The following is a 57,671-nucleotide window of genomic DNA, read 5'->3' on the forward strand; positions in this document are numbered from 1 at the left end:
TAAAGCAAGAAGCAGCATGATAACAAATAGCAGTCCTGTCAAGCTCAAACAGCCGATGACTATTGGCAATCCTCTTGAGCTTTCGAGAGGAGTTGCATAGAAGTGCGACGCAACGGCTGTCTTCACAGAGAACCTGAAGTTGGGTCCATAAAAAATTTTAAAGAGGTACTGCATGGGAATTTATGCAGTACCTCTTTTTTATTAGCCGGAAGCCGGGGGAAGCATTTTGTGCAGCATAGTGCAGGACAGTATGGTCTCAGAAGTAACTAGATTTAGTTTTCTTTAACACTTCTCTAAACGAAAAGCTTCCATCATGAACGAAAGATTACGCCTGGTGCGAAAGGTGATCCTGATGTCACTGTTTTTTCTCTTTTTTTCTATTGCCGCACTAGCGCAAACCGGAACCACTGCCAAAACGATAACGGGTAAGGTAACCGACGAACAAGGTAAAGCGCTTGAAGGAGTTACGGTTACCATAAAAGGTACTTCGGTAAGTGCAGCCACTAATGCCAGTGGCAATTTCACGCTTAATGCCCCGGCCAATGCGACCCTTGTATTTACTTCCGTTGGATTTGCTGAACAGGAAATTGATGTTGAGAACCGATCCAGCATTAGTGCCAGCTTGAAAAGCAGTTCCAGCGCCCTCACCGATGTGGTTGTAGTTGGGTATGGAACGCGCAAGAAAACCGATGTAACCGGTGCGGTCGCCTCAATTACCGGAGAGAAACTACGGTCGGTACCTACAACCAACCTTACCTCTGCCCTGCAGGGACGTGTTGCGGGGGTTGAAGCAATGGCGACCTCATTCAGGCCGGGTTCGGGTTCCCGGATCCGTATTCGCGGAAACCGTTCGCTTAATGCATCTAACGAACCGTTGTACGTTGTTGACGGTGTACCGGTAAGCTATACAATTGATGATATGAGCCCGCTGGATATCGAAACGATCGACGTGCTAAAGGACGCCTCATCTACCGCCATCTATGGGGTGAGGGGTGCAAACGGTGTTGTACAGATAACTACGAAAAAAGGCAGGGCCGGGAAAGTATCAGTGCAATATGAAGGCAGTACTTCATTCGACAATATTCTTAAGCACCTTCCGGTTTTTAATGCCGTACAACTGACCGACAGCTGGAGGCAGGCCTTTTTTGCAGATAGGGTGTACAACTTCGCACAAAATACAACCAGCCCCAACAACTACTTTCCAAATGCAGCTGCTGATGCGAAACTGTTTGGCGGTACTACCGGCAATGCCATGTGGGAGTTTGTAAAAGATGCTTACCAGTTTACCACGTTTGATCGCGTGAACAACATATATATCGCAGCTAAGCGACCTACCACCCCGGAAGAAAGGGCATTACTGGCTAACCTGGGATTACCGGTCTTAGATGAAGTAGATGCATATGATCCTTCTAAAATAAAGAGCTTCGACTGGCAAAAAGAAGCAATCCGCCAGGGGGTAACCAACAATCAAAGCATTAACCTTTCTGTGGGCAGTGAAAAGGTGCGCGCCAGCTTTGGTGGCTCGTATTTCAAACAAAAAGGGATTGAATACGGCCAGGATTATACTCGTTATACCATTAGTAACAACACCGAGTTTAAACCGGTCAAGTTCCTCACGTTTGGTAACAGCATAACTTTTTCGAACAGCATACAAAATGTTGGACCGAGTTTATATGCAAATGCATCGGGCATGTTGCCGATTACAAAACCGTACGACAGCCTCGGCAACTTTGATCTTTACCCGAACGATGACCAGCAAATTGTAAACGGTCTTAATGATGTAAATACCGTTTTTAACGAAATAAAGGCAAACAGGATATTTGGAAACCTGTATGCAGAAGTCAGCCTGTTTAAAGGGCTTAAATACAGAACCGTTTTTGGTCTGGATTATCGGAATACCCGCCAGGGGCGTTTTAATGGCGCTATTTCTTCTGTGCGCCAGGGCGCTCCCGCCAATGCCAGCTATGGCATTTACAACAACCTGTCGTGGACATACGACAACATCCTGAATTATGATCTCAAGATTAAAAATGACCACACCTTTAACGTTACCCTGTTGCACGAGATGCAGAGTCTTAACCGAACCGACAGCCTGACGATGAATGGTGAAAACCTGATTTTCGAACAGCAAAAATGGTATTCGCTTAACCGGAATACCTCGGGGACTGTAACAGGGACGGGAGCTTTTAGCTCACAACAGCTCCTGTCGTTCATGGGTCGTGTTGAATACGGTTATAAAAGCAGGTACCTGTTGACCTTAAGTAACCGTTACGACGTGTCCTCAGTACTGGCTGCCGGTAAGCAGGGTGAATACTTTCCTTCGGCTGCTTTCGCCTGGAGGGTGGATAATGAGCAGTTTTTCCGCAGTCAAAATCTTTTTACTTCTGCCAAACTGCGCGTTGGTATCGGCCGGGTTGGAAACGCCTCGATTGAGCCCTATCAAACCAACGGTCCTTTACAGTTTACGTTATACAACTGGCTAAATGGAAATGCCGCTATTGGCCTGGCGCCAACCACCTTTAGGGTTCCTGACCTGACCTGGGAAAAAACAACAACGCAAAATTTGGGTATTGAATTCGGCATGTTTAAAAACAGGATCAATGCAACGATCGACCTGTACAAAAGTTCCACTACCGACGTATTGCAGCGCATGACCATACCGGCAACCAATGGGGTTACCAACATGCTAGTAAACCTTGGCGAGGTAAGTAACAAAGGGATTGATATTGCAGTGTCAACGGTTAACTTCAACACGCCACGCGGGTTCAGGTGGACAACTGATATCGTTTTTAGTAGAAACCGTGAAGCCATTGTATCGCTTGATGAGACCGGAAGTGATAATTTGAATAATCTCTGGTTCATCGGTCAGCCCCTACGTGTTTATTACAACTACCAGTCGGGTGGTATCTACCAGTATGCGGATACCGCTAAAGGTGGTTACTTAAAAGAGTACCTCTGGAGTAAGGGGACCAATTCGAGTAATACGGCTTTTCGTCCCGGTAAAATCAGGGTCGTGGACCTCAATGGTGACACCCTCATCAACGCTGCTGATAAAACAATTCTTGGCTACGACAATGCGAAATGGACCGGTAGTCTTACCAACACAGTAAGCTACAAAAACTTTGAACTCAACTTTACCATCTACTACCGCCATGGTGGTATGTACCGGGTTCCCCGACCCGGAATGGTTGGCCGTTATCAATCGAGCTATGCGAATTACTGGACGCCAACGAACCCATCGAACGAATACCAGCAACCTACGCGTACATCCGACATTCCGCTGTACTGGGAAGCATTGGGATACCGTAATGGGAGTTTTGCACGGGTAAGAAACATTTCACTTACTTACCGGCTGCCGGAGTCGATTGTTTCGAGATTAAGGGCCAGCAATATGGCTGTTTATGTAAATGCTGTTAATCCTTTCCTGTTTCATAAGGCATCCGATTACGATCCTGAAACAATACAGTACACCGAACAATTTGCTGCTTCTACAGGTAACCCCGGTCCTGGTTCTTACAGTTACAGAAGTGTCGTTATTGGTGTGAGACTTGGACTATAAACATTAATCATTATTCAACGTATTATAATGAAAACAGTATTTAACCTTTTTGCACCCGTTGCCATTTTGGTGATGCTAGTTGCAACTTCGTGTAAGAAATTTATAAAGGAAGAACTCGTTACCACGCTTACTGAAGATTATTACAAAACTGATGCTGGTATCGAGGACCTGATTAAGTCGGCTTATGTGCCATTACGATGGAAGTTTGAAGGTGAACAGGCGTATGCCCTTTGGAACTTTGGTGTTGATGAATTCAGGTTGGGCGACCAATTTAACAGCGAACACTTTAATACCTATAACTCAAACCTGAATTCCAATGGTAACGATGGTTTTCTCAATGGACTTTGGATCAACTATTATGCGGGCATCAACCGTTGTAACCTGGGAATAGATTATGTATCGTCGTTTTCCGATGCGGCCTCTACAAGGCTGGGAGCACAGACCCAACGCAATTTGCGGATCGCCGAATTGAAGTTCCTGCGTGCATTTTACTACTTTACCCTGGTTCAACAATTTGGCGGTGTGCCATTGGTGGTTGATCCCCCAAAGGAAGCGCGTAGTGAATTTCCGCGTGCAAGTGTTGCGCAGGTTTACGAACAAATTATGGCCGATTTCAGGGCTGCCGGTCCTGCTTTACCATGGAAGGCTGGGGGAGAACCTGGCAGGGCGAGCAGGGCTGCGGCATATCATTTCCTCGCTAAGGCATATTTAACCAGGGGAAGCGCGGTGACCGAGGTAAGAGGTCAGAAGCCGACAGACATGGATAGTGCCATTGTGTTTGCCGATTCTGTTATCCGGTTTAGCGGACATGCACTGGAGTCTAACTTCGGGAACCTTTTTAATGCTGCCTACGCCAATCACCAGGTGCCTGCTGTTGGAAGCGATGGAACACCACCTTCCGGTTCAGTTGCGACAATCAATGCCAATAACAACAGCAACGAAATCATCTTTGCCGCCCAATTCAGTCAAAACCTTGCGCTTGCAAGCTCACAGAACAACCAGACGCATCTGTACTTTATTACCCAGTACGACGCTGGTATTGCCATCCCGGGCATGACACGGGATTTCTTTAATGGCAGGCCTTTCAGAAGATTGCGCCCAACAGACTACACCATCGACATTTTTGACTGGCAAAACGACTCCAGGTTTTTCAAGACATTCCAGACGGTGTATTATCGTAACGTAGCTTCAAATACGGGTTTGCCAACCTTTACCGCGGCTAACGCCCCTTCTCCTGATCTCATTGGTAAACCCAGGGTTGGAATTGGTGATACTGCTGCTTTGTTTATCGTTAATAAACCTTCGCAGGCGCTGCTTACAACTGATATCGACCGGTTCCGCTATTATAGAACCTATGTGCGTTATAAAAGAGCCAATCCTACGGCCCCGATTACTTCGGATTGGAACGACAACAAATACCTGAGCATGATCAAATTTCTTGATCCTGTGCGCTTAACCAATACGGCCAATGAGGCAAGGGGAATAAGAAACGGAACCCTTGCACGACTTGCTGAAACCTACCTTGTTCTTGCAGAAGCCTATGGCAGGAAAGGGGATTTTGCGAACGCCCTGGTTAATATAAACATCATAAGAACACGTGCAGCTTATAAAGCCGGTGAGCCTAAGAACCCGCATAATTGGCTTGTGTATGGTCAGCCATACAACGATCTTTCGTCAACAGCCCCTGCAATGCAGGCCACTACTGCTTTGTTTACAACCAATGCACCAAGCGAATTGTATCCGGCAACTACTGCAAACAGGTTTGTTGAATTTATGCTGAACGAAAGAACCCGCGAGTTGTGCGGTGAATTGTATCGCTGGGAAGATCTTGCACGTACGGAAACGTTTTTCAACCGCACCAAAGCTTTCAATCCTGATGCTACAAACGTTGCCCCTTACCATAAGCTGAGGCCAATTCCTTTGCCTCAAATTATTTCGCAAACAAAAGGTGGCAGGCCACTGACATCAGGGGATATCAGTAGCTACCAAAATAGTGGATACTAAAACAAATCATTTTTAAATATCAAAAAAACCGGCAACTCAGCCGGTTTTTTTGTTGTAAGTCCGTGGAAAAAGTGGGTTTGATTGCAATATGGTTTAATCTTTTTCACTGTTCTGCAAATGCGTTTTTTGCATTAATCAAGTATGTAAATTGTAGGGCAACAGGAGTTGAACCTGATACAAGCCCGCCCTGTTGCAGGTACAATAATTGAATGCGTTTTAAAGGGGGATTTCGACCTTGAGGACTTGATGAAAAGCTCATCATGACAGCAGGTGCGACCTCAGCATTCAATATCTATAAAGCCAATATAATGAACAACCATGCACATGGGGCAAAGGTGATCTGTATGTCGCAGGTCAGGCCCATCAACCAGGCGGTACTTAAAATTATGCGAAAGGAGAGACCGGTTAAGATCAGGCCACTTTGGCTTGCGCAGCTGGTTAAGTCCGTAAGGAATTACTGTTACGATCTTGAACTATTTTGATTCTTAATTACTCGAGTTCATTATGCCCCGATTGCAATCCCGCCCCCTTTGACATGGCAGGAATACTAAGTTGCGGATGAGCGAAACCGGGGGATGGAAACCTATTAGCATGCCGTGCAGTGGAAGGAGTATTGGGGCATACCAAACACACAAAGCATTTGATTGCGGACGTTGATACTGAGATTCAGCGTTCAGAATCGCAAGAATGAATCCATAAAAAAAGCCGGCAATGCCGGCTTTTTTGTGAATATGATTTAGGCACTGAGCCTTGATGAAGAAAGATGGCGCCCGGATATTGAGACAATGCTTCAAACCGGAACCAGCGACTATAATGCAATAGGAGTTATTAGGCTTCAGCTTTTACTTTTGCTTTCTTCTTATCAATAATGCCCTGAATGTGTGCGCTCAGGTTTTTATACGTCGGCTCCTGTTCAAATTTCTGCCCATTGATAAAAAAGGCAGGAACTGTTTTCACGCCGAGCTTAATGCCTTCGCGAAGATCATCCTGCACATAAACCCCGTAAGTGCCATTGATAAGCTCATCGAGGAACTTCTTGTTAATAACGCCGGCTTCCCGCGCGTGCGACTTAAGGCTTATTACTCCCAGGTTCCGGCGATTTTGAAACAGTTCAACGTGCATTTCCCAGAACTTGCCTTCTTGTCCGGCGCCAATTGCCGCTTCTGCTGCCTTGTGTGCTTTTTGGTGAATTTTAAGTAATGGAAAGTGACGAAAGCTAAACCTCACCGTTCCTGCAAATACATCCAGAATTTTCGCAACGGTCTCTACTGTATCAGCGCATGCTTCGCTTTCATAATCACCAAATTGGGTGAGGGTTATTGGTGCATTTACATCCCCTGTAAAAATATCTTTTGGTTCAATTACCTCTACAATCTCTTTGATTTTCATAAATGGTTTCCCTTTTAGAGATCTATACCTTGTATCTTAATTCAACCGTGGATTATATAAAACAGCAGAATGCTAAACTGCGATGAGAAAATTTATGATTTCAGGGCCCCTGCCCATTTTCTCAAATACATAACTTTGTGTTGAAACGGAAGATAAGTATGTAAATCTTACTTAGTTATTTAAAGTAACTCAAAGATACATTTTTTTCGTTTATTCACCAAAAGGGCACAGCTAAAGAAGAGATCATGAGCGCGCAAGATACTGACATACAGGCTTCTATAACAAGTGAACGAATTGCAAATGTTCTGAAGAGCAGATGTACAAAAGAAAACCTGTGCCCGGTTAAAGACATACTTGCCAATTATGGCGATAAATGGTCGATGTATACTGTGCTGCTTTTGGGTCAATATGGCAAGATGCGGTTTAAGGAATTAAAATCAGGGATACACGGCATATCTCAGCGAATGCTCACTGTTACCTTGCGTACCCTTGAAGAAGATGGTATTGTTATCCGAACCATTTATCCCGAAATCCCTCCAAAAGTAGAATACGAATTGTCCCACCTGGGTTATAGTCTGATGCAGCGGATCGTGGAACTTGCAAGTTGGGCGGATGAACACCTGCCCGAAATATTGCGGGCCCGGAAGAAATATCAGCGCAGGACGGTTTAGGGCTTTTTGCGTGTCCGATCGGGATATCTTTCTACCTGAAAATAGCATTCGAAAGTAACCGTTTGAGCCTTGCAGAAAATCTTTAAAATAAATTTTTACCCGCAAGCAATATTCAACTTCAAGGTTGTAATTGGGCCCATCTCTCTCTTTTTTAGTGCTATTTTCCTCAAAATTAGTGGTAAGTCCAGGAGCATTTCCACGCGTTGTTGGCAACTTATTCAAATTTATACCTCATTGTAACACGCTAGAGATTATTGCATTAGGCCTTAGTCTTGTTTCGGTTATTATTATTTCGCCTGCTGGCGCCAGCATTTTCCCGCAGTTCATTTCTCCAGATTAATGATTTCCATCTTTATTGTGCATGAAGGTGTTAAAGCCATTTTTTTAGTGATATGAACGATGGCAAAAAAGGGTTAAAGGATAGCTGTAAAAGGTTTTCAAAAAACAAAGCTTAAACGCTCCCGTTTGTAATAGCAGATAAAATCCTTTATATGAAAAACTTTCACTTTTTTACTTTCCTCTTTGTTCTTTTCATCACTGGTGGTCTTTGTGCTCAAACTACTACTGTACCGTTTTACATTATGATCGGTCAGTCAAACCTTGGTTGGGCAACTGCAAACGACATGAACACGCAGCAGGCCGCTTCTTACAAAGGCCTTATACCAAATACCGAGATATGGAACCCTGCTGTTGGCGCTTTCTCCGCAGTATGGCAGCCGTTGAATGTGGGTGTTAATACAGCTCCTGAAAACCTTGTTTCTCCTACACAATTTGGCCCGGAGGCATCATTGTTTGCAAGCCTTCAAAACCAGAACAACACAAAGCGCCTGGTGTATAAGCAAAGCCAGGGTGGAACAACATTGGCCGGCGACTGGAGACCACCTTCCGCAGGACAGTACATTTGGCAAGCAGGTTACAGGTACCAGCAGTTTACACAATGGTTAGAGCTTGCAGTTACACAGGCTGAAGCAAAAGGTTACAAACTGGATCTTAAAGGTATTATCTGGATGCAAGGTGAAGATGACTCGAAAACTCTGGCTGACGCAAGCGCATACCTTCAAAACCTGCAAGGTTTCTTTACAGCCCTTGACAATATCTGGAAGGGTTATATCAACAGGTTCAATTTTCCTGCTAACCCTTACAAAAAAGTAGTTGGTCGTATATATGCTCCAACAGGTTATCCTTACCGTGAGTTAGTGCGTTCGGCTCAGCAGGCGTATTGCGACAACCCGGCTAACAATGCAGTGATGATCAATTGCGACAGCTATCCCCTGCAGGACTGGGTACACTACAATGCAACCGGACAGATCCAGTTTGGTAACGACATTTTCAACAGCACGTCATTTGAAGGCCCGGCTATACCAGTAGCACCGAGCGTAACTTTCTCAGGAAAAGTTTTTCTTCAAGGTGCTTACAATCCACAAACAGGATTGATGAACAACGCACTTAACACAAACGGCATCTTACAGGCATCAGCAACGGCTCATCCTTACTCAGGAGCGCCATTCACTTATACCGGAACAGAAGTAGTTGGAAGTGGTTTTTATGCCGCACACAACAACATCGTTGACTGGGTTTTAATTGAACTTCGTGACGCTATTGACGCAACAAAAATCGTTGCAAGAAGAGCAGCTTTCGTACAACGTGATGGCACCCTGGTTGAAACAGATGGTAGCAACACCCAAATCACTTTCGCAGGTGTACCAAAAGGTAACTATTATGTAGCAATTGCTCACCGTAACCACCTCCGCATCCGTTCAGCATCAACTGTTAACTTCAGTACCGGTGCAGGTAGCTATGACTTCACTACAGCTGCATCCAAGTCGCACCAAAACCTTGCTTATACCTCTACCGCGCTAATGGGTAATGTATATGTGATGAGGGGCGGAAATGCAAACCTTAATGTGAATGTTAAGTACAACGGTCCATCAAACGACCAGGATTTTATCCAAAATATTCAACTCCGCGGTTCGATATCAATGGTGATGAACGGTGTTTACTCAAGCAACGACATCAACATGGATGGTAATATCAAAACAAATGGCCCAAGTAACGACCAAAACTTCCTGTTGAATATCGTACTAGGCGGCTTCATCGGATCTGTATACAACGAACAAATGTAATCGTACCCCACTTTATCCAATTCAATATCCAGTTCAAACCAATAGTCATGAAACATCTCTATCTGTCTTTAGTATTCTCTGCTCTTGTAAGTATATGTTTTGCTCAGCCTAAAATGCAGGCTACCATTAAACCGGGTAACACCGTAAGAACCGTTGATGTTTACCTGAAAGCTACTCAGTCGTTTTCTCAAAGGGATGAAGCCATGACCTTTGCCATTGCGATCCCGGCAACCGTTTCAGCCGGCCCAACCCTTGGTTCTTCAGGGGTAACGGCAAACAGCCTTGGCCCGATTGCGAACATTGCGGGATTGCAACCGAATTTCCTGGTGAACAACCTCGGTACAACCCAGCGCGAAGTATTTGTAAGCAAGCAAACGATTGATGGTGTTCCGAGCTATATCTACACATTCATATTTGCAGGTACTGCTCCGGTTCTTCACAACTGGGTAGCAGGAGAAGAACAGCAGATTTTTAGTATCCAGTTTAATGGTTGTACTTCTAATTGCCTGCCGCAAACGCAGCAGTTGGTCAACCTGCCAAACGGTGGTGATTTTGGGATCTCTTACTGGTATTTCCAGGCAAATACAATCAGCGATATCACGGACTATGCAAATCCTTTTTATGCTAACCCCAAGTCGGAAGCACCTTCAAATGGTGGAGGTACTAACGGAACAACGCTCTCAACTGTTCGCCTCGCCACTCCCGTGTCACTGGCCAGGGAGTCAAAAACATCTATCGCCGGTACTTTAAAAGCACCAGTTGAAAGTACAACAACCATTAGCAGGGTTACAATCGCAGCCTCAATGGAAAGTGTTAGCGCCATGATCACCGACGGAAAAGCAGATGTACAGGTTTATCCAAATCCAATTGAAAATGGAGTTGCAAACCTGAAGATGATCAACCAACCAAAAGGTGTTTATTCGGTTAAGTTGTTGAATGCAGTAGGCCAGGTTGTAGTTACAAAACAGGTTGCCCACAATGGTGGAAGCAGCAATCACAGCATTGCACTCACAAACATTGCGAAAGGATATTACATTATGGAAGTAACGGGTGTAAACACAAAGAAAGCAATCAAGATTGTTTATTAATAGCGGGATTTATCGACCAGGCTTTAAGTGAAAGTTATAAAAGAGAACGCACCGGGTACGGAGCGTCCTCTTTTTTTGTGCCTGGTTATCCGCCATGCCAACTTCGCCTGTGCAGATGTTGTCAAACTCGCACATGCAGGTGTTGTTACCCCGCCTGTGCAGGTGTTGTCACCTGCACCTACACCCATGCAGGTGTTGTTACCTGCACCTTCACCCATGCAGAACTCGCCTGTGCAGGTGTTGTCACCTGCACTCTCAACTATGCATTATTTGCCCATAAAGGTGTTGTCGCCTCCGTCCATGCAGGTGTTGTCACCTGCACCTTTCACGTATGCAGGATTCGCCCTTGCAGGCGCTGTCACCCGCCCGTGCAGGTGTTGTCCCCCGGCCTGTGCAGGTATTATCACCTGCACCCTTCACCAATGCAGGACTCGCCCGTGCAGGTGTTGTCCCCCGGCCTGTGCAGGTATTATCACCTGCACCCTTCACCAATGCAGGACTCGCCTGTGCAGGTATTGTTCCCCTTGCCTGTGCAGGTGTTGTCACCTGCACCGTTCGCACATGCAGGTGTTGTAACATGCATGCTTCCGAGAAATCAGCAGAAGCTACAGGTGGTTTAAAAATTAGTATCCGGAGAACTTTTAGGAGGAAGTTAGTCGCCTAGTTGGGAAGGCTGCTTCTTATATTGAGGTTTACTGTTCTTGCACCCAGGCTGCCACTTGCAGACGACGAGATGCTAAGCTTGGTGAGACTTACGTCGGTGGCATTGATGCTGTTGCTGAGGTTTACATCTACGGGAGAATACCCGGTTGCGGAGGCGGCAATGGCCGACTTAATAGCACTAACATCCGTAGCGTTGATAACGCCATTCTTATTAGCATCGCCGGGCCATAGCGCATATTTGCTGTCGCCGCCAACAAGGGTCACCGGGCTAACGGGTGAAGACGGATCTTTATACGTAGATGCAAGCGATGTGAAGTCGTTGTCAAATGTTCCCAATGCATTCGATGGAATTAGATTGCTTAGTACACCAAGGTGGTTCATGTGGCGAACCGCCATAAAAGCCGGACCCTGCTTCGAAATGTCGAAGCTTACCGGGGTTAGTCCATCCGTGTCTACGATGGTGCCATTGTTAAGCAAAAATCCAGCTTTTCTTCCGATGATTGTTGAGGAGCCCGCATCTGCCGGGAGCCCGCTTGCCGGTTTGCGTAATTCAACCAACACCCAGTCTACAACATTGCTGTTTGGAATTGCCGTTACCGACTCGTTGCCGGTATAACTAAAAGGATCGGTGTTAAAAGGTTGGGCGAGCGGCAGGGCACCTCCGTTGTTAAGTGCGGTATTCATGGTTGCTCCGTTCCATGGCCCGGCCAGGATAGCGGATATATTGAAGGAATACCTGGGGTCAGCAAGTTTCCATTCGTTATTCGCAAAGATGTTTGCGGGGATAGCTGTAGAACTTACCTCGGTTGATGATGGGTTAACCGTATTGCCGGTCAGCTTGCCGTTCCATTCTGCTGCGCCGGAATAGTACCAGGGAACAAGGTTGTTTTCGGTATTGGTATTTAGCTCGGGCTGCGCATAGGGAAAGTTTACGTCGGCCGTGTAATTTGTTCCGCCTGCGGGATTAAAAAAGAAGTAACGTTTAACCTCGCGCTCATTCCCGGAAGGATCTCCATTTGCAAGCATGTTGACCATAATGGCTTCAGGCGAAGTTCCGTTGTTGGTTCTGACAGACATGTTGGCCTGGTGGAAAATTACGGTGTTTCCATTTGTCCAGTTGGTGCGCCGCACCTTACCGATGACCTGCATACCATTGCCAAAGCTAAAGATTGCAGCTGCAGGTGCAATCAATTCGAAAGCAGTTGCGGGGTTTGTAGTTAAGCCGCCCGAATTAAGTTCGAACCTGGAAAGCACGTTTGTATTTGCTGCCAGTGTAACCAGCCCGCCAGAAGCTTTGTTAACGATAAGGTTATTTACACCTGCAGTGCCTGTATTCAGCGTTACTTGTCCGGCTCCGCTTAAAATAAGTGAGTCGCGGTTGTTTGTGGAATTGTACGTACCACTGTTTACAAAATTTCCCTGCACCGTTATCACCCCGTCATTTGAAAATGAACTGCTGCCGGCATTGGTAAAATCCGATGCGCAGAACAGGGAACCACCTGCAGTAATCTTCATTACCGAGCCGTTATTGTACAGCTGGGCCGAGGCCGATGACTTTACGATAGCGGCCAGCAGGAGTGCGGTAAACAGCTTAGGTATAAAACGCGTCATAGTTTGCTTTGATACTTTAGGAAAGCGCTAGTCAACTTTAAGTACGGCTTTCATCTGGCTCTTATTTCCATTTTGAAAACGGATATAATATACCCCGAGTTTCAGCCGACCCATATCAACCCTTTGTGTTCCGGTGGTGGGGCGATCAAATGTTTTCTCCATGATGGTGCTGATGATATGACCATCTTTATCGACCAGTTGCATCAGCGTATGACCACCATCAGTTTTAAATTCAACAGTTGTGGAGTTGATGACCGGATTTGGATAGTTTTTGACCAGGACTTCAGGCGCTGTTCTACCACCTTGTGGGAGACATTCTACGTTGGAACAAACATCAATTTGGGGGAAGGTCCGGAACATTTCGGACAACAAACTTGGCTCATCCTGGCACAGCCACCGTTTTAGTAAGGACGAATAGATTGAACGGAAGTCGGTTTGGAATGGAATATTATCGTTAACCGAAGCGGCTGAAGGTATAATGGGATTTGCGCCAACGATACCACCGGTAACCGGAGTTCCGAAGAGGAACATGGGTGCTGCCGCCCCGTGGTCAGTACCCATGCTTGCATTGCTCTTAATCCGACGGCCAAATTCACTAAAGGTCATACCAATCACCTTATTGTCTTTGTTCATCAGCTTAAGGTCGGTGTGGAAGGCTTTTACGCTATCGCCTAAGATGGCCAGCTGGTTAGCATGAGTACCGGTCGAGGTATCAGAAGCATTTACCTGGTTGGCATGCGTATCGAACCCCGAATAGTTAACCGCGTAAATTTTTGTTTTCAAGCCACCGTTGATCAGGCGCGCTACAATCTTCAATTGGTTTGCAAGGGTATTGTTGGGATAGGTTGCTTTGTTGGCATTTCCGGGGATGTTATACGAGGTTTTGATAACGTTGGAAAAGATCTCCGATTGTTTTGAAATCTGGCGAACATAGGCCAGGCGTTCTCCTGCCGGTGTATTTGGGACAGCGTCTTCAACATCGTTAACGAAATTGAGGAAGTTGTCGGGATTGCTGATGGTAACACCCATCTGCGAATTGGGGCCTAATATAGCCAGCGAGGTAGAGGAACCAAACTGAACAGCCAGTGGATCGGGCATTGATCCCGATGGATAACCATTGGGGTAACCAGGGTACTCAAGGTTGAGGTACCTGCCTGCCCAGCCATTGGAAATGTATTCATCCTGGTTGCTCGCACTTAGCCAGATATCGGTGGCGCGGAAGTGCGAGAAGTTCGGGCTGGGATATCCTGCAGATTGCACGATGCAAACCTTGCCATCATTGTAAAGGTCACGTAATCCACCCAGGGCGGGATTGAGCCCTGTAGCGGATGTACCGGTTAAGGCCAACACCTTATTTTCTGCAATGGCAATATTGCTTCGCGCATTGAAGTAATTGGAATACTGATCGAGCGGGATAACGGTATTCAATCCGTCGTTACCTCCCGCCATTTGTATGATTACCAGGATGTGGTCCGTTTGTACGACAGAGGTGTACAAGTTGTGAAGCATACTTCCCTCACCATAGGCTTTCATGTTGAAGCCATTGATGAGTCCGGGAAGAGCCACCGCTGATGCTGCTGTATTCCTGAGAAATTTTCTGCGCTGCATTGTATTGAGAATGAAAGGTGATATTAAAACCTGAACCCAGAGAACTTTTTTACTGACGTGTTTTGAGTCAGGTAACCTGGTGTTCTATTGTAACTGTTTTTGATCTGTTGTTCTAAACTGTTGCCATGAAAAGATGCGGTACAAGTGAGTGACACAACCGGGGCTCAATTGAAAGCGTCTGCTGGTCACCAAAAAAATCCTATCAGTTGTCGTGTTTATGATGGTGTTCGTTTGCTGGTTGCTGCACATTTCTGTACTGGTCATGTCGGCTTCGTAATCGCTCTATTTTACATCAGGTGGTATTCCTCCAAAAACAGGAAGTAATTACAAAGACTCTTTAGCCTCGTGGTTACCTCGTTGATGTTGGCCTGGCTATTCGGGCTCGCCATGTAGTTGTCCCATGCTGTCGTCCAGTAACTATCGGTTGTTTGACCCGTAAGCAGCGTATCTTTTTTGATTTGCGCCTTGGCGGTATCGCTTAGCGGCATGCGCAGGAAGTAGGTTACAAAGTCCTGGATCAGCACATTAGGGTCCGATGGTTTACTCATTCTTTTGGCTATCGAAATTGGATCGATCTGAAGTCGTTGATTGCTGTTGGTATAACCGTTAAGGATAGTGGTGATAAACGTTCGGCGTTTTGTATAGGAGTCGGTGTCGAGCCATGATTTATCGTAAAGCGGCTCCTGGTAGTATGCCTGCCAACCGGAGACATTAGGCGGATCGCCAAGGCTTTGGTTCATGGCGGCCATGGTTGTTGTTCCAAGGTAGCCGAGCATGCGGTATTGAATAACACTGTTTGCAGCAGGCGGTAATTTGATCTTCATTTCCCTTACCATACCTACGATGAAGTCTGCGGGGCTTTTGATCATCGCACCCTGTGTCAATACATCAAAAAAGTGCTCGCTTTTGAACAGCGCGCTAAGCACCGGCTTAAGTTCGTAATTATTGTTACGGAAAACGGCAGCAAGCGGAACGATAACGTTGTTTTCAATTGTGCTGTCGATGTTACCGTAAACAAAAAAGCGGTAAAGACGCCGGCAGATGTATAAGGCAACTTCATTTGTGGCAAAGATCATGTTGAGCAACTCGTCAAGTTCATTCTGGCCGTTGACACCCGACTGTCCCGTAATGATCTTGTTGCCGTAAAATGCCGAGAACTGCTTGTTGGTGGTGTCGTGCCTGGCAGGATCAAATGCCGAGGTTGCCGTTGTTGTGTTAACGGTATAACCGGTAAGTACACGTGAGGCCGCTTTTACATCGGCTTCGGTATAACCTGAGCCCGGGCCACGCCCTATTGTAAATAGCTCTTGTAGTTCCCGGCCATAGTTTTCATCGGGTGCCGTTTTAGTGTTAAACCGGCCATTAAGGTAGATCAACATCGCAGGGTCCAGGGTGATGGCCTTGATAAGTTGCTTATAGTTCCCAAGCGCATTGGTGCGTAAGGTATTCAGGTACTTGTACAGGATCATCCCGTTTGCCACCGTGTCAAACTCAACGGTTACGTGCGAACTCAGGAACAGTAACATTTTTTCTTCGATACTGCGTGGTTGATTAATCTGCAGATTAAGCCACCAGTGTTTCAACGAGGCGGTTCTGTTTGAATTAACGCTGCCGGAGTTTGTTGGGATGTTTACCCATGTTTGTCCCACCGCAACTCCCCAGTCGGGATCGGTTGGTAACGTTGTGACCGGATCGGGTGTATAGGTTTTTAATGGCAGGCCTATGCTGGTATTGGTGGTATTCAACATCTCGTCAACCGCCTGCGAATAAGTGAGTGTGTTGAAGTAATCGACATCTTCCTTTACGGCGCCAAACGACAGGCGTTTCAAAAGGTGTATCCTTTCGTTTGTCGTCCACGTACCGGTGTAAGGGTTGAGGCCACTTTGCAGGTAGAGTGGGGTATCGGGCGCCGGTTGCTGAACCGCAGTACGCGCCGATCGCTCTTTAGCGTTGTTCTTCGTTTGAACAGCACGGTTTTTTGAAGGTGCAGAGGGTGTGATCAGCGTATTGAGAAAATTTTTCCGGTCCATAAAACTGAATTGAGAAATGTTAATTGAAACTGCGATTGATGTTATTTACCCTGTAAAGACTTTTTCAACAACTCTATTTCCTGCTGTTGCTTTTCAACAATGCTTTTAAGTTCCTGCACCGCCTTTACCAGTGGCACAACAAGCTCAGCGTAGTTGAGGCTGTAAAGCGTGTTGGCATTGTCGGGAACATTTACTGCTGATGTTTCATAATTAACCTTTTCGGCTGCTTTTAGTACTTCCTGGGCGATAAAGCCGGTGTAGCGGATCTTTTCCCGAGCCATGTTGGTGGTACGCGCCCCTTGCTTTACGCCCTGGAGTTCGTCCATCTTCTGGAGATTGTAATTATAGGTAACAGGGCGAAGCAGGCTGATAAAGTTCAGGCCTGGTACATTTTCGCGAATATTTGATTTTACCCTTTCATCGGAGGTATTTGAAAATCCAACCGGGCCGCTGATGACGGTTACACCGGTGCCACCGATCCTGATCATGTTGCTTGCCGTTACGGTTGCACCGCTTCCAAATGCTGCGGAATTGCTTACCGATGCGATGCTTGCGTCGGTATTGTATCCAATAAAAGTATTGTTGTTACCCCCTGCAAGATTTGCCCCGGCCTGGTAACCAACCATGGTGCTGTAATTAGAGGTAAGGTGACTGCTTAAGGTAAAATGACCAAGCAGGGTGTTTTGTGTACCGGTAGTAAGCGAGTAACCCGAGCGATAGCCCAGGCCAAGATTGTCGGCACCGGTAGTAACTGCCGGCAGTGCCTCGTGTCCAACGGCCACGTTTGTGGAAGCAGTCGTGTTGGCACCAAGCGCGCTTAAGCCGATACCGATATTACTGGAACCGCTGGTATTATTATCCAGGGCTGTACTGCCGATGGCTATGTTGGATGAGGCAAAGTTATTCTCAAGCGTTCTATAACCTATTGCGATGTTGTTGCTTCCTGCAACAGCGCTTGCAAGTGCACGGCTTCCGATTGCAGTGTTTTGACCACCAACGGTTAGGAGGTATCCTGCATCCGAACCGATAAGACTGTTATCGGAACCCGTTGTTAAGCTCAGGCCCGAAGAGTCACCAACCGCTACATTCGATGCGCCACTGGTCAGCCTTGCCAACGCCAGGTACCCTATTGCACTGTTGCCCGGCCCGGTTACCGCAGTATTTAATGCGCGGTTTCCCAACGACGTATTTCGCCTGGTAGAGTCTGCATCGATAAAACCCGAACGTTGATTATTGGTTCTGATAATGAATGGACTGAGGTTGGTGGTGCCGATAAAGTTGTTGGTGGCGCTTAACCCTGAATTGCCGGTGAGGCTCCAACCGGCAGTGCCGGCAAACAGGCTTGCATTACGGCGCTTCACCACCCCTGTCGCGTTAATCGTAAGAACACTGTCGGTACCGGCTCCGGAAGCAACACCTTCAATACGTAATGGATCGGGTGCTCCGGTTACATGCAGCTTGTTTGAAGGAGTTGTTGTCCCTATACCGACATTTCCCTGGCTAAATAGATTTGTTGATGTGAGAAAGATACCCAGAAACAGGAGGAAAAATTTCATATTGCAGAATGTTAAAGAAAGGTAAATACTATTCCTGCCATCATATCAGCAATGTGTATTTTTATTTTGATTTTAAGGCTCATTTAATAGGATCAAACACAACCATAAACAACAAACCTTAACTATGAAGTACATCAAAGCGCTCCTTTTCTGCGTCCTTGCCTGTTGCATTCAAACCTATGCACAGAAAGGAAAGGTGGTGACCGGAACGGTGAATTCAAAAGAAAACAACCAGGGACTTGCAACAGTCACCGTAACGGAAAAAGGTACCACTAACAGCACCGTATCCGACGCAAATGGTAACTTTTCGTTGCGGCTTACCCGCGACAATAGCTCATTGGTTTTTTCTTACGTGGGATTTGGTACAGAAGAGGTTTCTGTGGCTACGGGCGAAAATGTAAGGGTATCGCTGACTCCCGGCAGCGCAAGTCTCGACGAAGTGGTTGTAACTGCTTTTGGTATCCGGCGTGAGAAGAAAAGCTTAGGTTATACCGTTCAAACCGTAAATTCCGAAGACCTGAATGTCAACCGCCAGTCGAACGTAGTAAATGCCTTACAGGGCAAGGTTGCCGGGGTAACGATTACCAGCGGGGGCGGCGCTCCCGGGGCAGGTGCCCGGATAATGATAAGAGGAATTAATTCCCTGGATGCATCGAGGGGTAACCAACCAATCTTTATTGTTGATGGTGTGGAGGTCGACAACAGCACCAACATCACAGGTGGTGGTGACAACCGCGCAATGAGCAATCGCGCCGCGGACATCAACCCTGATGATATTGAAACCATATCGGTGCTCAGGAGTGGTGCGGCTACAGCACTTTATGGAATACGTGCCGCTAACGGTGCAATCATCATCACAACAAAGTCTGCCAGGGCTGGCCAGCTAAGGATAAATTATACCGGTACTTACGGGGTAGAAAACGTGTTAAAGACGCCAGAGGTGCAAACAAAGTTTACCAAAGGCTCCCTTGGTGTATATGATATAAACGACTTTTTCCCGTCCTGGGGTCCTACGATTGCAGCAGCAAAGGCGCTTGATCCAACACATCCTGATGAAATATATAACAACTATAAAAGAGGCTTCAGGTCAGGTTACCAAACCCGGCACACCATCAACCTTTCCGGCGGTACCGACAAGGCGCAGCTTGGCGCATCGTTATCGTATTTCGACCAAACGGGAGTATTACCGTTTAGCGACTACAAAAGTTACAATGCCCGCGTAAATGGCAATTTTAATATCAGCTCAAAAATCAAAGCCGGAGCTTCGCTGAACTTCATCAATTCCGGTGGCTCTCGTGTAAACTCCGACCGGTATGGCGAACAACTTACGTATTGGTCGCCACGTTATGATGTAATGGATTATATCAAACCCGACGGAACACAAAAAAACTACAATCGCCAGATCACGAACCCGGTTTACCAGTTGGCTACAAACCGGTTCTATGATAATGTAAACAGGATTATTGCGAGCGGTAATGTAAGTTATGCTCCTACAGACTGGTTGAATTTTGTTTACCGTTTTGGCAACGACTTCTATACCGACCAGCGAACAAGAACCGCCCCTGGTCCAAAGGGAGTTGTAGATGAATACCTTGTTGGTGACAATCTTCAGGGCTTTGTTCATCAGCATGATATTCGCAACCGGGTGATCACTTCCACCTTTATGGCCAATGTTGCTACCGACATTACTAAGGATTTATCCATCGACTTCAAGGTTGGCCATGATCTGAGGGATACCAAATTGCGGAGCGTGAGTACAACAGGCGATACGCTTATTGTACCAGAATTATATTTACTTCAAAACGCCAGACGCGTTCTGGGGACGAACCAGATCGAGGACGCCCGGATTTATGGGATTTTCGGTGACCTTACCTTTGGCTATAAAAATTTGCTATTCCTGAATGTTACGCACAGGAATGATTTCACCTCAACCTTGTCGAAAGAAAACCGGAGTTATGGCTACTCTTCAGCCAGCCTGAGCTATGTATTCAGCGATATGTTTAAACTACCCACCTGGTGGAGCTATGGTAAGTTTAAAGCGTCTTACGCCAAAGTCGGAAAAGATGCCACACCATATGCGACCACTACCGGTTTCATCACCCAGGTACCCATTGGTAATCTTGCTCCCTGGACCGAGGTAGATCGCTTAGGTAATCCAAACCTTCGTCCAGAGTTTACACAGTCGTATGAAACCGGTCTTGAGTTTCGTTTCCTTAAAAACAGGATCGGTGCCGACATTACCCTTTATCGTTCAAACAGCAAGGACCTGCTCGTTCCGGTGAAAATTTCTAATACCACCGGCTTCGATGAGGCTTATATCAATGCAGGTGAAATGGAGAACAAGGGTATTGAGATCAGCCTGAACGCTATGCCGGTAAAAACGCGTGACTTCAGCTGGAACTTTACGATCAATTATTCCTCAAACAAAAACAAAGTTGTTCGCTTAAATGAGGGGCTTACTGAGATCGTGTTTGGGGGAACTTCTACCGGCTATCTCAATTCCGGACCTAGCTTTAAGTTAATCCCGGGTTATGCATACGGTGCTTTGTTTGGGATAACCAACCGGCGTTACTACGGTGGTAAGCCGGAAGATCCAATGCTTATCGATTACGAAGCGCCATTGTTGATCGGTGCCGATGGTTTTCCAATCAGGGAAACAGATCCGAAAAAACAGAAGTACCTGGGCAATACCCAACCGCGGTATATCGCGAGTACACTACAAACACTAAACTATAAGCAATGGAGTTTGTCCTTGCTGGTCGATATTAGGCAGGGTCAAAGAAAATACAACCAGCTGGCCAATTATATGGCGGCATTTGGTATTGCAAAGTACACCGAGAACCGTACGGAAACCATCGTGTTCCCGGGTGTATTGGCCGATGGAACCCCCAACACCAAACCCGTGTACCTTGGCCAGGCCAAAGGACCCGATGGGGTAGACTACGGACAAGGTTATTATCGGAATGTTTTCCGTGGTGTAACCGAAAACTTTGTTGAGGATGCATCATGGGTAAGACTTCGTTCATTGACCCTGAGCTATGCATTGCCGACCGCATGGTTAAAAGCCACAAAGGTGTTTAATGGCGCGTCCATTTCTTTAACGGGCAACAACGTTTGGTTGTCTACAAAGTATACCGGTTTCGATCCTGAAAGCAGTTCCTTTAACGCAAGCAGCAATATTGCAGAAGGCTTCTCTGGTTTCACCTATCCTGGTGTCCGGTCGTTTTTGGCTACTGTTAACCTTCAATTCTAAACACAACTTATGCGCATACAATCTTTTTGTTTTATACTACTTACTGCTGCGCTGTTTGGCGCTTGTAAAAAAGACTACTTATCGGTAAACGAAGTCAATCCCAACCAAACACAAAGCCCCCCAATCAATGGCTTACTGGCAGCAGTAACCTATCAAACCGGGATCAATTATTTCCGGGCAGGCGACTTCACCTCTTATTATGTACAATACCTGGCTTCGCCAAACGTGGGTGGGCCGTCGGACATTTACGAAAATGCAGACCGAAGCTCTTTCTGGTTTAATACATCAATTACGGGTACAAACCCTTTCGGCGGCGTTTACAATACCGTTATGGATGGCCGGGTATTGTTGCAACAGGCCAGGGCTGCTAACGCTTACGAACACATGGGTGTAGTAAGGGTTACGGAAGCTATGAACATGAGCCTGATGATCGACCTGTTTGGCGATGTGCCCTATTCCGAAGCTTTCAACCCGGCCATCTTTACACCTAAGTACGACAAGGCCGAAGATATTTTTAACAGCTGCCTCGTATTACTCGACTCAGCGATTGTCGACTTTCAAAAGCAGAATCCTCCAATCAAACTCGATGCAGCAAGCGATCTTATTCATGCCGCTTCGGTTCCGCGCTGGATAAAAACAGCACACGCCATAAAAGCCCGTTTACTAAACCGGTTGAGTAAGCTACCAACTTATAATCCAACCGCTATACTTGCTGAAGTTGGGCTCGCATACGCGAACAATAACGAAGATGCGCAGGTAACAAAATTTGTTACCCGTAATCCCTGGGGACAAGTTGCACAAAACAACGCGCAAAACCTATTGGATGGCTGGATGAGCGAGCAGTTTATCGATGCATTAAATGGTACAAGTTTCGGCGTGGTTGACCCCCGGCTTAAGCTCATTGCTACCACAACGGCAGCAGGCACCTACAAAGGCACACCCAATGGTAAAGGGCGTACCGGAAGTGGTACCACGAGAGACGAAAGCTACCTTTCTGTCACGGGTTTTTATTCAAAGCCCGATGCGCCATTACTACTGGCCACTTATGCCGAAATGAAGTTTATCGAAGCAGAAGCGAGCTTTGCAACTGATCGGGCACGCTCATACCGCGCATACCTCGCAGGCATAGAGGCGCACATGGACAAACTAGGCGTACCTGCCGGGGAAAAAACCGCGTACCTGTCGAACCCTGCCGTGGCAGTCGGCGAAGCCAATCTAACCCGCGCACTCATCTTTAAGGAAAAGTATGTTGCCATGTTCCTCCATCCCGAGTCATGGACCGATGCAAGAAGATTTGATTACGCCTATAAAGATTTCACCCTGCCCAATGGGGCATTGTTGCCAACCTACATCCGCAGAGCCGGATACCCATCATCGGAGCTCAGCCGTAATGCAGGCAATGTTCCTAACATTACCGCCTTGTCCGAACGGCTTTGGTGGGATAAATAGTGCTGTACCAAAAATCAGGGCTTCCAATCGGAGCCCTTTTTTTTGCCCCCGAATAGGAGATTGATCCCAGCAAGGGAATAATGATGGCGCTGTACCCGGTTTTTTTTGGGGACCGGCAGAAGTTCGTTATGGAGCATCCTTGCCACGCTCGGTTCACAGGCATATATTCATGGCATCGGGAGATCGTGCACGCATCACGCTTTACTTAAAAACAGTCGTGTAAACGGGAAAGCTGTATAGCAATCGGCGTTCAATTCCGTCAAGCGCTTGGTAGGTAGTCGTTGAAGTAATGGCATTTTAAATCGGGACACCATATAAAACCTGCAAGAGCTATAGCTTTTCATTGTAGTAGTGGTGAGCAGCTTAATTCTTATAATTTAACTACTTTGCCGCTCCTAACCGCTCCTATGAGTTACAACTATTTGCCACTCGATCGAAAATGGCTGAGTTTTCAGCAAGTTAAAAACCTGCTTGATTTTGATCAGCTGGTTTCGATTACGTTTGATGCGCATGAAAGAATACTAAAATGTCGCAACTACCTTGAGCATAAAACTCCGGGGGCAACGCAAACCACTTTAGACCTTCGCAAAGAACAACTGACCTATAACGAGGTAAAAGGTAGCCCGGCGCTGTATAAAGAGGTACCCGCGGACGTCGTCAAACTGATGTTGATGCTTAAAATAAAGTCGCTCAGTTTCGGCTATAGTGGGGTAAGAATAGAAATTGTGAAGCACTTGTTAGAGATGTATAATCACGGGCTGCTACCCGTCATTTTTATGCAAAGTCAACCCTCAAATAAGTTAAGCCTTTCGCCACAACATCAGTTCGGCCTTGCTGTAGCCGGCATAACTGATTTATCTTCTGTCGAGGCGCAGCAGCAATCGGCAACGACAATGCAGGGGTTGAACTGGCACGAGTTAGAACCCGACATCCGGGAATACCTGGCTTTAAGCAGCGGCACCCAATTCATTACCGCATTTGCGCTTTATGCACTAAAAAAAGCTGAACAACTTATCGACATCAGCAATCTTATTGCCGCCCTTTCCTTTGATGCTGCTGGCTGTAACAGCATGTTGCTCCATGAGCAGTTGCAGGGCTTAAGCAAACACCCCGGCCAGGTAAAAACTGCGGCATTGTTGAGGACTTACCTGGGTGATCGTGGAGACCTTGCCGGTAGTGCACAGGACATTTCAGGCGATGCGAATTTTGCGGCTATCCCGGTAGTGCACGGTGCTGTTCGCGAAACCTTTGACCACGTGCTTAAGGTGTTGCTCGAAGAAATTAATTCGGTTAGTGAAGCCGTAGCTGTTTTTCCTGATGAGGATCTTATTCTTTCGGCTGTTGATGGCGGCAAAGAAGAACCTTTGCTCCTGGCACTTCAAAGCTTGTCGTTGGCAATCGAAAAGCTGGCAGTTGCGTCTCAAGGGAGGACAAACATCTTAATGGCTTTGATGCAACACACCGAACATCCAGGCACCACAGCCATTAGTAATCACAACCATCCGCCCTCGACGAGTAAGAGCATGTACCCCGATGATGAGGGCGGTGTTTTCGTAAGCCGGTTGCTTGATGTGATGGAGCATTGTTTCAAGCTGGTGGCAACTGAACTTATTGCCGCAGTTGATAACCTGGATCGCAAGGGTTTGCAGCCAACCTCAACAATACTCAACGCTGCCTATTCTGATTTTAAAACAGTTGTTGCAAAACATGATACAAAGCTTATAGAACAGGTATACCAGGTTGCGGCAGGGCACTTTGTATCAACTTACAAGCCGGGAAGAACAGGAGACTAACCAGGTTGCGGGTTTGCGAAGGCGCAGGCGATGAGCCTTTAAACTTTTTGATTGAAGATGAAACCATAGCTATGAAAAGAAAATTGATAGCCGACAGCGGTGCAACGAAATGTGAATGGTGCCTGGTCGGGGATGGTAAAACAACCACGGTGTTTACGCAGGGTATTAGTCCATACTTTCTATCGCTTACGCAAATCGTATCCCTGCTTCAAAAGGAACTTTTGCCCTTTTTAGAGGATAAAGAAATTCACGAGGTTTTTTACTATGGCACCGGCTTAAGCAACCCCGATAACGTAATTACCATCAAAGCAGCACTAAAGCAGCTTTTTGCAGATGCAAGTATTGAGGCCCACACCGACCTGCTTGCAGCCGCCCGGGCGCTTTGCATCAAGCAAAAAGGTGTTGCCTGTATTCTTGGTACAGGTAGCAATTCCTGTTACTTCGATGGAAAGGAAGTAATCAAAAACAGTCCGGGTATAGGCTATGTATTAGGAGACGAGGGTAGCGGTGCCTACCTGGGCAAAAAAGTGATCCAGTATTTTATGTACAACACTTTTGATGAAGATCTGCGGGCAAGGTTCGATTTCAAGTTTCAAACCAATGGCAACGAGATCCTGGAGAACGTTTATAAGCAGCCATTGCCAAACAGGTACCTGGCCTCTTTCGCCATCTTTCTTGCAGAGAACAGGGGCCATTATATGATAGAGAATATACTTGAGGATGGGTTGAACGATTTTTTCTTTACACACCTTTCAAAGTACAATGAAAGCTGGAAGTTCCCGGTTCACTTTGTGGGCGGCATATCTTTTGCCTTTAAAGACGTTCTGGCTGAACTTTGCAACAGCTATGGATTTGATACAGGCACAATACTTCAAAATCCAATGCAGGGGCTAACAATATATCACCGGGATGACAATGACCAATAATCCTCCGGGTTACCCGGATTAGCGGATGGTTTGACGGTGATGGATTTGTCACTTGCATGCATGCCAAACAGGATACCTGGTTTCAACAAATTTTCAAATCATGGTTCGTAAGCACGAACCACACAAATGCCCGAAGGGGTTACGTTGCATGTCTAACTTCATATTAACCACTGAACAACCATCGGAATATCGTCACCTCGACCAGATGTCGATAATGGAAATACTCACAAATATTAATGCTGAGGACAAAACGGTACCACATGCCGTGGAGAAACAAATCCCGCAGATTGAAAAGCTGGCTGCAGCCATAAGCGATCATATGCTGGCCGGGGGACGGCTGTTTTACATTGGTGCGGGTACCAGTGGTCGTCTCGCAATAGTAGATGCGAGTGAGTGCCCACCTACTTTTGGGGTTCCTTATGGTCTTGTGATTGGTTTGATCGCGGGTGGCGATAAGGCAATTACCCAGGCGGTTGAGAATGCCGAAGACAGTACGGACGACGGTTGGGCGGATCTTGAAAAAAGGTTTGTGAGCGAAAAGGACGTTGTTGTTGGGGTAGCGGCAAGCGGAACAACACCATACGTGATAGGCGCATTAAAGGAGTGCAGGAACCGGAATATCGTAACGGGCTGCATTGTTTGTAACGAAGGTTCACCTGTTGCCGCTGTTTCCGATTACCCGGTGGAAGTGGTTGTCGGCCCCGAGTTCGTAACGGGCAGTACCCGTATGAAAAGCGGAACCGCCCAAAAGCTTGTACTTAACATGCTTTCTACCAGCGTGATGATCCAACTGGGCAGGGTAGAGGATAATAAGATGGTAAACATGCAGCTCAGCAACGAAAAACTGGTGAACCGGGGAACTAAAATGGTAATGGATCAACTGAAAGTTGACGACGAGAAATTTGCCAAGGACTTGCTTTTAAAGTACGGAAGCGTGAAAAAGGCGGTCGAAATGGCCCGGCTAAAATAAATTAACTTCAAAACAGCTTATTTATTAAATTAGTGGAATAAACCAGGTGCTTATGAAAAAGACAATTCTACCTATTTCAGCTTTTGCTGCCGCTTTTTTATCCCTGACTGCTTCAGCGCAGTCAAACAAAACCTTCGCTGTCACCAGTGAGTCCAAGGGTACTTACAACTGGACCGTGGTACGCGAAATCGATCTTGCTACCGGTGAGGTTATCAAAGACCTTTATAACTCAACTGTTAATAAAAATGTTACGGTCAAATCGGAAAGTTCCGATGTCGCGCAATTGCGTTTAGATCAAACCTCGCCAATGTCGCAAGGTGTTGCGGCTGCAGCCTTCGACGCCAAACACAACCGTCTTTACTTCACAACAATGAGGGGCACCGATCTCCGCTACTTCGACCTTAACGAGGCAGGCACTACGATCAGTGTAAATGCAAATAAGAATTTCAACACCGGAAACAAATTCGACGAAGCAAATGTGATTACCAGGATGGCATTTACAGCCGATGGTCTTGGCTATGCCATAACCAATGATGGCAAACACGTTATCCGTTTTACCACTGATCAAAAGCCAACGGTTACCGACCTGGGCCAGCTGACCGATGGTAAAGACAACGGCACCATCAGCGTGCATAACCAGTGCAGCAGCTGGGGTGGCGATATGGTCGGTGATGCATATGGGAACCTGTATATGGTAACTTACCGCAATTACCTGTTTAAGATCAACCCACAAACACTTATTGCCGACCTAGTGGGGCAAATCAAAGGCTTGCCTGCCCAGTTTACATCTAACGGTGCAGCCGTAGATGCAAATGGTGAATTATTCATCAGCAGTGCAATGATGGCAGATAATTACTTCAAGGTTAATATCTCCACGCTTGATGCTACCCCATTACACAAGAAAGAAGATAAGGTGTACAATGCATCTGATCTTGCAAACAGCAACCTGCTCTATCAGAACAAAAGTGTTACCGATACTAAGAGCCGTCCCGAATTAAGAGGCAACAGTGCCGTAAGCATTTATCCTAACCCGGTGGTTTCAAAGTCATTTACCGTACAGTTCGATAAGGTACCTGCCGGTCAATACAATCTTGCTTTAACTGATGCATCGGGCAGAAATGTGATGACCAGGTTAGTAAAGATTAGCCTGTTCGGACAGGTTGAACGCATTAGCCTGCCGCGTGCTTCCGGTGGCGGTGTTTACATGTTAAAACTGACCGGTGGCGATCGCCAGGTAGTTTACAACGACAAAATCGTAGTTCAGTAAATCAATATTTTCTACACGAAGGGCTGCCGAAAGGCGGCCCTTTTTTTGTTTGTAATTTTTTGTTGGATTTTTACGGCTTAATGATGATAATAACTAATGTGTGGTTATTTTATCCTACTATTGAGGCGGTAGCCCAGGTGGTGTAACAACCACCCGGAACAGGACAATTGATGTAGTGACCCAGATTTTTTTAACAGGAAAAGTAATGCACGAAATAGAACCTTTTTTTAATTGGCGCCATATGTACATGGCTGAAGAAGACGAGCGATCGCCATTCTTTGGTCGTACTTATAGTGAATTTGAATACTCCCAGGCTGTTTACAACTACTACATTCATCCGCAATGGGATGAGTTTGGCAGCCGGACCCTTTACATGAAGATTTTATACGTAGACTATACTGAAAGCTTTGCCATCATCGAGCTTCTTGGCGAATGGAACGATGCCATTGAAAACGACATCATGGCGTTAAAACGCGATGTCATCGACGCCATGTTTGCTGAACATATCACGAAATTCATACTGATTACCGAAAACGTATTGAACTTTCATAGTGGAGATAAAGATTACTATGAAGAATGGTTTGAAGAAGTAACAGATGAAGGTGGGTGGATTGTTGCGCTAAACATGCCCGATCAAACCCAATACGATTTTAAACGACGTAAGTTGAACTACTATGTTGAGTTAATGGACATTCCAACCTGGCGGGTATTCAAGCCGCAGCATTTGTTCGAAAAGATCGACAACGACATCAGCCGGCGGCTCGACTAAATGGAAAGCGATTAAACAGGTAAGGCCTGCTCTTTACATGCTGCGCGCCCTGGTGCGGGTCATCATTCTCCAGGCCGGTATTGTCGTTCTACATGCTTTAGCACGTCCGTTTTATAAAACCATATATCGCGTAGTTTGCCTTGCAAATACAGGGGAGCCTGGTCGGTGAAGTGTTTAGATTCCTGGCGTCCGCTCTGCCCCCCAGCCAATATAGCTTTTGCCTTTACCGTTTTGCCAAACTCAACTGCAGCTACAAAACTGTTTCCCCCAACGCCATAACGTTTATTTACGCCAGGGAACCGTCTGCCGTCAAAAGAGGGCAGGCAACCCCATGCCGAAGACACCATGCCTGAAGGCAGGCTTGGTTGCTTGTCGTCGTAAACCTGCTGGATATTTTCGGAAAGTCGCTGAAACCTGTTCACCTCACCCCAGGCAACTTTCCATGTACCAAATTGCTGTTCCAGCTCAGTAATTACTTCCTGCATCAACTTAACCTGCTCCTGACCGGGGATCGTTTCCGCCATGCGGGTCATGTCGGTTACGCTTCTTGATGCTCGGGACCGCTGCAACATCTTATTTCCCCATTCCACTGCAAGGGTCGTTGCCACGGATCCAACCGAGCTCCTTAGGTTCCACTTTTTTAATGTGTCGATTACGGCTTGCAAACTGGTGTTGTTGGCCCCGCTTCCCGCAGCTTTAATAAGCGGTGGCAGGATAACTTCAAAGGCAGCCAGGTAGGTATCGTAGCCCGCGCCGATAAATTTGTCGAGGGTAAAGTTTTTTTCTTTGCTGAGCAGGCGTACCGCATTTATTCCCCTAAAGTTTTCTGCATCAGGAGCCATGTAGGCAGGGTAATCACCTTGCTTTGGACTCGAGGGCCCCGACACGGTGAACGGTGTGGAATTACAATTTTGTATCCAACCGGTTGCAGGATTGTACACGTGGATCACTTCTTTAATATCATGTGGTCCTTTCCATTCCGTGGCAGTAATCGTACCGTCAACGGGTTGGGTCCAGTTGAAGGAAGTATCGCGCACGGGCATAAAGTTTCCGTGCCAGTAAGCAATGTTTCCTTTATCGTCGGCGAACACCGTATTGTTGGAGTTGTTGGCTTTAAGTTCCATTGTTTTCTCGAAGTCTTTGAAGCCACCGGCCTTTGTTCGTAACCACGACTGCATCAGCGCGTCCAGTGACCGGTTGTATTCTTTAAGACTCAGCCAATTACCGTTTCTGCTACCCAGTACCGGCCCGTGATGGGTAAAGTACGCGGTAAGTTTCTTTTCCAGCATCGACCCATTGGATAAGTATCGGAGGCTAACCGGCCTGGAGACGACCGGTAAAGTTGTGTTGTTATAGCTGTAGTAAATTGCCGAATCCTTTTTTGTAATCTGCTCAAGGTAGAGATCAGATACATCAGCCACGCTGGAAGTATGCATCCAGCCACAATGTTCATTGAAACCCTGGTATACAAAAAACTGTCCCCAGGTTACTGCGCCATAGGCATTCAACCCCTGCTCGCTGACCATATGCACTTCCGGCCTGAAGTAGAAGGTAACGTGCGGATTGATATAGAGCATGGCATTTTTCGTGGCGGTACGCAAAGGCGCAACAGCAAAACCATTCGAACCTGTCTCGCTAACCTCAGTCGCAATATTTGTAAATGCTGTTGCAGTAGATAAGGTATTGCCATACAGATTTTTCATGTCATTAATCGTAAGCCCACCTGTTTGGGTAGCGCTTATACTTCCATCGGTGCGCATTAACGCAAACCAGGGCTCATAGCGGTTGATGAGCCTTGGTGTTCTGGTTGGGTTGTTCGACAGATAATAGTTGAGGCCATCTGCAAACGCATCCATCAACCTGCGAAACCATAACGGGCTCTTCTGGTAATCGTTTTTAGCTGCTGTTGAGTCGTAGATAAGCTTCATTTGCAGATCGTCGTACAGGGCACTTTCTCCTTCCAGTTCCGACAAGCGGCCGAACATTTCGAGGTAGTTGTATTCGACACGCTTGTAGTCATCTTCACATTGCGTATACATCAGTCCAAAAACAGCATCAGCATCGGTTTTGCCGTATATATGAGGGATGCCCCAGGTGTCCCTTATGATGTTAACCCGGCCGGCTCTCTCACGAAACCGGTCGGTCTCTGTTTTGCTAAACGTTTGTGCAGCCGTGTAAATGGGTAGCAGGAACAACAGGGATAATAGTCGCATGAATAAACTAGTTTAAGAATAGAAATTTGCAAACGACAAATTACTCAAATTCACCCTAACGACCGGTGATATTGTCGTTCAGTAATATTCTTGTGCAATAGAGATGCTTTTGGATTAGCACTTTGACAAACCCGAACGTTTAAAATCCATGTGAAGCATAGGTTGGACCTGATCCAGGAGGCTCAAAAAAGAAGAACACAGAAGATTATAACTAGCCCAATTATGCAACTACCTGCTCCTGGTCGAGACACTAATCTTCTTCTCTCATCAAGGTGCAGGCAAACAAAGAAGATTTAGCAATGTAGTTACCCGCCATCATGCGGATTGTATTACGAGGCGCCTCTGACAATTGCATCCATGTACTTTTTAATCCTGACGCATTGCAGCAACAAATGGGTCTGCGAGCACAGTGGTGTATCCCTGATTGTGGGGGCATGTCAATTGCATCGCAAATTCCTAAATTTACCAGATGCACGAAGATCAATCCGGGTTGAAAGAAAATGCGAAGCGATTTTCCGTGCGCCTGATGATCATCATTGCGCTGTTTGCGGTAGTGCTTATTCTCTTTTGGATGTTAACCGATGAGGTCGTGTTTGAAAAAGAAAACAGCTTTGACCTTCGCGTGCATGCCTTGCTGGCCAGCTATGCCAACCCGCGTTTGACCGGGATCATGGAGTTTTTAACGTTTTTTGGTTCAAGGGCATTTCTGTGGCCCTGTTACGGACTGATGGTGTGCTATTACCTTTTTGTAAAGAAAGATAAAGTAAATTCATTAAGCATTGCTGCAATTGCACTGTCGGGAGCGGGTGTTTTATTCCTGTTGAAACAAACCTTTAAACGACACCGGCCGCTTGAGCCTTTGTTGCAAAACGTTGACGGATTTAGTTACCCAAGCGGGCATTCTTTTTCGGCATTTACGTTTTGCGGGGTGGTGTGCTACCTTGTTTGGATAAGCTCAATCAAAAGCGTGTATAAGTGGATCCTTTCCGTTTTATTCTTCTGCTTTGCAACTTCAATAGCATTAAGCAGGGTATACCTGCATGTACATTTTGCTACGGATGTGATTGCAGGTTTCGGGTTAAGCTTTTTATGGCTGCTCTCCTGCTATTTTGTACTTCATAGAGCAGGGAAACTAACGGGGGTTTCGGAACATACTAAAGGCAGGTCAACCCAGGCCTAGCAAGCCTGCCTTAAATCTCGCGTTAACGCTAAGCGCCTGCAAACCTGGTGCAAGGTTCTTAACTAAACGACATCGAATACAAAATGATAAAAGTGCTTAGTTATTTGATGTCCGCAATCCTCTTCCTGTTGCCCCTCGTTGGCATGTCTCAACAGGATACCCTAATTCAAAAGCTGGACAGCTTAACCCAACAGGCGGACAGTGCGGGTGGACAGGTGAACAATATAAACGCACAAACCTATAACGCATACACCAGCCTTACACCGGCTTCGTATCTTAAGTTGCTTGGGAGCGATTTGAAGCAGCAGTTTACCAAGCCATTTCATATGAAAAAAAAAGACTGGGGTAATCTTGGCAAGTTTGCCCTCGTTGCCGGCGCACTTGCATTTGCTGATAGACCCATTCAGCGCAATGTGGCCCCGATCATTACCAAAAACAGGGGTATAGCTAAAGTAAGCGGTTTTATCACCGATTTTGGCGGCATCTACGAAGCATACACACTGGCAGCACTCGGAACTTACGGGCTCATTGCTAAAAACCAGAAAATACAAACCACGACACTCCTGGCAACACAGGCTTTTATTACTGGTGGATCGCTTGAACGGGTAGTTAAGTTCCTTTCTGGCAGAACCCGTCCTGCGTTTTATGCCACGGGTGAGGAGCCCAGGCCGAGGTTTTTAGGACCGTTTGCAAAAGCGGCAAGGGATGCACCGGGTGGGAGGCTATATGGCTCATTCCCGTCGGGGCACACCACCGTAGCTTTTGCCGCGGCCACGGTGTTTGCCCTTGAATACCGGAACAAACCAATCGTTCCCGTAATTGCATATAGTGCAGCAAGCCTGATTGGCCTGAGCAGGATTTTCGAGAACAAGCACTGGGCCACGGATGTACTCGCCGGTGCAGCAATCGGCTTCCTGGCAGGCAGGAATGTCGTCAATAACTATCATCGTTTTGCAAAACTCAAATCGCCGAAATCAAAAACAAAAACAAGCATGTTGATCAATATCAACTATTTCAACAACCAGCTTGTGCCTGGTATTGTTTGTCGCTTCTGATGCTGGCTGTTTACTAGTCTTGCTCATTCACACTTCAATCGTAACCTTTTATTTATGTGGGTAGTCTATGCTTTGTTGTCGGCGGTTTTTGCTGCGCTAACGGCCATCTTTGCCAAAGTAGGGATAAAGGGCGTAAACACTGATCTTGCTACGGCTATTCGCACCGTTGTTGTGTTGGTACTTGCATGGGCTATCGTATTTGCAAGAGGCGCAGGAGGGGGGCTTTTGACATTAAGCCGGCAAAACCTGCTGTTTCTTGTGCTCTCCGGCCTGGCTACTGGCCTCTCCTGGATATTTTATTTTAAAGCATTGCAGTACGGCAATGTGTCGCAGGTTGCGCCTATCGATAAGCTTAGCCTGGCGCTCACCATCTTGCTGGCCTTCGTTTTCTTAAAGGAACCCATGACCTTGAAAACCCTTGTTGGAGCAGGGTTAATCATTGCCGGCACAGTGGTGCTGATTAGCAAGTAAACATCATGGTTACGACGCTTGCAAACAGGCGGTTGCCACTGCACCTGCATCTTATACTGGCATCTCTCATGGACTGATCCTGGTTGAGCGGTTCAGGTTTACTGAGTTAAAAAATATTAGAGAAGCATGATGCGGACCAGGTAAACCCAAAAATCACCAGGAATTAGCATTCGTTGACTTCGGGATCACGTACTCTTAGAGACGCAGCGAAAATATATTCCGTAAATAATTGCCACCGTTTAGTGTTTTCAGAAGTATTTATTATTTTAAAACAAATTATTTGTGTTGGCCAATTACAACTGCCCAATTGATTTTTCTATGTTAACTGCTGGCCACACATTGCCCTTGTGCGGTGAACTGCAATCCATAAACAAGCACCTTGAACTGATAATTTTTACGCGATTTGGTGAACACAGCAGTGACCCTACATTTGGTTGCGAGATTTGGGATATGGATTTTGAGCTAATCGGGAGTGAAAACTTATGGTCGGAAAAGCTTCGCCGCTCGATGCTGCGTTCGGTTGTGCAACATGAACCCCGCCTGAGCAATATTGTAATCACGATTACCATCAGGGAAGTAGCACGTAATACGCCTTATGCACCCTTTATACAATTGAAGAACAGGGTAGAGGTAAGCCTTACAGCTAAAGTGAATAAAACAGGAGATCCTTTTTATTTTAATATGGAACTATACCTGGGTCCGCTTTCGGTTGAATGATGAATCAACTGCTGAAGGGCAGGCGGATAGGAGTGGATACCCCGCTGAAGGTTCTGTGCGCGGGAATGTGGCGGAGTAGCAACGGATAGCCGCAACCACCGACGAACCTGTTATGGGGGCCACTGCCCCTAAAAAAGCAAAACCGTTCACCATGGCACCGGAAGAAAAAACCACTAAGGAGCAGATCAGGTTGCGGATGTTGGAGCATGCCATGCACTTTTGGAAACTCGATGACCTTTCGGACCTTGACCCCCTGGTAAAACTGTTGCTCGAGGCAATTGCCGGGGAATTGTACGACGTGTCGAACGAACTTGCAAACACGAGGGTACGATTACTTGAAAGAGTTGCTGCCCTTCTTTTGCCAGAGACCTTAACGGCAGCAATACCTGCCCATGCAATCATGATTGCACAGCCCGTGGAGCCGGTTGAGCAATTAACTAATAAGTCAGTATTTTATTTGACGCACAAGCTTGCAGCCGGCGGCAACGGAGGGATAAGCGAGAACGTTTTGCATTTTACGCCGGTAGGTAATGTAAAGCTTTCGAAAGCCCGGATCAGCTACCTGCAAAAAGGTGACCAGCTTATTCGGTATGATGAACATTTTAAAGCACACCAAACCACTTTGCCGAAAAGCGAACAGGGCAATGTGCAGAGCGTTTGGATTGGCTTGATGTTACCGGGAGCATTGACCACACCCCAGTCAATAACGCTTTATTTAAACGCTGAGGCTGGCCCTGACGGTTTTATCGGCCAGGGTTATGCCGAACGTTCACAATTTTTTGTTGACGACGTTGAACTCCCGACAGCTCCCGGGTTGGAACAGGAACCTGAGGCCGAAAATACCCGCGCCTATGGAAATGCAGATCATAATGTTTTGCACCTTCAGTCCAAAGATGTTTACAACTTTTACCAGCAACGATTTATACGATTATTGTTGCCGCCCAACATTGGTGAGCGAAGAACAACCAGTTTTCCCACCGAAGTCAAAGCAAGGTTGAGCGCTGTCAACCCTGTTACCGCCGAACCCGTATTGTGGATTAAAGCCCGCTTTCCGTTGGGCACCCGGCAACAGTTTATCGATGCGCTTGACGTGCATTTGAATGCTTTTCCAGTGGTTAACCGACGGCTTACAGAATTGCATTACAGCTTACGAGGGGGTAGTAATCTGATACCGCTAAAGACGGACCCAGCCGAACACCTGGTTGCTGTTGAGTCGGTTGATGATGGGGAAACCGACTATGTAAGCTCAATGGCCGATATACCTACAAACAGTATAGCCGGTACCTATTACTTAAGGTATGAGGGACTCGAGCGGTTCAAGCAGCGGGATGCGCGTGAGCTGATCGAATACCTGCAGGAACTTATCAGGAGTGAGGCGGCCGCATTTTCGGCTTATGGGCACGACTTTATCGCAACCACCATCAAAGAACTTGAGCAACGATTGGTCACCATTGCACAAAAGACACCAGGGCTAAATGAACAACGAACTCCTTATCTGAAGGTGAAACCCTTGCCAGGAAAAAACCCGTTCTTCATTTCCTATGTTACCACAAATGGGGTTGTTGCTAATGGCATTGCTGCAGGCACCCATTTACACGAGCTTTCAGGAGCAAAATTGAAAGCAGGGTCAATGCGGCTACTAACAACAACCCATGGCGGAAGGGATCCGCTTTCCTCAACCGAACAACTAAATGCTTTTAAATACAGCCTTGCAACACGAAACAGGATTGTAACGGCAGATGATATCCGGAGCTTTTGTTTTTACGAGTTGGGCGACCGGTTGGCTGATGTTAGCATAACCCGCGCAATGGCATTATCCAATCATCCGCAAGAGGGTTTTGTGCGAGTCATCAATGTACTTCTGACCCCGGCAGATCATCAGGAACCGGGTGATCCTGCCTGGGGCCTCCTGTGTGAACAGCTACGCACCAGGTTACAATCAAGATCGGGCATGAGCATGAATTACAGGGTTGCTTTGGCAGCCGGGGCGCTACCAGGAACGGCCATACTAAAGAGATACCAATAATGGAAATTTCCCGCCAGGATATTACTGCAGCTGCGTTTGCCGCAAGCCTCGTGGAAAACGGCATGGATCAAAGTAAGGTGCTTATTGTACCAACCGGTGCGTCGAAGCGAAGTTGCCGGACGGATGTTGCCTGGGCAGATCAACCCGTTGTAGCGGAGGCTGACCCTTACCACATCATCCGGACACCAAGGCAAGGTTTGTACGACAGGCTGCCGGAAGGCCTTTTTCATGCGCCGGCTTTGCGTGAAAAGGGCGGAGGTTTAGCTGCAGCAATTGATGCAATGAAGCGCCGCAGGGCAGAAGAGCAAGCGGCACGTAATTTTTTCCTGCCTTTTGAAGTTGCGCTTCATGATGTTGCGGTATCATTGGCGCTGGTGGAGAATAGCTTTAGTGACCCGGCTATGGTGAACGAGGTTGCGCTTGTTTTTAAAAAGTTTTGGCCGTTGCTGGAGATCCTTGATCGACGCCAGTCGGCGATTTTTATAAAGTGTATTCCTTTTCTTCACGAGCTCCGTGACGATCACCATCAGATCAGCGCGTTGTTGACGGATATACTGCTGGTACCTGTAACGGTTTCACTGGCGCAGCAACAGGTGCCTGCACCGCCAGTTACCCCACCAATGGGTGCCGCTTTCCTGGGTATCGATGTTGTTACCGATGGCCCCGCATTTGGTGAAATGGAGATTCTGATCGCTGTGGGGCCGATGGATGTGAGCCGGCATGCCGGGTTTATCGAGGGGGGTGCTGACCGCAGGATACTAGAACAATTGATTGATTACCTGCTTCCGGCAGATATGGACGTGCTTATTGCACCGGAACTTAAAAAAGAGGATCGTGTGCTCCGATGCCGTAACCACAACGACTCGAATTGTTTGTTGGGCTTTGATACTTATCTCTAAGCCTTGTTGTCGTATCCCTATTGCTGAGTTGCCTGTTGCGTTTTCCTGTAGGCCCGTAGGTATTTTTTGTCGCTTTTTAAACCAGTTCCCGTTGCAAGTCCGCTGAGTGTAGTCTTAACCAGGTAGTTTAGAAAAGACCGGTCTGGCAGGCGTTTGAAATAGACCAGGCTCTTATCGCCCCTTGCATGCTTCTTTAGTATAAAAGTGTTTATTACAAAGTTGATCAATTTGTTCTTGAATGATTTTTGCGCAGGCTTTCCATCCTGAACGGTTTGCATTTTTAGATGATGATAATAGAGCTTCATGGTTCCAAATGCAAGCTCATCATTTGCATCAGCTTCAAGGAAGGCAGAGTCGAGCACGCCTGAAGTAAAGCTGATGTTTGATAGCGGTGTTACGATTGTGTTGAAAATCTTAAAAGGTGCCTGGCCTGCTTTGACCTTAAGTTTGAAGCCCCATCCCGGATCGGTATACGATTGGGTTACGGCAACCTGTAGGGGCAAGGTGTCCATAAGAAAGCCATTAACATTGATTCGCAACGAGTCGATGCTGTTTGTTGATTGGTTGCTAAAGTCGCTGATGCCGCCGTTTAAACGGGTAATGACCAACCTGCCATCCTTCCGAGAACTGGAATCTTTTTCGGTGTAAGTAACGTGCCCGTCGCGAACATTGATGTTTTTGATGTGAACAGGTGAACTGATCCCCATGATCAGGGTCGCGGGTAAGAGTTTAATCCTGCCAGCATTAAAGGGTAAAATTTTGTCCTTGTAAATGTTGATCTGCGGGCGCGTAATCGTAACCCCATCTGCATAAAACGAGTTTTCCTGTTCATATCGATCAGCATCAAATCCTTCGATTGTTAACCCTCCTGCCGCTAAAGTGATATAGTCACCGCGGTATTTGGCTTTGGCAAGTGTAGCTTCCAGCGATAGGCTTGGTTTGTACACAAATGAGTCAACGTGCAACTGGTTTGACTTACTGGAGTATGCTGCATTATACCATTTCAGGTGCCTCGTGCTGTCCATGTATTCGCCCCCGGGAACCTTGATCCACCCTGCAGGGTTTTTTCTAAGCAGACCTGCCAGGTCAGTAAGATCATCTGAGCCCAGGTTGAGGTTACCGGCATAGAATTCATTGAACCGGAAACCTTTCAGCTTTTGTTGGTTGGCCAGCCCACTTTTACTCTCGAGGGTGAGTTCTTTTATGAGCCCGTTCCACTTGAGCCCCCCCTCGTGTTTGCGGAACCGGATGTTGGCGAGATCGATGTCGAGTTTCCCGCTGTCAAGGGCAAATCGCTTTTGATCTTTTGTGATGCTGGCAGTAGAAAGCTGCACGAGAAAAGATGCGGCAGACGAACTATCTGCTGATATTATCATATCGCGGCCACGTATGACGCTGTTAGCAGCGTATGGTAATTGCAGGTGATAAGCAGTGTCGTTTTCACCCGATCGGATATCCAGCTCAGGGCTTTTAATTTCAAGGTCTTCTATGCCGATATAAGGAAACACGTTAGCGCCAATTTGTGCGTTTGTCTTATGCGTTTCAACCATCACCTTTGGCTGGTCAACTTCCATTTTGCTAAACAGGAACCGGTTAGTTGGAAGCTCTCCAATGGAGGTGATAAACCTGATATCAGGAGCTGTGATGTTGATTTTTTCTCCTGGTGCATCGTTATCAATCTGTACTTCTTTAAGGTAGGACGGGTTGCCGCTTGAAATTTTATATTCTTTTGATCTTACCGTAAAATTCCCGGCCTGCAAAGCAAGGTTTTTGCCATCGAGCAGGAGTTTGCGAACCGTAAGCGGTTGATCACCCTGCTTTACAATTGATGATGCTTCGAGCGTATTAACAAAACCCGAAACTGTTGTAGCATCGCCGATAAGGTCGAATTGGGTGTTGTTGCCCGAGATGTCGGTGATGTTAATGTTGGTTTCCTTGTCGCGATTACCCGCACTCCCGCTGCTTTTTAAGGCGACCGAGGCACTTTTCCAGTGCAGGCCATCAATTTCTATATTATTTCCGTCGTTATCAAACTGAAGGTTGTCTAAGAGTACCCCGTTAATTGTTGCCCGTACCGCATCGTCTTTGCCCGATATCTTCAATCGATCGGCATAAACCAGCTTATTGCCCGTATACCTTGCGTTCTCAAGCTGCGCTGTGAGTCCTTTTATGTGAATTGATCCATCCGAAAAGCTGAGCCGGTCAACAGCATTCTGCAGGCCCTGGCGATTCTTTGATTGCAGCAATCTGTCGCTGGATATACTCAGGTCTACGTTCCTGAAGTTCAGCGCTGTGGAAACCCCAGTTCTGAACTTTACGTCTCCATGTTCAACGATAATCCGGTTCAGCGTCATCAGATTATCCATACTCTGGAGAGAGTTAAAAATGTTAGTGCGTTTGCCTGGAACATTCTTACTCATCCGCGAGTATATGATTACGGGATTCCTGAGGTACGCAGCTTCCGCTACGAGGTTCTGATCAAAAATCAGTTGGTACCAGTCTACACTGGTCAGTTCGAAATAAGGAATGGTGAAGTTCCGGTAACTTTTTTGCCGGGATTTGCCGGGTGTAGTCAGAACGGAAAAATTATTCAGCACAACCTTGTCGTTTAAAAAGTGCAGGCTGTCGAATTTATAAGTGGTCGAACTGTCGTGGTTATACAGGTGATAATCCCGTACGGTCATATCAAATCGTTCAACGGACACCGGTACGGACGAGTCGGGCTTTATCCGCAAGCCGCGCATGGTAAAGTCGTCTTTGTTTGAATTGGAAAGCGATGTTTTGCGCTTGCCATTGATCTCGAGGTGAATGCCGGCATTACGAACGCCTACGAAAGCAAGGTCGAGGTTTCCCGTAAGCTCTTTAAGAATTTTATCAGGATCAGGAACCCCGCTAGTTCGCCGCGCCGCGTCGGAGCGGAACAAGTTGATGTCGAAGAAAGGATCTTCGCAATACACAGAGTCGGCCTTAATCACATTATACCGTTCCATTGCATTAAGGTCAACCCCAAGCAGCGACAGCTTTTTAAAAAATATCCGGTAACTGCTTTTTGCGCTGTCACTTGAGCGAGCAGTAAGGGTGCAGCTGTCTAATTCTATCCGTTGGCGGAATAGCTGGAGTTTAAATTTCTTAAAGGAGATTTTGTTTCTTCCGCCCGGGAGAAAGATTTCCTGGTTGTCGGTTTTCAACTCAACAGACTGATCCGTTGAGGATACAACCCTTTTTTTTGCCGTCTTAAGGTTCCTGGAAAGGTCAAGGTAAATCCTGTTCATCGTAACCGGGTTTGATCCCGGTTTCATCTTATTCACGAGGCTTATGCTTGCATTATTGATGCTTATTTTCCGGATGCCGAATTCGTCAAGCGCATCCAGCATGCTATTATAAAGTTTGCCCATTTCCTGGGGTAACGAAAGCTCGTCTTTGGCCTGCCGTTGCGCGGTATCTTTTCGCCACTGGAAAACCTCGATTACGGGGTTGTGCAGTTGAATGGTGTCTAACAACAACTGGTTACGCAATAAAAGCGGCCATACCGACGCAACCCGGAGTTTGAGGTGATTAAACCTGATATGGTAGGTAATCGGTTGAGTAAGGGTATCGGTACTAACGATATCAGCCTCGTTGATCTGGATGGTATTTGATAAAAAGGCAAACTTCAATTCCGATAATTCAAGCTTCAAGCTGCCCTTCGACTTTTCGGCAATAAAGTTCCGGATTACACCCCTTGCATTTGAAACAAACCAAAGCTGAAAACCCAATACGCTTACAGCAATAATACCTGCAGCGATCAGGACAATTTTCAATATTCGTTTGGAAGAAGGTGATTGGATAATGTTCTTTTTAGGCTGGATAAAGTTAGGTGCAAATCGGTCAGTCCGTTTTGGCTATGTTCCCAATGTGTTCGTATTTAACGTTATGCTCTACATATTTGTTTTTGAGCGCTCCACTTCCCTAACCGTTGCTTTTCGCGTTTAAGTATTCCTGGCGAAACAAAACATGCCGCTTCGCTACAGCTTCAGGATACCTCATGCAATGACCTTCCTATAGCCTGACCTCGGTTCATCAGCGCAGTGTTAGCCAGTTTTCTTAGCTACGGAAACCTGTCCTGGTAATAAATCATTCAGCAGGCACAGGAAATTTTTCCAATCGGCAAAACCGCCTTACTTTACAAACGCATCAGCAGCCTGGCTCTAAACTTTCAGGCAGGTGCTGTTTGCCAAGCGAAATGGTAAACTAACAAGCCGAATACAAGATACCCGGTCCGCCCGGATATAATAACGTCTTCTTGTTAAACCGTTCTTTTTTGGGGACGAGCTGTAGATCAATTGTTGGACATCGTTGTGTCACTCACTTGTACAGGTATAACCAGATTGAGCAGGGATAGTTGAGGGCTTAAGCAACACGATGGTTCAGGTTAGATCATGCAAACACTTCGTACAACTTTATCCGCGCCAGCCACAAATAAGCGTGTAAGGCCAAAATCATAAACGATCTAATTACAAGCTGCTATATGGGTGATTTACAAATCAAGAAATCTTCAAAAGCTTACGACGTTGTTATTGTTGGTTCCGGTGCGGGCGGCGGCATGGCTGCTTACGTACTTGCAAACGCCGGGGTAAAGGTGTTGATGTTGGAAGCCGGCCCGTTTTTCGATCCGCGCCTGCATTCTGCACAATTCAGGTTTTCATATGAGTCACCCCGCCGCGGTGCGGGAACCAAAGTTCGTCCGTTTGGCGATTTCGATGCGGCTTTTGGCGGTTGGGAGCTCGATGGCGAACCTTACACTACAAAAGATGGTACAAAGTTCGATTGGTTCCGGTCGCGTATGCTTGGTGGCCGAACAAATCACTGGGGTCGAATTTCGCTTCGGTTTGGTCCGCACGACTTTCAACCAAACGATGGGGTCAGCGAGCGATGGCCGATCACATATGATGAGGTAAAACCATTTTACGATAAGGTAGACCGGTTGATTGGAATTTATGGTAGTGTGGAGGGCCTGGAGAATGAACCCGATGGCATATTTCTTCCACCCCCGAAGCCCCGCCTGCCTGAACTGTTCATCATGAAGGGTGCGGCCGCCGCAGGTGTGAAAGTCATCCCGGGGCGCGGTTCTGTACTTACGCAGGCGCTCCCGGGCAACAGCGACAGGGGAGCATGTTTTTATTGTGGCCAGTGTAATCGCAGCTGTAAGGTCTACGCCGACTTTTCCGCTTCGTCCTGCCTGGTGATCCCTGCCTTAAAGTCCGGTAATCTGGAGGTGATCTACAACGCTATGGTACGCGAAGTGCTTACCAACAAAGATGGTCTCGCAACCGGGGTATCATATGTAAGCAAAGACGATATGCAGGAATACCAGGTAAACGGCAAATCCGTCATTCTTGCTGCCAGCGCCTGTGAGTCGGCCAGGATCATGCTCAACTCAAAATCAAACGCGCATCCAAACGGACTGGCAAACAGCAGTGGCCTCGTGGGAAGGTACCTTCAGGACTCTACAGGTGCTTCTCAGGCCGGTATGCTGCCGCAGTTGCTTGATCGTAAGCGATACAATGAAGATGGCGCCGGAAGTATTCATATTTATGGTCCATGGATGCAGGATAACAAGAAACTGGATTTTCCCCGTGGTTACCATATCGAGTTTGGCGGTGGTATGCCAATGCCCGGGTATGGCTACGGCGCCATTGTGCCACGCTTAAACGGCACCCTGCCCGGTCGTGATGGCAAAATGAAAGACGGCGGTGGCTATGGCGCATCATTAAAAGACGACTATCGCCGGTTTTATGGAACCCAGTTTGGAATGGCAGGTCGTGGTGTTGGTATGGCCCGGTATGATAACTATTGTGAGATTGACCCAAATGTAGTGGACCGCTATGGTATACCCGTTCTGCGTTTTCATTACAAATGGAACAACGACGAGATCAACCAGGCGAAACATATGCAGGAAACATTCAGCCGGATCATACACGAAATGGGCGCTATTCCATTATCGCAGCAGCATGGTCCTGAAGACATGTGGGGACTTGAAGCGCCGGGAAGAATAATACACGAGGTGGGAACAGCAAGAATGGGTAACGACCTTAAGAAGTCTGTACTGAACAAGTGGTGCCAGGCACATGACTGTAAAAATCTTTTTGTGGTCGATGGTGCACCAACGGTACAGCAGTCCGACAAAAATGCTACCTGGACGATCCTTGCTTTGTCCATGCGCACATCGGAGTACATACTACAACAGAGCGGTAAGCAAAACATTTAATCGAAACTTGTAAACTACGCGATATGAACAGGCGGGAATCCTTAAAAGCATTGGGTATTGGTACACTTTCGGCTGGGGTGCTGATTGATGCTTGTAAGCCAAATGCAAAAGCAGACAATAAAGCTGGAGCAGATAATGGCATAGATGCTGAACGGCAGGTGTCAGAAATCGAGAAAGATAAGCGACTGAGGTCTGAAACTTTTTTTACCCCGCATGAAATGGCAACCATCACCATTCTCGGCGATATCATCATTCCCAAAGATGATCGTTCGGGCGGTGCCTCTGATGCTAAAGTGCCTGAGTTCATCGAGTTTATTGTAAAAGATATACCTGATCACCAACTGCCTATGCGTGGTGGACTGCGCTGGCTTGATGTGCAGTGTCTTAACAGGTATGAGAAAACATTTAAGGATTGCACTGCACAGCAAAGGATTGAGATGGTGGATCAGATTGCTTACCCGGCAAAAGCAAAACCGGAAATGCAACAGGGTGTAGCATTTTTCGACCGGATGAGAAGCCTTACAGCAAGTGGATTCTTTTCGAGCAAGATGGGCATCGAAGATCTTGGTTATGTTGGCAATCGGCCAAATCAATGGACAGGCGTACCCGCAGACGTTATCAAACAGTATGGATTAGAAAACGTCAATTTTGACTCAAAAGTTTAATTATCCATATCGCGGGCTAACTAAGTAAGGCAGTCCTTCATACGCAGGGGTTTTGCCGGAATAGAGAAGGGCAGATGGCGTATCCCGATGCTTGTCGTTTGTCATCCAACGACGCTGATGGAATAATGCCCGTTTGCTTGTTTGAAGATGCACAGGTTAAGCAACCAGCAAACATCAACAGTGGATGAACAATATGCTGGATGTATCCCACCTTGAATAAAACAGAGCATCTTTCCTGCTTACATTCCCTCGCACCTTTGCTACCGAATTGGCAAAGAGCCCAAGTTGTTAGACAAATCGCTCTTCAAATTACCGCTGACGGCAAGATGTATTACTTGCCGTTTTCGTTGGCTAAAAACCTGTACAAGCTTTTTTCAACCAGCATAGCTTGCAGTTTACCTTACTGACTCAGGAATCCAGGGTGCCTGAATACTGTTTAAGTTTATTCTTATCCCCTGGCAATAATTTGAAACAGTAGCATAAATATGCTATTGTTTTACATGTTTAGAATATGGATATTTACTATATGACTTTATGCTGTAGGAGTAATTGTTGCTGGACAAACACAGTATAGTTACCATGATAGCAAATTAAATTGCCACCAGTATTCTCCGGAAAAGCCATTCTGCCCATGCGCGGTTTAGGCATTTGCAGGTAATTACAATATCCAGGAAAGCAGGTTCTTTTCCAATGCCATGACCCTCCAATCACCTTAAGCCTAATCTATGCAAAATTTCTATCGACACTGTCATTCGCCCCCTCGTGCCTGAGCCATTCCATTGCCATTTAGTACCATTCCGGAATTAAGACTTCAACTCCCCGGAAGTCATTGTATAACCTTGCAGGCGGACGTATTTGTCCGAACAGGTTTCTATTGCCGGTAAGTAACCCCTTTCATCGCCCAATTTCATCTTACAGCATTGTCGCGGCGCCTAATTGACGCCGTTTGGCTATGCCATGCCTTACGATGTTTAGGTCAGTTTATCAACCCTTAAAAAACACAAGTGCTTACACCCAACTTTCACCTTAACCAGGGCCTGACCCACTCGCCACCTGTTGCGAAATTCTCATTTAAGTCCGTTTCAGAAAATGATTGCAGTTGATATCTGCACTATTCAATATTTCAGCTTAAACCTTAAAAAATGAGTACACTAATTCAACAAACTAAACCTTTAATGTTCAGCCTTGTGCCGAAGAAATTCTTTCTAAAGCTTACGGCTGTACCGGTGTTGCTGTTGTTGCAATGTTTTTATAGTATCAACAGTTTTGCCCAACTATCAACAACAACCTGTGGTTATAAGGTTGATGTTGTATCGTCATTTAACGGCGTAAATACAACAATAACCTATACCATAACCAATACGAATCCGGGCAACGGCAGACCCGGGACTTATAAAGATTTAAGTCATTGGGAATTTGTTTTAAATCCATGTATTCCGCCCAACAAGATTAAAGGTGGAGATGGGGATTACCATACCAATCCCAATGGCTCCTGCCTTGGTAACAATACCCCTATTATCAAGTTCGACAGGGGAACCTCGGGAACGAGGCCAACTACATATACCCTGGTTCTGGAAGGGAATTATAGCTTAATACTAACAGATGCGTATTTCAAAGCCGGAAACGATCCGTGTTGTAAGGGCCAGGTATATGCTCCCATATGTTGTAAGTTTGAAGTAACATGCCCGACCAACAAAAACCTGGGCACCTTTGACTGTAAAAATCTGAATACGATTCCGGGGCTACCTACAAGCCTGGATCAGTTGAAAAACAGTCCGTATAACATTGTAATTGGAACTAAAAATTGTGGTACTATCCGTTACAAAGCAAGCGACGACGGTACCCCAAATGTCTGCAGTCCAGCTAACCAGGTAATCACCCGGACCATCACGATCTGGGACGATTTAGATGGCGACAATCAGCAGGACTCTAACGAAGAGTTTGCTGTTTGTAAGTTTACTTATACCATTATTGCAGATAAGACCGCACCGGTAATCACCTGTGCAGGCAATAAGACAATCGAGTGTAATGCTACTGTGGTATTTGATCCGCCAACAGTTAAAGACGATTGTGATCAGGATCCAAAACTCACATACGAAGACAAAACGGATTATGGTAAATGTGGATATACCGTTACCCGTACATGGACAGCAAAAGACGACTGTGGAAACCAGTCCAGTTGCAGCCAGGTAATCACCGTTAAGGACACCAAGCCACCGGTAATCACCTGTGCAGGCAACAAAACGATCGAGTGTGGTACCCCTGTGGTATTTGATCCGCCAACAGTTAAAGACGATTGTGACCAGGATCCAAAACTCACATACGAAGACAAAACGGATTATGGTAATTGTGGATATACCATCACCCGTACATGGACAGCAAAAGACGACTGTGGTAATCAGTCTACTTGCAGCCAGGTAATCACGGTTAAGGACACCAAAGCACCGGTAATCACCTGTGCAGGCGATAAGACAATCGAGTGTAATGCTACTGTGGTATTTGATCCGCCAACAGTTAAAGACGATTGTGACCAGGATCCAAAACTCACATACGAAGACAAAACGGATTATGGTAAATGTGGATATACCGTTACCCGTACATGGACAGCAAAAGATGATTGTGGAAACCAGTCCAGTTGCAGCCAGGTAATCACCGTTAAGGACACCAAGCCACCGGTAATCACCTGTGCAGGCAACAAAACGATCGAGTGTGGTACCCCTGTGGTATTTGATCCGCCAACAGTTAAAGACGATTGTGACCAGGATCCAAAACTCACATACGAAGACAAAACGGATTATGGTAATTGTGGATATACCATCACCCGTACATGGACAGCAAAAGACGACTGTGGTAATCAGTCCAGTTGCAGCCAGGTAATTACTGTTAAGGATACCAAACCTCCGGTGATCACCTGCGTGCCAGACAGAACAATCGAGTGTGACGAAGCTGTCGTGTTTGATCCGCCAACTGTCACCGACGATTGTGATCGTAATCCTGAACTGACCTACACAGACAAGAAAGTATATCATTCTTGCGGATATACCATCACCCGTACGTGGATAGCTAAGGATGACTGTGGTAACCAGTCGACAGCCGACCAGGTAATCACCGTTAAGGACACCAAGCCACCGGTAATCACCTGTGCAGGCAATAAAACGATCGAGTGTGGTACCCCTGTGGTATTTGATCCGCCAACAGTTAAAGACGACTGTGATAAGGATCCAAAACTCACATACGAAGACAAAACTTCTTACGGTAAGTGTGAGTATACCGTTACCCGTACATGGACGGCAAAAGATGATTGTGGAAACCAGTCCAGTTGCAGCCAGGTAATTACGGTTAAGGATACCAAACCTCCGGTGATCACCTGCGTGCCAGACAAAACGATCGAATGTGACGAAGCTGTCGTGTTTGATCCGCCTACTGTCACCGACGATTGTGATCGTAATCCTGAACTGACCTACACAGACAAGAAAGTATATCATTCTTGCGGATATACCATCACCCGTACGTGGATAGCTAAGGATGACTGTGGTAACCAGTCGACAGCCGACCAGGTAATCACCGTTAAGGACACCAAGCCACCGGTAATCACCTGTGCAGGCAATAAAACGATCGAGTGTGGTACCCCTGTGGTATTTGATCCGCCAACAGTTAAAGACGACTGTGATAAGGATCCAAAACTCACATACGAAGACAAAACCTCTTACGGTAAGTGTGAGTATACCGTTACCCGTACATGGACGGCAAAAGATGATTGTGGAAACCAGTCCAGTTGCAGCCAGGTAATTACGGTTAAGGATACCAAACCTCCGGTGATCACCTGCGTGCCAGACAAAACGATCGAATGTGACGAAGCTGTTGTGTTTGATCCGCCTACTGTCACCGACGATTGTGATCGTAATCCTGAACTGACCTACACAGACAAGAAAGTATATCATTCTTGCGGATATACCATCACCCGTACGTGGATAGCTAAGGATGACTGTGGTAACCAGTCGACAGCCGACCAGGTAATCACCGTTAAGGACACCAAAGCACCTGTAATCACCTGTGCGGGCAATAAAACGATCGAGTGTGGTACCCCTGTGGTATTTGATCCTCCAACAGTGAAAGACGACTGTGATAAGGATCCAAAACTCACATACGAAGACAAAACAGATTATGGTAAATGCGGGTATACCGTTACCCGTACATGGACAGCAAAAGATGACTGCGGAAACCAGTCCAGCTGCAGCCAGGTAATTACGGTTAATGATACCAAAGCTCCGGTAATTACATGTGCACAAAACAAAACAATCGAGTGTAACGCTATCGTCGTCTTTGATCCGCCAACAGTAACAGACTGCGATCCGAACGTAGTGGTAAACTTTACAACAGCGGTTTCCGGCAATACGCACACACGTACCTGGACAGCAACCGATGCCTGTGGTAATAGCTCCAGCTGCAGCCAGGTTATCGTTGTTAAGCCATGCCCAACCGAGGGCTGCACACCAGGCTACTGGAAAAATCATCCTGAGGCTTGGGTGCGCACAGCTTACACAACAGGGCAGACACTTGAAAGTGTATTTAATGTGCCCAACAATTATGGCCTCGACAACGTGACTTTGGTTGATGCATTGGACGGTGGTGGAGGACCTGGAGTGGTAGGTGCAGCAAATACACTGCTCAGGGCTGCAGTAGCCGCACTGTTAAACGCTTCTCACAGTGGTGTTAATTATCCAAGGTCAACAACCGACATCATCAACGCGGTGAACGCAGCGCTTTCAAGTGGTGACAGGCAAACCATGCTTAACCTTGCAGGTGCATTGGATAGGGATAATAACCTTGGTTGCCCACTGAATAACAACAACGCTACGAGGACCATGGCCGTAACTTCAAACGTATCAGGGGTTGCACCACAGTCAATCGGTGCTGAAGCCAAATTATTGGCTCCACTTACCGCGTCGGCTTCTCCAAACCCTTTCAGTTCGAACATTCGATTTGTAGTTACAAGTTCAACTGGTGGAGACGGAAGCATCACAGTATACAATACACTTGGTCAGAAGCTCGCAGTAGTGTACTCCGGCAAGTTTGCTGCTGGTCGCTCTCAAACCATTTTGTACAATGTTCCGGCAACGTACCGTACAAATCTCTTCTACATCGTCAGAGTTGGGGAGAAGCAAGTCACAGGTAAATTGCTGCATGGCAAGTAAGTTTCTAATGCTTATGTGAATCAGGGGCTGCCTTTTTGGGCGGCCCTTTTTGTTTTTGGGCAACGTGTTTGGAACAAGCATGAGCTCCTGCCGATTTGCCGGCGAGTCACTCCCGATAACACCATGCTATTTAGTTCAGCGACTTTTGTTTAATCCAGGAGTATATTGATAGATGGCTGAGGTTTAGCCTTCCACACCAGCATAGCCGGCACCACATGCAGTGAACGAAGAACAAGCTTATCGCTTACTTTCGCGTATCTAAAATGGTTGCTTGCCCGATTTCGATGAACCATCTTCGGGCCTTTGCACAAGTGCACTGTACTACATTAAAGCTCCGGCAGGTTAATCCTTGATCGTTAGAATGTGAGATGAATTAGCAAAAAATAAAAAATCAATTTTGAACGCTTCGGCGCAGTTAACCAAAACGACATGATACAAAGGCTGGTACCAATAATCATCATCTGGGCTTTAGTTGACCTTTATTTTTTCCAGGCGGTTAAAACCGCAACCAACAACGTTTATGTTTGGTGGGCATACTGGTTATACGACATCCTGCTCGCAATTGTGATGATCTACATTGCTGCAATGCCGGCGGGTCCTTCCACCCAGCCAAGAGTTATTTTTTGGTTAATCGGGTTTATGTTGCTGTCGCTTGCTCCTAAACTTATCAGCCTACCGATATTGATTTTTGAAGACGCAGGGAGATTGCTTTGGTATGTTGGAAATTTCTTCCGCCGTTTGTTCTCGTCGGGAGAAAGCCAGGAGACGTTGCGGTATGCAGGCAGAAGAAAGTTTATCAGCCAGCTTGCCATCGGAATTGCTGCAATTCCATTTATTGGGTTATTGTATGGAATGATCAGGGGGAAATATGATTACCGGGTGCATAAGTTAAGCGTACGGTTTAAAGACTTACCGGATGCTTTTAATGGGTTTACCATTACCCAGTTATCTGATATTCATTCGGGCAGTTTCGACAGTAAGACCGATGTTGAACGGGGTATTGCATTGGCCAACGCTCAGAAAAGCGACATCTTCCTGTTTACCGGCGACCTGGTGAACAACAATGCCGATGAAATGACTCCCTGGAAAGAGAGCTTTTCTGCCCTTCGCGCACCCTATGGCCAATTTTCGGTGCTTGGCAACCACGATTACGGCGATTATCAACAGTGGGCTAGTGAAGCGGAGAAGGCAGCGAACCTTGTACGTTTAAAGCAGGTTCACCAGGAAATCGGCTTTAGACTGATGCTGAATGAAAGCCTGCAAATCAAAAAAGACGGCCAGCACATCAGCCTCATCGGTGTTGAAAACTGGGGCAAGGGTGGTTTTCATAAATATGGCGACTTAAATAAGGCAACGGCTGCAGTAGAAGACAACGACTTCAAAATTCTTATGAGCCACGACCCCTCGCACTGGGAAGCACAAACCCTGAACCACAACAAACACATACATCTTACCCTGGCCGGGCATACCCATGGTATGCAGTTTGGCATCGAAGTGCCGGGTTTTAAGTGGAGCCCGGTGCAATACGTATACCGGCAGTGGGCTGGTATCTATCAACGAAGTGAAAAGAAGCTGTATGTAAATCGTGGCTTTGGTTTCCTGGGTTACCCCGGAAGGGTCGGCATCCTCCCGGAAATTACGGTCATAACCCTTTTGAAAGCGTAAGGAACGTTATGGGGTATTGCCAGTGAACGCATGAAAGAAAATCGGGAACCCACGGCCAAAAGCACCCAGGGCAGGGGTAAAGTTTTTTGCCCGGTGCAATTGTTTGATCTTGTAAACCCGTGGTTTCTTTTGCGAAAAGGTTTGGCTTAGCAGCCTTGCAGAACCTTGCACAATGGCGCTGATGTGTTAATTTACCTTCTCCAAAGTTCTCCACCAAATGCACCCACTATGATGAGCAGAATTGTTCCGTTTGCAATATTCGTTTGTTTCGTTTTCTGCAGCAGCGCCCAAACTTCTAAGACTGGGGTTGTTAAAAGCGCCCCAGGCTTATCGGCCATCACCGAAAAGGACCTGAAAACGGATTTGTACGAAATGGCCGGCGACCACTTTCGTGGCAGGGAAGCAGGAACGGTTGATGAACTTAAAGCTTCCATTTGGTGGGCCGAAAAATTACGGGCCACCGGATTGAAACCTGCTGGTGACGATGGCACTTTTTTCCAATTTTTCAATATGAAGCGCGCAAGGATTAGCCAGGCAAGCAGAGTAAGTATCGGTGATCAAACGCTTGAATTGTGGAAGGACGTGCTGGTGGCACAAACCGTTCCCGCTGTTATCAGTGCCCCGATCATCTATGCCGGTTCAGGAACAACTTCAGAACTGGACAAACTTGATCTCAAAGGCAAAGCGGTTGCGCTAAAGGTGTCTGCTGATGGGATCAATTTAGCTGTTTCACTTCCGGAACGCAGGTATCCGGGATATGTATTGCGCAAGTACGGAACGGCATTATATGCGCAGGGAGTTGCAGCTATCATTTTTATTGCCGACGAAATGGGAGAGATGAGCTGGAGCCAGGTTGTTCCTGCCTTAAGTCGCGGATCATACGATGTTGATGCGGGGACAAGTGCAGCCGTTGTACCAAGACCTCCGGTATTCTGGGTTCATGCGGGTGCATTGGATATGATACGGTCAAACGGTGCAATGTTGAAAGCCGAAATCGAAGTAGAACGGTTTGACTATCCCTCGGTGAACATTGTTGCAACCATTGATGGGAGCGATCCTGTGCTTAAAAAAGAGTTTGTTTTATATAGTGGCCATACCGACCATGATGGTGTGCGTCAACCATATGGCAACGACAGTATATATAACGGGGCCGACGACAATGCGACCGTCAACGTGGCATTGCTAGCTATTGCCCGTGCCTTAAAAAGAAATCCTGGTAAACGATCAGCACTGTTTGTCTGGCATGGTGCAGAAGAGCGGGGCCTGCTCGGTTCGAAATGGTTTGCTAGCAACCCGACCGTTCCGGGAAAATCGATTGTAGCGGTACTCAACGGCGATATGATTGGCTACAATAACCCGGACAGTGCAGCCTTATTGGGTATGCAGCCACCACACCGCAACTCTTCTGAACTCGTAACTGCTGCGGTTAAGGCGAATAATGACGGCCCGCGTTTCAAGCTGGATACGCTTTGGGATAAACCAGAGCATGTTGAAGGCTGGTATTTCAGGAGCGATCACCTCTCTTATGCGCGTGCGGGTTATCCGGCAATATTTTATACCACCTTGTTGCATCCACTGTACCATACGCCGATGGATGAACCAAAAATCATCGACATCGCTAAACTCAGGCGCATGACTGAGTGGATGTACCGCACAGGCTGGACAATCGCCAATGCTCCTCGCAGACCTGGGATTGACCCCCATTTCAAACTGGAACGTTGATTAACCGTAAGCCGCACGGTTTGATTAGTAAATTATAGAAACAGTGAGATCGTGCGGCTCCGCATACCATCTCACCGGCAATAACCAAATTGCTCACGCCCACACTCGCTTAATATCAGCATGCTTTTAGGGTTTAGGTGCTGCTTGTATTCGTGAATTGCTAAACTAATCCTTGAACGCTTTACTTGATAAAAAATCATAACCGTGGTGGAACCGTATGCTGTAAATCCAGGTAATGAGACAGCTATCTACCGGGCGATTTGCCCAAGGGTAGGTAATACCAGTTTTACGGTAAGCCCGAGGTTAACCCTATCGATAAACTTTGAACCGGGTGACAACTTGTTGGTAAGGTCGTCGGATTGGAAGAATACACCACCAAACAGTTTGCCTTTTGGGAAGGCATAAAAGCCTACCCCGGCTTTATACAAATGCTGTTGTTGAAAATCATTCCGCCTGCCGAAAAGGTGAAATGCATATCGGGTAGCGTCGGAGTTTTGGGTGAGTACATGTACCAGGTCGAGGCTGTAGGTATTTAAGGTGTAAGTATCATAGTTTCCCGTAAAAGCAGTTACCTCTCTTTCAAAGGTGCGTACCGTTTGACCCGATGGATCCGAAGTTACCCGTGCCTGGTTGTACTTGATTGTGCCAAGGTCATCGATATTATTCACCTTTGAATTGTCCCATGAGAGCCCGATTGAAGTAGCGCCATTAACCAATACGGTATAAGCCACTTGAAGGGTTTGTCCCCTGAAGGTTTCTGTTGCAAGCTGTTGTTCGAAGGGCCGAGTTTCATCGTACAACTTATACTTCGCTGCCTTAAGGCCGAGTCGCAAAGTGAACCAGTCCTGCACAGTGGCATTATTAAAATAGTACTTCACTGTTTCTCCTGACCGGTCCGACCGGTCAACTGTGCCAAACAGCAGCGACCGGTGTCCGATTAGCAGGTCTCCCGAAGTTCCTGGAGTAAATGTGCCGTTGCTGAACAGGTTTGATAAACCGCTTTCCGCTGACGCCCGAACATCCACTCCACAATAGAACCGGTTCCACCGACCAATCCTTGTCCGGTCGTTTTTGGCCGGTGCAGCAGATTGCGCATAATAGTATTGAAATCTTAGACTGCTGTTCGCGGTGTTGATTCCAAAAAATCCCTGCGGTGCAATGATTGCCGTTTTGCCATCCGCGTCTTCAAATATTGGCTGGAAGGTTTGCGCCCTGGTTGCTGCGACTAATGCAAAACAGCAGGCTAACGATGCTATTGTTCTTATAACTAATGACATGATATTAGATTTTTAATGATCCCCTCGCGACAGAAAATCCCTTTTCAATTTGTCCTTGAATAGGCGGTGTGGTCACATCCTTTTCGTTGACGGTGATCTTTAGTGTCCACGGTGTTTTGTTCCACCCTGAGCAATGAACGAAATAGTCGAGTTCTCCGTCAATAGGAAAGTTTGTGATTACGGTACGATAGGTATTGTCGAGCGTTTTTGTCAATGGAATTATATACCCTTCCAACTTAAAAACCTCGAGGTTCGCCTCTGTACTGAGCTCTACATTTATCTTATTTGTTGTTTCAATTGCGGCTATCGGTGCAACCGTCTCCTTATTGCCGGGCTCATTGCCGGATTGTTTCTTTAATGCTGTTGAACGCTGCTTTGCCATGAAATATTGATTTTGGATCTGAATAAGCTTCTGTTATGCCCACCAAAAATAAAGGGTAGTTGAACGACCCATATGAAAAGAAGTCAATACTAAAGTTATCATCTTAATTGGTTACCTGGTAATCTCAGTTGCTCGTTTGGGTCGGTTCACTACCAGTATTTAAAAGTTTTCTCTCCCGGCAATAGGCGATTTAAAAATGAATACCCCATACCTATTTAGTCATGCCTGCAATTAGTTTTTAATTTCCTGAACCGGGCAAACACAGTGCAGTAAAAATAATTAGCTCCCCGTTCCTGCGGACATATTCATGCAGGAAACGATTTGCTTTTACAATATGGTCGCTTATGGTAGACTTTGAAATACCGAGTTCAATACTGATTTGATCATAAGTCCAGCCTTCAAGTTTGCTTAGTTTAAAAACCAGTCGCCGCTGCCTGGGAAGGGTATCGAGTAATGCGTTTAATAAAAAATCATTTTCCTTTTTTTCGAGACTGTTCACCACAGCTTGTTCTCCGACATCGATGCTGTCGCGCAGTTGTACATAGAGCTTCCTATCCCTTGCGGCTTTTCTAAAAAAGTCGTAAACAAGGTTGGTTGCAATTTTAAAGAGGAAGGGTTTAAGCGGCAGGCCTGCCTGCACCTGATTTCGAGAGGACCATAACCTGATAAATGACTCCTGCAGCAGTTCTTCCGCAATCGACGCTGATCGGGTTAGTCGTTGCAGGCTTTTGTAAAGTGCTTCGCTATAGTGGCGATAAATTTCTTCAAAAGCTTTTTTGTCACCCTGTGTGAACCGTAACACCAATATACTTTCGATATCGTTGGAATGATTAATCAAGATTAATATGCTGGTTTAAACGATTGCTTTCATTAAAACGGTTAGCGGGATTTTAGCCGATGTGATATTTTAAAAAAAAAGTTTGTGACAGAGCAGAGGAAAATTATTTCCAATTCGTATTCATGATATAGCAAGCGTGCATGAACAACCAAATCAATGAAGCCTTCAGCAGGTTTCTTAGCAAGGAATGCAGACCGGAAGATATAAATATTCTGCTGAAATATGTAGCATCCGACGACAACGACACTGAATTAAAGCAACTTATTCTCCAATCCTTCTATGATAAAAAGCCGGCACTGGAACACCTCCGGAAAACAGAACCGGATTACGATGACGTGTTTAACAGGATTCGCGAGAAAATACACCAAAACGAACCGGATCAGGTTCCGGTTAATGATTCTAACGACACTCCATCAGTAGGCCGTTTGCGTACTACCCGTAAGTGGTACATGCTTGCCGCCGCAGTGTTCCTGTTTGCCTTATTATTTGTATACCTGTTGGTTGACAACAGGACCGGGGCATCGGCGGATATGGCTCGCCAAACGAAATATAAAAACGACGTGGAACCCGGCGGAAACAGGGCAACGATAACGCTTGCTGATGGGCGCACGATTGTGTTAGATACACTAACTACTGGTTCAACTACCGCACAAGGTGATGCAAGTTTTTCAAAAACAAATGAGGGTCAGCTTGAATTTTCGACCAGCGAAAATCGTGAGCAGCCATTGCAATATAATGTGCTTTCCACGCCCCGGGGCGGTATGTACCGCTTGGTGTTATCAGATGGAAGCACCGTATATCTAAACGCTGCTTCGTCGATTAAGTTCCCGGTTAGTTTTGGTGCCGGCGAAAGGGTTGTAGCGCTGACCGGTGAGGCCTATTTTGAGGTTGCATCCTCAACACTGGACAATGGCAAAAGGAGGCCTTTTCTTGTACAGGTTAGTTCGGGCGAAGCTGATGATAAGATGCAGATTGAAGTTCTTGGAACGCATTTCAATGTTATGGCTTATGCAAACGAAGCAAGGATGCAAACGACCCTATTGGAAGGTGCCATTAAAGTAGCGGCCGAAGGGGGCAATGCAACCTTGAAACCCGGGGACGAACTGCAGGTAGATCACCAGGGCATGCGTACCAAACACGGAATAGACACCAAAGAAGCGGTACCGTGGAAAGATGGTTTGTTCCGGTTTGAGGGTGCTGATATTGTCGCTGTGATGCGCCAGGTAGAACGATGGTATGATGTAGAGGTAGCTTATAAAGGTTCCGTACTGCACCACTTTACCGGCGAGGCACATCGGAGCAGGAATTTGTCGGAGCTTTTGAACGTACTGGAATCAACGGGAAAAGTAAAGTTTGAAATTGATGGGCGCCGCGTAATGGCAATGCCACAAGAATAATTTAGCGAGGCTGCTTTTGTTGTGTAAACGGGTATAGCGTATTGACTTGCTGCGTAAAGAAAATGCAGTACAAGAGTGCGACGCAAGGCTGTTCAATAGCAGCACTTCAGATGGGTACAAAAGAATCGGTTTTCCCTAACAAGATTGTTTGTCTTGCGCTGTAACGAACAGCAATATGATGTGCATTGGTCAGCTGTTTAAATGGTATAATGTTTAACCCTAATAATATCAAGTATGCACCTAAACCCTGGATTGCGCCTACCACGGAAGTGGAAGGATAAACCCGCAAAAGCCCTGTTGATTCTGCGATTTGTAGTATTGCTCACGTTTGCTGGATCGTTAAATGCAAGTGCAAAAGGCTATACACAAAAGATTACTTTATCAGAAAAAAATGCGTCGTTAAAAAAGATTTTCCGCGAGGTAAAAAAGCAAACCGGATTGTTATTTTTTTACACGGATGAACAACTTAGTGCCACTAAAACGGTGACAATCGATGTTAAGGATGCAAGTATTGAGACCGTACTTGAGGCCTGCCTGAAAGATCAACGACTTACCTATACCATCGTAAATCAAACCGTTGTTATTAAGGATAAACAAGAGACGCAACGACCGGTAATATTCCAGGCGCCGATACCACCTCCCGAGGTGCGCGGTGTGGTGAGCGACGAGTCGGGAAAGCCATTAGCCGGTGTTTCAGTACTGGTGAAAGGTACAAAAAAGGGAACCAGCACGACTGCTGACGGCGCATTTATGTTAAGGGATGTTGAACCAAATGCAACCCTGGTGTTTAGCTCTGTAGGGTTTGAGACCACCGAACTTGTTGTTGGAGGGCGAACCGATGTAAGCCTGCGATTAAAGACAGCCGTAATGGGTTTGGATGAGACGGTAGTGATTGCCTATGGTACAACATCAAAGCGATTGAATACCGGTTCAGTTTCCAGCGTAAACAGCGAAACCATCGCCAATCAACCGGTAGCAGATCCGCTGTCGGCT

The 57,671-nt window shown here is 46.5% G+C and carries 36 protein-coding genes and 1 pseudogene (1 of these 37 running past the window's edge); 27 read left to right on the plus strand and 10 right to left on the minus strand.

Going from position 1 to position 57,671, the window contains the following annotated elements; genetic code table 11:
- The first annotated feature begins 313 nt into the window (after positions 1-313).
- From EXU57_RS19450 to EXU57_RS19460, 3 genes are all read left to right on the plus strand, one after another.
- The gene (locus EXU57_RS19450) at positions 314-3,559 is read left to right on the plus strand and encodes a SusC/RagA family TonB-linked outer membrane protein (protein WP_133269924.1); all 3,246 of its coding nucleotides are present in this window, start codon (positions 314-316) and stop codon (positions 3,557-3,559) included.
- A gap of 27 nt (positions 3,560-3,586) precedes the next feature.
- Positions 3,587-5,563, plus strand: a complete 1,977-nt coding sequence (locus EXU57_RS19455; protein ID WP_133269925.1) for a RagB/SusD family nutrient uptake outer membrane protein — start codon at positions 3,587-3,589, stop codon at positions 5,561-5,563.
- A 260-nt stretch (positions 5,564-5,823) separates the two neighbouring features.
- A complete protein-coding gene (locus EXU57_RS19460; RefSeq protein WP_133269926.1) occupies positions 5,824-6,045 on the plus strand; it encodes a hypothetical protein in 222 nt (73 codons plus the stop codon).
- A gap of 346 nt (positions 6,046-6,391) precedes the next feature.
- On the opposite strand, the gene EXU57_RS19465 is transcribed toward EXU57_RS19460, so the two are convergent.
- Positions 6,392-6,952: a DsbA family protein gene (locus tag EXU57_RS19465; protein ID WP_133269927.1), complete on the minus strand. Its 561-nt coding sequence runs from the start codon at positions 6,950-6,952 to the stop codon at positions 6,392-6,394.
- 245 nt (positions 6,953-7,197) lie between these two features.
- On the opposite strand from EXU57_RS19465, the gene EXU57_RS19470 reads away from it, so the two are divergent.
- From EXU57_RS19470 to EXU57_RS19485, 4 genes and pseudogenes are all read left to right on the plus strand, one after another.
- On the plus strand, positions 7,198-7,623 hold the full coding sequence (locus EXU57_RS19470; RefSeq protein ID WP_133269928.1) for a winged helix-turn-helix transcriptional regulator: 426 nt from the start codon (positions 7,198-7,200) through the stop codon (positions 7,621-7,623).
- A 581-nt stretch (positions 7,624-8,204) separates the two neighbouring features.
- Positions 8,205-8,942: pseudogene (locus EXU57_RS25940) on the plus strand (sialate O-acetylesterase); the annotation flags it as partial.
- An 851-nt stretch (positions 8,943-9,793) separates the two neighbouring features.
- Positions 9,794-10,834 carry a T9SS type A sorting domain-containing protein gene (locus EXU57_RS19480; protein WP_133269930.1) on the plus strand — a complete coding sequence of 347 codons (1,041 nt, stop codon included), beginning with the start codon at positions 9,794-9,796 and terminating at the stop codon, positions 10,832-10,834.
- Positions 10,835-11,165: 331 nt separating this feature from the next.
- On the plus strand, positions 11,166-11,498 hold the full coding sequence (locus EXU57_RS19485; protein WP_133269931.1) for a hypothetical protein: 333 nt from the start codon (positions 11,166-11,168) through the stop codon (positions 11,496-11,498).
- Here the strand turns inward: EXU57_RS19485 and EXU57_RS19490 are convergent.
- The 4 genes from EXU57_RS19490 to EXU57_RS19505 all read right to left on the minus strand — a co-directional run bounded on the left by EXU57_RS19490 (position 11,495) and on the right by EXU57_RS19505 (position 18,302).
- Entirely contained in the window at positions 11,495-13,108 is a 1,614-nt protein-coding gene (locus EXU57_RS19490) for a dockerin type I domain-containing protein (RefSeq protein ID WP_133269932.1), read from the minus strand. The two genes, EXU57_RS19485 and EXU57_RS19490, sit on opposite strands and share 4 nt — an antisense overlap.
- 27 nt (positions 13,109-13,135) lie before the next feature.
- Entirely contained in the window at positions 13,136-14,716 is a 1,581-nt protein-coding gene (locus EXU57_RS19495) for a DUF1501 domain-containing protein (RefSeq protein WP_133269933.1), read from the minus strand.
- Positions 14,717-15,003: 287 nt separating this feature from the next.
- The gene (locus EXU57_RS19500) at positions 15,004-16,746 is read right to left on the minus strand and encodes a DUF1800 family protein (protein ID WP_133269934.1); all 1,743 of its coding nucleotides are present in this window, start codon (positions 16,744-16,746) and stop codon (positions 15,004-15,006) included.
- Between the two features lie 41 nt (positions 16,747-16,787).
- Positions 16,788-18,302: a tail fiber domain-containing protein gene (locus EXU57_RS19505; protein ID WP_133269935.1), complete on the minus strand. Its 1,515-nt coding sequence runs from the start codon at positions 18,300-18,302 to the stop codon at positions 16,788-16,790.
- Positions 18,303-18,426: 124 nt separating this feature from the next.
- On the opposite strand from EXU57_RS19505, the gene EXU57_RS19510 reads away from it, so the two are divergent.
- The 7 genes from EXU57_RS19510 (at position 18,427) to EXU57_RS19540 (ending at position 28,729) form a co-directional block, all read left to right on the plus strand.
- Positions 18,427-21,555: a SusC/RagA family TonB-linked outer membrane protein gene (locus EXU57_RS19510; protein ID WP_133269936.1), complete on the plus strand. Its 3,129-nt coding sequence runs from the start codon at positions 18,427-18,429 to the stop codon at positions 21,553-21,555.
- A 9-nt stretch (positions 21,556-21,564) separates the two neighbouring features.
- The gene (locus EXU57_RS19515) at positions 21,565-23,004 is read left to right on the plus strand and encodes a SusD/RagB family nutrient-binding outer membrane lipoprotein (protein WP_133269937.1); all 1,440 of its coding nucleotides are present in this window, start codon (positions 21,565-21,567) and stop codon (positions 23,002-23,004) included.
- A 407-nt stretch (positions 23,005-23,411) separates the two neighbouring features.
- Positions 23,412-24,797, plus strand: coding sequence for an aromatic amino acid lyase (locus tag EXU57_RS19520; protein ID WP_133269938.1), 1,386 nt, complete (start codon positions 23,412-23,414; stop codon positions 24,795-24,797).
- Between the two features lie 71 nt (positions 24,798-24,868).
- On the plus strand, positions 24,869-25,723 hold the full coding sequence (locus EXU57_RS19525) for an N-acetylglucosamine kinase (protein ID WP_133269939.1): 855 nt from the start codon (positions 24,869-24,871) through the stop codon (positions 25,721-25,723).
- Positions 25,724-25,871: 148 nt separating this feature from the next.
- Positions 25,872-26,693 carry an N-acetylmuramic acid 6-phosphate etherase gene (gene murQ, locus EXU57_RS19530; protein WP_133269940.1) on the plus strand — a complete coding sequence of 274 codons (822 nt, stop codon included), beginning with the start codon at positions 25,872-25,874 and terminating at the stop codon, positions 26,691-26,693.
- A gap of 52 nt (positions 26,694-26,745) precedes the next feature.
- Positions 26,746-27,960 (plus strand): T9SS type A sorting domain-containing protein, encoded by a 1,215-nt coding sequence (locus EXU57_RS19535; RefSeq protein WP_133269941.1) that lies wholly within the window; start codon positions 26,746-26,748, stop codon positions 27,958-27,960.
- A gap of 205 nt (positions 27,961-28,165) precedes the next feature.
- On the plus strand, positions 28,166-28,729 hold the full coding sequence (locus tag EXU57_RS19540) for a hypothetical protein (RefSeq protein WP_133269942.1): 564 nt from the start codon (positions 28,166-28,168) through the stop codon (positions 28,727-28,729).
- 62 nt (positions 28,730-28,791) lie between these two features.
- Here EXU57_RS19540 and EXU57_RS19545 read toward each other — a convergent pair whose 3' ends face one another.
- Entirely contained in the window at positions 28,792-30,942 is a 2,151-nt protein-coding gene (locus tag EXU57_RS19545) for a penicillin acylase family protein (RefSeq protein WP_133269943.1), read from the minus strand.
- Between the two features lie 469 nt (positions 30,943-31,411).
- Between EXU57_RS19545 and EXU57_RS19550 the strand changes: the two genes are divergently transcribed.
- The 6 genes from EXU57_RS19550 (at position 31,412) to EXU57_RS19575 (ending at position 37,290) form a co-directional block, all read left to right on the plus strand.
- Positions 31,412-32,122, plus strand: a complete 711-nt coding sequence (locus EXU57_RS19550) for a phosphatase PAP2 family protein (RefSeq protein WP_133269944.1) — start codon at positions 31,412-31,414, stop codon at positions 32,120-32,122.
- 83 nt (positions 32,123-32,205) lie between these two features.
- Entirely contained in the window at positions 32,206-33,177 is a 972-nt protein-coding gene (locus EXU57_RS19555; protein WP_133269945.1) for a phosphatase PAP2 family protein, read from the plus strand.
- Between the two features lie 54 nt (positions 33,178-33,231).
- Positions 33,232-33,648 (plus strand): EamA family transporter, encoded by a 417-nt coding sequence (locus EXU57_RS19560; RefSeq protein WP_133269946.1) that lies wholly within the window; start codon positions 33,232-33,234, stop codon positions 33,646-33,648.
- A gap of 318 nt (positions 33,649-33,966) precedes the next feature.
- A complete protein-coding gene (locus EXU57_RS19565) occupies positions 33,967-34,365 on the plus strand; it encodes a GPW/gp25 family protein (protein WP_133269947.1) in 399 nt (132 codons plus the stop codon).
- A gap of 151 nt (positions 34,366-34,516) precedes the next feature.
- Positions 34,517-36,391, plus strand: coding sequence for a type VI secretion system baseplate subunit TssF (locus tag EXU57_RS19570; protein ID WP_133269948.1), 1,875 nt, complete (start codon positions 34,517-34,519; stop codon positions 36,389-36,391).
- On the plus strand, positions 36,391-37,290 hold the full coding sequence (locus EXU57_RS19575; protein WP_133269949.1) for a hypothetical protein: 900 nt from the start codon (positions 36,391-36,393) through the stop codon (positions 37,288-37,290). Before EXU57_RS19570 ends, EXU57_RS19575 begins: the two co-directional genes overlap by 1 nt.
- Before the next feature lie 17 nt (positions 37,291-37,307).
- Here the strand turns inward: EXU57_RS19575 and EXU57_RS19580 are convergent, their stop codons facing one another.
- Entirely contained in the window at positions 37,308-41,090 is a 3,783-nt protein-coding gene (locus EXU57_RS19580; RefSeq protein WP_133269950.1) for a hypothetical protein, read from the minus strand.
- A 707-nt stretch (positions 41,091-41,797) separates the two neighbouring features.
- Here EXU57_RS19580 and EXU57_RS19585 point away from each other — a divergent pair.
- The 5 genes from EXU57_RS19585 (at position 41,798) to EXU57_RS19605 (ending at position 52,784) form a co-directional block, all read left to right on the plus strand.
- The gene (locus EXU57_RS19585) at positions 41,798-43,537 is read left to right on the plus strand and encodes a GMC oxidoreductase (RefSeq protein WP_133269951.1); all 1,740 of its coding nucleotides are present in this window, start codon (positions 41,798-41,800) and stop codon (positions 43,535-43,537) included.
- A gap of 23 nt (positions 43,538-43,560) precedes the next feature.
- On the plus strand, positions 43,561-44,202 hold the full coding sequence (locus EXU57_RS19590; protein ID WP_133269952.1) for a gluconate 2-dehydrogenase subunit 3 family protein: 642 nt from the start codon (positions 43,561-43,563) through the stop codon (positions 44,200-44,202).
- Between the two features lie 1,142 nt (positions 44,203-45,344).
- On the plus strand, positions 45,345-49,397 hold the full coding sequence (locus EXU57_RS19595; RefSeq protein WP_133269953.1) for an HYR domain-containing protein: 4,053 nt from the start codon (positions 45,345-45,347) through the stop codon (positions 49,395-49,397).
- Between the two features lie 429 nt (positions 49,398-49,826).
- Positions 49,827-51,062, plus strand: coding sequence for a metallophosphoesterase (locus tag EXU57_RS19600; protein ID WP_133269954.1), 1,236 nt, complete (start codon positions 49,827-49,829; stop codon positions 51,060-51,062).
- A gap of 228 nt (positions 51,063-51,290) precedes the next feature.
- Entirely contained in the window at positions 51,291-52,784 is a 1,494-nt protein-coding gene (locus tag EXU57_RS19605; protein ID WP_207955542.1) for a M28 family peptidase, read from the plus strand.
- A 248-nt stretch (positions 52,785-53,032) separates the two neighbouring features.
- Here EXU57_RS19605 and EXU57_RS19610 read toward each other — a convergent pair whose 3' ends face one another.
- The 3 genes from EXU57_RS19610 to EXU57_RS19620 all read right to left on the minus strand — a co-directional run bounded on the left by EXU57_RS19610 (position 53,033) and on the right by EXU57_RS19620 (position 55,281).
- The gene (locus tag EXU57_RS19610; RefSeq protein WP_133269955.1) at positions 53,033-54,061 is read right to left on the minus strand and encodes a hypothetical protein; all 1,029 of its coding nucleotides are present in this window, start codon (positions 54,059-54,061) and stop codon (positions 53,033-53,035) included.
- A 4-nt stretch (positions 54,062-54,065) separates the two neighbouring features.
- Positions 54,066-54,443: a hypothetical protein gene (locus EXU57_RS19615; protein ID WP_133269956.1), complete on the minus strand. Its 378-nt coding sequence runs from the start codon at positions 54,441-54,443 to the stop codon at positions 54,066-54,068.
- Between the two features lie 238 nt (positions 54,444-54,681).
- Entirely contained in the window at positions 54,682-55,281 is a 600-nt protein-coding gene (locus EXU57_RS19620) for an RNA polymerase sigma factor (RefSeq protein WP_165958209.1), read from the minus strand.
- Between the two features lie 140 nt (positions 55,282-55,421).
- Between EXU57_RS19620 and EXU57_RS19625 the strand changes: the two genes are divergently transcribed.
- Both EXU57_RS19625 and EXU57_RS19630 read left to right on the plus strand, forming a co-directional pair.
- Complete coding sequence (locus tag EXU57_RS19625) at positions 55,422-56,678, plus strand: FecR family protein (protein WP_133269958.1); 1,257 nt, start codon at positions 55,422-55,424, stop codon at positions 56,676-56,678.
- A 234-nt stretch (positions 56,679-56,912) separates the two neighbouring features.
- Positions 56,913-57,671 carry the start of a SusC/RagA family TonB-linked outer membrane protein gene (locus EXU57_RS19630; protein WP_133269959.1) on the plus strand. It continues 2,583 nt past the right edge of the window, so the window shows 759 of its 3,342 coding nt (coding positions 1-759); its start codon is at positions 56,913-56,915; the stop codon falls past the right edge of the window.

Source organism: Segetibacter sp. 3557_3, assembly GCF_004354985.1.
Taxonomy (GTDB): Bacteria; Bacteroidota; Bacteroidia; order Chitinophagales; family Chitinophagaceae; genus Segetibacter.

Bases quoted from the DNA above. Each gene is read 5' to 3' on its own strand.
- EXU57_RS19450 (WP_133269924.1), top strand. From the start codon at position 314: ATGAACGAAAGATTACGCCTGGTGCGAAAGGTGATCCTGATGTCACTG.
- EXU57_RS19455 (WP_133269925.1), top strand. From the start codon at position 3,587: ATGAAAACAGTATTTAACCTTTTTGCACCCGTTGCCATTTTGGTGATG.
- EXU57_RS19460 (WP_133269926.1), top strand. From the start codon at position 5,824: ATGACAGCAGGTGCGACCTCAGCATTCAATATCTATAAAGCCAATATA.
- EXU57_RS19465 (WP_133269927.1), bottom strand. From the start codon at position 6,952: ATGAAAATCAAAGAGATTGTAGAGGTAATTGAACCAAAAGATATTTTT.
- EXU57_RS19470 (WP_133269928.1), top strand. From the start codon at position 7,198: ATGAGCGCGCAAGATACTGACATACAGGCTTCTATAACAAGTGAACGA.
- EXU57_RS19480 (WP_133269930.1), top strand. From the start codon at position 9,794: ATGAAACATCTCTATCTGTCTTTAGTATTCTCTGCTCTTGTAAGTATA.
- EXU57_RS19485 (WP_133269931.1), top strand. From the start codon at position 11,166: ATGCAGGATTCGCCCTTGCAGGCGCTGTCACCCGCCCGTGCAGGTGTT.
- EXU57_RS19490 (WP_133269932.1), bottom strand. From the start codon at position 13,108: ATGACGCGTTTTATACCTAAGCTGTTTACCGCACTCCTGCTGGCCGCT.
- EXU57_RS19495 (WP_133269933.1), bottom strand. From the start codon at position 14,716: ATGCAGCGCAGAAAATTTCTCAGGAATACAGCAGCATCAGCGGTGGCT.
- EXU57_RS19500 (WP_133269934.1), bottom strand. From the start codon at position 16,746: ATGGACCGGAAAAATTTTCTCAATACGCTGATCACACCCTCTGCACCT.
- EXU57_RS19505 (WP_133269935.1), bottom strand. From the start codon at position 18,302: ATGAAATTTTTCCTCCTGTTTCTGGGTATCTTTCTCACATCAACAAAT.
- EXU57_RS19510 (WP_133269936.1), top strand. From the start codon at position 18,427: ATGAAGTACATCAAAGCGCTCCTTTTCTGCGTCCTTGCCTGTTGCATT.
- EXU57_RS19515 (WP_133269937.1), top strand. From the start codon at position 21,565: ATGCGCATACAATCTTTTTGTTTTATACTACTTACTGCTGCGCTGTTT.
- EXU57_RS19520 (WP_133269938.1), top strand. From the start codon at position 23,412: ATGAGTTACAACTATTTGCCACTCGATCGAAAATGGCTGAGTTTTCAG.
- EXU57_RS19525 (WP_133269939.1), top strand. From the start codon at position 24,869: ATGAAAAGAAAATTGATAGCCGACAGCGGTGCAACGAAATGTGAATGG.
- murQ (WP_133269940.1), top strand. From the start codon at position 25,872: ATGTCTAACTTCATATTAACCACTGAACAACCATCGGAATATCGTCAC.
- EXU57_RS19535 (WP_133269941.1), top strand. From the start codon at position 26,746: ATGAAAAAGACAATTCTACCTATTTCAGCTTTTGCTGCCGCTTTTTTA.
- EXU57_RS19540 (WP_133269942.1), top strand. From the start codon at position 28,166: ATGCACGAAATAGAACCTTTTTTTAATTGGCGCCATATGTACATGGCT.
- EXU57_RS19545 (WP_133269943.1), bottom strand. From the start codon at position 30,942: ATGCGACTATTATCCCTGTTGTTCCTGCTACCCATTTACACGGCTGCA.
- EXU57_RS19550 (WP_133269944.1), top strand. From the start codon at position 31,412: ATGCACGAAGATCAATCCGGGTTGAAAGAAAATGCGAAGCGATTTTCC.
- EXU57_RS19555 (WP_133269945.1), top strand. From the start codon at position 32,206: ATGATAAAAGTGCTTAGTTATTTGATGTCCGCAATCCTCTTCCTGTTG.
- EXU57_RS19560 (WP_133269946.1), top strand. From the start codon at position 33,232: ATGTGGGTAGTCTATGCTTTGTTGTCGGCGGTTTTTGCTGCGCTAACG.
- EXU57_RS19565 (WP_133269947.1), top strand. From the start codon at position 33,967: ATGTTAACTGCTGGCCACACATTGCCCTTGTGCGGTGAACTGCAATCC.
- EXU57_RS19570 (WP_133269948.1), top strand. From the start codon at position 34,517: ATGGCACCGGAAGAAAAAACCACTAAGGAGCAGATCAGGTTGCGGATG.
- EXU57_RS19575 (WP_133269949.1), top strand. From the start codon at position 36,391: ATGGAAATTTCCCGCCAGGATATTACTGCAGCTGCGTTTGCCGCAAGC.
- EXU57_RS19585 (WP_133269951.1), top strand. From the start codon at position 41,798: ATGGGTGATTTACAAATCAAGAAATCTTCAAAAGCTTACGACGTTGTT.
- EXU57_RS19590 (WP_133269952.1), top strand. From the start codon at position 43,561: ATGAACAGGCGGGAATCCTTAAAAGCATTGGGTATTGGTACACTTTCG.
- EXU57_RS19595 (WP_133269953.1), top strand. From the start codon at position 45,345: ATGAGTACACTAATTCAACAAACTAAACCTTTAATGTTCAGCCTTGTG.
- EXU57_RS19600 (WP_133269954.1), top strand. From the start codon at position 49,827: ATGATACAAAGGCTGGTACCAATAATCATCATCTGGGCTTTAGTTGAC.
- EXU57_RS19605 (WP_207955542.1), top strand. From the start codon at position 51,291: ATGATGAGCAGAATTGTTCCGTTTGCAATATTCGTTTGTTTCGTTTTC.
- EXU57_RS19610 (WP_133269955.1), bottom strand. From the start codon at position 54,061: ATGTCATTAGTTATAAGAACAATAGCATCGTTAGCCTGCTGTTTTGCA.
- EXU57_RS19615 (WP_133269956.1), bottom strand. From the start codon at position 54,443: ATGGCAAAGCAGCGTTCAACAGCATTAAAGAAACAATCCGGCAATGAG.
- EXU57_RS19625 (WP_133269958.1), top strand. From the start codon at position 55,422: ATGAACAACCAAATCAATGAAGCCTTCAGCAGGTTTCTTAGCAAGGAA.